42 protein-coding genes (1 of these 42 only partly in view) are annotated in these 44596 nt (G+C 60.9%); 16 read left to right on the top strand and 26 right to left on the bottom strand.

The window, feature by feature from the left end:
• Nucleotides 1–126: 126 nt before the first annotated feature.
• Nucleotides 127–801: a hypothetical protein gene (locus OK411_RS18835; protein ID WP_024013504.1), complete on the bottom strand. Its 675-nt coding sequence runs from the start codon at nt 799–801 to the stop codon at nt 127–129.
• A gap of 281 nt (nt 802–1082) precedes the next feature.
• Here OK411_RS18835 and OK411_RS18830 point away from each other — a divergent pair, with 281 nt between their 5' ends.
• Nucleotides 1083–1781 (top strand): glutathione binding-like protein, encoded by a 699-nt coding sequence (locus tag OK411_RS18830; RefSeq protein WP_073471373.1) that lies wholly within the window; start codon nt 1083–1085, stop codon nt 1779–1781.
• Nucleotides 1782–2032: 251 nt separating this feature from the next.
• Nucleotides 2033–3007: a porphobilinogen synthase gene (gene hemB / locus OK411_RS18825; protein WP_024013502.1), complete on the top strand. Its 975-nt coding sequence runs from the start codon at nt 2033–2035 to the stop codon at nt 3005–3007.
• 122 nt (nt 3008–3129) lie between these two features.
• On the opposite strand, the gene OK411_RS18820 is transcribed toward hemB, so the two are convergent.
• Nucleotides 3130–5334 (bottom strand): TonB-dependent receptor, encoded by a 2205-nt coding sequence (locus tag OK411_RS18820; protein WP_122750536.1) that lies wholly within the window; start codon nt 5332–5334, stop codon nt 3130–3132.
• A gap of 261 nt (nt 5335–5595) precedes the next feature.
• Between OK411_RS18820 and OK411_RS18815 the strand changes: the two genes are divergently transcribed.
• Nucleotides 5596–6678, top strand: a complete 1083-nt coding sequence (locus OK411_RS18815) for a DUF1615 domain-containing protein (RefSeq protein ID WP_110603796.1) — start codon at nt 5596–5598, stop codon at nt 6676–6678.
• A 70-nt stretch (nt 6679–6748) separates the two neighbouring features.
• Here OK411_RS18815 and OK411_RS18810 read toward each other — a convergent pair whose 3' ends face one another.
• The 12 genes from OK411_RS18810 to OK411_RS18755 form a co-directional block, all read right to left on the bottom strand.
• A complete protein-coding gene (locus OK411_RS18810) occupies nt 6749–7150 on the bottom strand; it encodes a hypothetical protein (protein ID WP_125918125.1) in 402 nt (133 codons plus the stop codon).
• Between the two features lie 214 nt (nt 7151–7364).
• A complete protein-coding gene (locus OK411_RS18805; RefSeq protein WP_016775384.1) occupies nt 7365–8057 on the bottom strand; it encodes an anti-sigma factor domain-containing protein in 693 nt (230 codons plus the stop codon).
• Complete coding sequence (locus tag OK411_RS18800; RefSeq protein ID WP_076563589.1) at nt 8054–8581, bottom strand: sigma-70 family RNA polymerase sigma factor; 528 nt, start codon at nt 8579–8581, stop codon at nt 8054–8056. The genes OK411_RS18805 and OK411_RS18800 overlap by 4 nt, the downstream gene beginning before the upstream one ends.
• Before the next feature lie 161 nt (nt 8582–8742).
• Nucleotides 8743–9264: a DUF3455 domain-containing protein gene (locus OK411_RS18795; RefSeq protein WP_016775383.1), complete on the bottom strand. Its 522-nt coding sequence runs from the start codon at nt 9262–9264 to the stop codon at nt 8743–8745.
• Between the two features lie 170 nt (nt 9265–9434).
• Nucleotides 9435–11069 carry an ABC transporter ATP-binding protein gene (locus tag OK411_RS18790; RefSeq protein ID WP_264365517.1) on the bottom strand — a complete coding sequence of 545 codons (1635 nt, stop codon included), beginning with the start codon at nt 11067–11069 and terminating at the stop codon, nt 9435–9437.
• Between the two features lies 1 nt (nt 11070).
• Nucleotides 11071–12093, bottom strand: a complete 1023-nt coding sequence (locus OK411_RS18785; protein WP_122750544.1) for an ABC transporter permease — start codon at nt 12091–12093, stop codon at nt 11071–11073.
• Complete coding sequence (locus OK411_RS18780; protein ID WP_264365516.1) at nt 12093–13157, bottom strand: microcin C ABC transporter permease YejB; 1065 nt, start codon at nt 13155–13157, stop codon at nt 12093–12095. Before OK411_RS18780 ends, OK411_RS18785 begins: the two co-directional genes overlap by 1 nt.
• A 1-nt stretch (nt 13158) precedes the next feature.
• Nucleotides 13159–15024 carry an extracellular solute-binding protein gene (locus OK411_RS18775; protein ID WP_264365515.1) on the bottom strand — a complete coding sequence of 622 codons (1866 nt, stop codon included), beginning with the start codon at nt 15022–15024 and terminating at the stop codon, nt 13159–13161.
• Nucleotides 15025–15250: 226 nt separating this feature from the next.
• A complete protein-coding gene (locus tag OK411_RS18770; RefSeq protein ID WP_264365514.1) occupies nt 15251–17962 on the bottom strand; it encodes a TonB-dependent receptor in 2712 nt (903 codons plus the stop codon).
• A gap of 211 nt (nt 17963–18173) precedes the next feature.
• Nucleotides 18174–18575: an ExbD/TolR family protein gene (locus OK411_RS18765; RefSeq protein ID WP_016775377.1), complete on the bottom strand. Its 402-nt coding sequence runs from the start codon at nt 18573–18575 to the stop codon at nt 18174–18176.
• Nucleotides 18575–19282: a MotA/TolQ/ExbB proton channel family protein gene (locus tag OK411_RS18760; RefSeq protein WP_122611220.1), complete on the bottom strand. Its 708-nt coding sequence runs from the start codon at nt 19280–19282 to the stop codon at nt 18575–18577. The genes OK411_RS18765 and OK411_RS18760 overlap by 1 nt, the downstream gene beginning before the upstream one ends.
• A 45-nt stretch (nt 19283–19327) precedes the next feature.
• Entirely contained in the window at nt 19328–20155 is an 828-nt protein-coding gene (locus OK411_RS18755) for a TonB family protein (protein ID WP_122611221.1), read from the bottom strand.
• A gap of 1071 nt (nt 20156–21226) precedes the next feature.
• Here OK411_RS18755 and OK411_RS18750 point away from each other — a divergent pair.
• A complete protein-coding gene (locus OK411_RS18750; RefSeq protein WP_073471360.1) occupies nt 21227–21850 on the top strand; it encodes a glutathione S-transferase N-terminal domain-containing protein in 624 nt (207 codons plus the stop codon).
• 176 nt (nt 21851–22026) lie between these two features.
• On the opposite strand, the gene OK411_RS18745 is transcribed toward OK411_RS18750, so the two are convergent.
• Complete coding sequence (locus tag OK411_RS18745; RefSeq protein ID WP_016775372.1) at nt 22027–22467, bottom strand: CBS domain-containing protein; 441 nt, start codon at nt 22465–22467, stop codon at nt 22027–22029.
• A gap of 376 nt (nt 22468–22843) precedes the next feature.
• Here OK411_RS18745 and OK411_RS18740 point away from each other — a divergent pair, with 376 nt between their 5' ends.
• On the top strand, nt 22844–25204 hold the full coding sequence (locus OK411_RS18740) for a DNA polymerase II (RefSeq protein WP_264365513.1): 2361 nt from the start codon (nt 22844–22846) through the stop codon (nt 25202–25204).
• Here OK411_RS18740 and OK411_RS18735 read toward each other — a convergent pair.
• The 3 genes from OK411_RS18735 to OK411_RS18725 form a co-directional block, all read right to left on the bottom strand.
• Nucleotides 25169–25639: a DUF1810 domain-containing protein gene (locus OK411_RS18735; RefSeq protein ID WP_136493783.1), complete on the bottom strand. Its 471-nt coding sequence runs from the start codon at nt 25637–25639 to the stop codon at nt 25169–25171. The two genes, OK411_RS18740 and OK411_RS18735, sit on opposite strands and share 36 nt — an antisense overlap.
• 24 nt (nt 25640–25663) lie before the next feature.
• On the bottom strand, nt 25664–26485 hold the full coding sequence (locus tag OK411_RS18730; RefSeq protein ID WP_217878536.1) for an aldo/keto reductase: 822 nt from the start codon (nt 26483–26485) through the stop codon (nt 25664–25666).
• Nucleotides 26486–26766: 281 nt separating this feature from the next.
• The gene (locus tag OK411_RS18725) at nt 26767–27915 is read right to left on the bottom strand and encodes an aldose epimerase family protein (protein ID WP_264365512.1); all 1149 of its coding nucleotides are present in this window, start codon (nt 27913–27915) and stop codon (nt 26767–26769) included.
• Between OK411_RS18725 and OK411_RS18720 the strand changes: the two genes are divergently transcribed.
• The 4 genes from OK411_RS18720 to OK411_RS18705 all read left to right on the top strand — a co-directional run bounded on the left by OK411_RS18720 (nt 27914) and on the right by OK411_RS18705 (nt 30596).
• Entirely contained in the window at nt 27914–28291 is a 378-nt protein-coding gene (locus OK411_RS18720; RefSeq protein WP_264365511.1) for a hypothetical protein, read from the top strand. The genes OK411_RS18725 and OK411_RS18720 overlap by 2 nt on opposite strands.
• A complete protein-coding gene (locus OK411_RS18715) occupies nt 28284–28910 on the top strand; it encodes a hypothetical protein (RefSeq protein ID WP_264365518.1) in 627 nt (208 codons plus the stop codon). Before OK411_RS18720 ends, OK411_RS18715 begins: the two co-directional genes overlap by 8 nt.
• Before the next feature lie 150 nt (nt 28911–29060).
• Nucleotides 29061–29846 (top strand): sulfite exporter TauE/SafE family protein, encoded by a 786-nt coding sequence (locus tag OK411_RS18710; protein WP_039763409.1) that lies wholly within the window; start codon nt 29061–29063, stop codon nt 29844–29846.
• 186 nt (nt 29847–30032) lie between these two features.
• Nucleotides 30033–30596: a DUF4174 domain-containing protein gene (locus OK411_RS18705; RefSeq protein ID WP_016775365.1), complete on the top strand. Its 564-nt coding sequence runs from the start codon at nt 30033–30035 to the stop codon at nt 30594–30596.
• 289 nt (nt 30597–30885) lie between these two features.
• Here OK411_RS18705 and ampC read toward each other — a convergent pair whose 3' ends face one another.
• Entirely contained in the window at nt 30886–32052 is a 1167-nt protein-coding gene (gene ampC / locus OK411_RS18700) for a class C beta-lactamase (RefSeq protein WP_264365510.1), read from the bottom strand.
• A gap of 159 nt (nt 32053–32211) precedes the next feature.
• On the opposite strand from ampC, the gene OK411_RS18695 reads away from it, so the two are divergent.
• Entirely contained in the window at nt 32212–33084 is an 873-nt protein-coding gene (locus tag OK411_RS18695) for a LysR family transcriptional regulator (protein WP_071172962.1), read from the top strand.
• A 151-nt stretch (nt 33085–33235) separates the two neighbouring features.
• Here the strand turns inward: OK411_RS18695 and gudD are convergent, their stop codons facing one another.
• Together gudD and OK411_RS18685 are read right to left on the bottom strand one after the other, a co-directional pair.
• Nucleotides 33236–34579 carry a glucarate dehydratase gene (gene gudD / locus OK411_RS18690; protein WP_264365509.1) on the bottom strand — a complete coding sequence of 448 codons (1344 nt, stop codon included), beginning with the start codon at nt 34577–34579 and terminating at the stop codon, nt 33236–33238.
• 25 nt (nt 34580–34604) lie between these two features.
• Nucleotides 34605–35951: an MFS transporter gene (locus OK411_RS18685; protein WP_024013478.1), complete on the bottom strand. Its 1347-nt coding sequence runs from the start codon at nt 35949–35951 to the stop codon at nt 34605–34607.
• Nucleotides 35952–36305: 354 nt separating this feature from the next.
• Here OK411_RS18685 and OK411_RS18680 point away from each other — a divergent pair, with 354 nt between their 5' ends.
• Both OK411_RS18680 and OK411_RS18675 read left to right on the top strand, forming a co-directional pair.
• Nucleotides 36306–37019 (top strand): FadR/GntR family transcriptional regulator, encoded by a 714-nt coding sequence (locus OK411_RS18680; RefSeq protein WP_041477180.1) that lies wholly within the window; start codon nt 36306–36308, stop codon nt 37017–37019.
• A 91-nt stretch (nt 37020–37110) separates the two neighbouring features.
• On the top strand, nt 37111–37341 hold the full coding sequence (locus OK411_RS18675; protein WP_071172961.1) for a hypothetical protein: 231 nt from the start codon (nt 37111–37113) through the stop codon (nt 37339–37341).
• A 123-nt stretch (nt 37342–37464) separates the two neighbouring features.
• Here OK411_RS18675 and OK411_RS18670 read toward each other — a convergent pair whose 3' ends face one another.
• Entirely contained in the window at nt 37465–38367 is a 903-nt protein-coding gene (locus OK411_RS18670; protein WP_264365508.1) for a DMT family transporter, read from the bottom strand.
• Between the two features lie 101 nt (nt 38368–38468).
• Here OK411_RS18670 and OK411_RS18665 point away from each other — a divergent pair, with 101 nt between their 5' ends.
• Nucleotides 38469–39335 (top strand): LysR substrate-binding domain-containing protein, encoded by an 867-nt coding sequence (locus OK411_RS18665; RefSeq protein ID WP_264365507.1) that lies wholly within the window; start codon nt 38469–38471, stop codon nt 39333–39335.
• 222 nt (nt 39336–39557) lie between these two features.
• Here the strand turns inward: OK411_RS18665 and yegQ are convergent, their stop codons facing one another.
• Nucleotides 39558–40886, bottom strand: a complete 1329-nt coding sequence (gene yegQ / locus OK411_RS18660; RefSeq protein ID WP_264365506.1) for a tRNA 5-hydroxyuridine modification protein YegQ — start codon at nt 40884–40886, stop codon at nt 39558–39560.
• 157 nt (nt 40887–41043) lie between these two features.
• Between yegQ and OK411_RS18655 the strand changes: the two genes are divergently transcribed.
• Nucleotides 41044–42105: an AI-2E family transporter gene (locus tag OK411_RS18655; RefSeq protein ID WP_024013473.1), complete on the top strand. Its 1062-nt coding sequence runs from the start codon at nt 41044–41046 to the stop codon at nt 42103–42105.
• Here the strand turns inward: OK411_RS18655 and OK411_RS18650 are convergent.
• The 3 genes from OK411_RS18650 to OK411_RS18640 form a co-directional block, all read right to left on the bottom strand.
• Nucleotides 42102–42284, bottom strand: a complete 183-nt coding sequence (locus OK411_RS18650) for a hypothetical protein (protein ID WP_041477171.1) — start codon at nt 42282–42284, stop codon at nt 42102–42104. The genes OK411_RS18655 and OK411_RS18650 overlap by 4 nt on opposite strands.
• Nucleotides 42285–42387: 103 nt before the next feature.
• On the bottom strand, nt 42388–42582 hold the full coding sequence (locus tag OK411_RS18645) for a hypothetical protein (RefSeq protein ID WP_016770691.1): 195 nt from the start codon (nt 42580–42582) through the stop codon (nt 42388–42390).
• A gap of 229 nt (nt 42583–42811) precedes the next feature.
• Nucleotides 42812–43192, bottom strand: a complete 381-nt coding sequence (locus OK411_RS18640; RefSeq protein WP_024013471.1) for a hypothetical protein — start codon at nt 43190–43192, stop codon at nt 42812–42814.
• A gap of 243 nt (nt 43193–43435) precedes the next feature.
• Between OK411_RS18640 and OK411_RS18635 the strand changes: the two genes are divergently transcribed.
• Together OK411_RS18635 and OK411_RS18630 are read left to right on the top strand one after the other, a co-directional pair.
• Entirely contained in the window at nt 43436–44254 is an 819-nt protein-coding gene (locus tag OK411_RS18635) for a shikimate 5-dehydrogenase (protein ID WP_122508131.1), read from the top strand.
• Nucleotides 44255–44442: 188 nt separating this feature from the next.
• Nucleotides 44443–44596, top strand: the beginning of a protein-coding gene (locus tag OK411_RS18630) for a cupin domain-containing protein (RefSeq protein WP_264365505.1). Its footprint extends 365 nt past the window's final position; the window shows 154 of its 519 coding nt (coding positions 1–154); it begins with the start codon at nt 44443–44445; its stop codon lies off the right edge, out of view.

Below are 44596 nucleotides of genomic sequence, written 5' to 3'. Positions count from 1 at the left end.
CCCCCCGCCCCCCGCCCCCCCCCCCCCGGCCCCCCCCCCCCCCCCCCCCCCCCCCCCCCAGCCCACGCCCGCGCCCGGGGCCCCCCCCCCCGCCCCCCCAAGACGCAAGGTCAGGCGCTGCAAAACTCAGGTCGGGCAAGTGTCCTTGCCGTTATCCAGCCCCTGTTTGTAGACATGGCTCTGCAAACTGGCCTTGCCGTTGTGCCACTTCAGGGTCAGTACATACAGCGAGTCGAAGTCATCGCCGGCCCAGTCATCGGTGATCTTCTGCCGCTCGCCCACTGCGTTGCCAGCGACCTTGTTGATCAGATCCGGCAGATAACCGTGGGACCAGGCGGTGTAGATCGTCGAGTTGTGGTATTTCTCGTCCAGCAGCTCGCGGGCCAGATCGCTGGTGTCGTTGGCGGAGAACTCGATGTTCACCGGCAGGCCGAGCTTGATCGCGGCCGGGCTGATGGTCATCAGCGGACGAATGTAGCTGTAGGAATTGTCCAGCTCGCCTTCCTCGACGTTGCGCGTCGGGTTGGCGGCGAACACGTAATCGGCCTTGCCGAATTTTTCCGGCAGCAGCGTCGACAGGTCGATGGCGCGGTTCAGGCCCTGGCAGTTGAGCTGGCCGAGGCCGCCTTCGGGCTTTTCCGCGTGGCGCAGGAACACCAGCGTCTGCGTGCCGTCCGCTGGTTGTGCGCGGCTTTCGCTGGATTCGAGGGACAGAAACAGCGCGCTGACTGCCAGCAGGGAGGGCAGGGCCACGTACGCGCGATGTTTGAAGCGTTTGGCGAAACTCATCAGATTCGTCATCAATTTGAAGGTTCTTCAGCAAATCAGTTAAGGCTGACAAACCTTGGCACCGCGGGCTCCCAGCACCGGGTGTTTCCCTGTCATGAACAGCTTCCTCTGCGAGAAAGGCATAACTCAGAGTCCTGTAACGCCGTTTGGTTCGTTCCAGGCCAGTGCGCAGCACTCTAGCGGCAACCTTTGCGGGCATGTAGGCAGGTTAGCGACAGGATGTTACGGTTCGTGTAGGCGCAGCGGCAGGCCTACTTTATGATCGGTTTTCAATTTGTGACTGGATGCTTCCAATGACCGATCTGTCTGCATTCCCGATTACTCAGAAATGGCCGGCGCAGTACCCGGACTGGATTCAGCTCTACTCCCTGCCGACCCCCAACGGCGTCAAAGTGTCGATCATGCTCGAAGAGATTGGCCTGCCGTATGAGCCGCACCGCGTCGGTTTCGACACCAACGACCAGACCTCGGCGGAATTTCTCTCGCTGAACCCGAACAACAAGATCCCGGCGATCCTCGACCCGCATGGCCCGGAAGACAAACCGCTGCCGTTGTTCGAATCCGGCGCGATCCTGATTTATCTCGCCGACAAGAGCGGCCAGTTGCTCGCTCAGGAAGGCGCGCTGCGCTACGAGACCATTCAATGGCTGATGTGGCAGATGGGCGGCGTTGGCCCGATGTTCGGCCAGCTCGGCTTCTTCAACAAATTCGCCGGCAAGGATTACGAGGACAAGCGCCCGCGTGATCGTTATGTCGAAGAGAGCAAACGCCTGCTGAACGTACTCAACACCCGCCTCGAAGGCCGCGACTGGATCATGGGCGAGCGCTACACCATCGCCGACATCGCCACGTTCCCGTGGGTGCGCAATCTGCTTGGCTTCTATGAGGCCGGGGATCTGGTCGGGATTCAGAGTTTCCCCAATGTCACCCGAGTGCTGGAGCGGTTCCTCGCGCGTCCGGCGGTCATTCGTGGCCTGACCATCCCGTCCTGACCCAACACAGTCGCCACTGTGGGAGCGAGCCTGCTCGCGAAAGCGTCGTAACAGACACCATTTTCGTGTCTGATCCAGCGCATTCGCGAGCAGGCTCGCTCCCACAGGGGGAAATGCGCGATCAGCAGCAGGATTATTACAAGCCCGGTAACGCTCTCTTGATTGATCCAGGTTTGTCCCACACCCGCCGCAAGGCATAAGCTTCGCCCCCTACGACTTTCGTCTCATCCGCTGTTTTCAGGAAAGGCCCCATGTCCAGTCAGTTCCCCGAAGCACGTCCCCGCCGTCTGCGCCGCAATGCGAGCCTGCGCAGTCTGTTCCAGGAAACCGAGTTCAGCCTGAACGATCTGGTCCTGCCGATCTTCGTCGAGGAAGAGATCGACGACTTCGTGCCGATCACCAGCATGCCCGGCGTGCAGCGCATTCCCGAGCGCAAACTGGCCAGCGAAATCGAGCGCTATGCCCGTGCCGGCATCAAGTCGGTGATGACTTTTGGCGTGTCCCATCATCTCGATGCCAACGGCAGCGACACCTGGCGCGAAGACGGGCTGGTGTCGCGCATGTCGCGCATTGCCAAGGACGCCGTGCCGGAAATGATCGTGATGTCCGACACTTGCTTCTGCGAATACACCGATCACGGCCATTGCGGCGTGATGCACAACCACGAGGTCGACAACGACCAGACCCTGATCAATCTCGGCAAACAAGCCGTGGCCGCCGCCCGCGCCGGGGCTGACGTGATCGCACCGTCGGCAGCAATGGACGGCCAGGTGCGCGGGATTCGCCAAGCGCTCGACGCTGCCGGCTTCACGCAGATTCCGATCATGGCCTACTCGACCAAATTCGCTTCGGCACTCTACGGCCCGTTCCGCGAGGCCGGCGGCAGCGCGCTCAAAGGCGATCGCAAAAGCTATCAGATGAACCCGATGAACCGCCGCGAGGCCCTGCGCGAATCGCTGCTCGATGAGCAGGAAGGTGCCGATGCGCTGATGGTCAAACCGGCCGGCGCCTACCTCGACATCATCCGCGACATCCGCCAGGCCTCGAACCTGCCACTGGCGGCGTATCAGGTCAGCGGCGAATACGCGATGATCAAGTTCGGCGCCCAGGCCGGCGCGATCGACGAAGAGCGCGTGGTGCGCGAAAGTCTTGGCGCAATCAAGCGTGCCGGGGCGGATCTGATCTTCACCTACTTTGCGATGGATCTGGCACTCGCCGGGATCTAAGCTGCACTTCGTACCCCTGTGGGAGCGAGCCTGCTCGCGAAGAGGCCGGATCAAGCACCACAAAAACCAGAAAGGCCCCGCAACCGTGAAGCTGCGGGGCCTTTTTTACGACGCGATGACGCTTAGAAGTCGATCGTCCCCGACAACTTCGCCACTCGCGGTTCGCCCTGGGTCAGGTAGCCGCCCTGTGCCGATTCCCAGTACTTCTTGTTCGCCACGTTCTCAACACCGAACCGCACGGTCACGTCCTTCTCCGACACCTTGAACGCATAACGCGCGCCGGCATCGAAGCGGTTCCAGGTTGGCAGGCTGAGGTTATTCGCCGCGTCGGCGTATTGCCCGCCGGTACGCAGCATCCGCGCATTCAGCGCAACGCCTTGCAGGCCCGGCACGTCCCAATCCACGCCAGCGTTGAACTGGAAGGTCGGCACGCCGATGGCGTGGTTACCGTCGTTGGCGCCGTTGAGGGTGTTTTTCAGTTCAGTGTCCATCAGCGTCAGGCCGCTGATCAGGCGCAGGCCGTCGATCGGCTCGCCGAACACGTTCATCTCCACGCCTTTGTTGATCTGCTCGCCTTCGCGCACATAGGTGCAAGTGGTGGCGCTGTTGATTTCGCAGTAGCCGTCGCTCGGCTGTTCGATGCGATAAACGCCCAGGCTCGCGCCGTAGGTGCCCATGTCGACTTTCACGCCCAGTTCGGTCTGCTTGGAGCGTTTCGGTGCGTAGACTTCGTTGCCGTTGGTCACGCGGAAACCACCGGAGCTGGTCGGCGAAGTCGGCCCTTGGGCCAGGCCTTCGATATGGTTGGCGTAGAACGACACATGCTCCCACGGCTTGAACACGATGCCGTACACCGGCGTGGTGATCGACTCGTCGTAGCTCGACGAGCGCGGGCCGCTGCCGTAGCTGGCGTAGCTGTAACCCTGCACCACCAGTTGCTGACGACGCAGACCGGCGGTGACCAGCAGGCGATCATCGAAGAACCCGAGGGTGTCGGAAATCGCCACACTGCGGTTGAAGGTCTTGCCAACGATGCCTGGATCGTTGAGATCGCCACCGGCGAAGTTGCCGACCGGCGCTGGGGTAGTGATCGGGTGATAGATGTTGTTCGAGTAGCGGGTCAGGTCGAAGTCATAGGCACTGCGCTGCTCGGCCCAGATCCCGGTCAGGCCGAAATTCAGCTTGTGGCTGACCGGGCCGGTGTTGAATTTGCCGTTGAGACCGGCCATGACGCTGGTGTTGTCCTCGTCATGCGGGACGAACGAGCCAGTGGTGAACGACGCGCCGCTGTTGCCGACCAGTGTGGTCGAGTTGTAGCGGCCGACTTCACGGGTGTGCTTGGCGCCACCGGCGGCGTAGGCGGTCCAGTTGTCATTGAGGTCGTATTCGGCGCGGAGCATGCCGAAGGTGTCTTCGATGTCGGTGTAGCCCCATTTCGGCGCGTAGTTGGTGTCCGCCGATGGCGCGTCCGGGATGTGCGTGGCGGTGCCGAGGTTGACCGAGCTGCGGCCACCGTTGACGCGTTCCTTCTGATATGCAAAGTCACCGGAAACCCGTAGCGCATCGCCTCGATAATCCAGGCCGATGGCGAACAGTTTTGAGCGCTGGTTCTCGTGATCGATGCCGGTGTCGCCTTCGCGCTGCGACAGGTTGACCCGCGCGCCGAAGCGGTTGTCTTCACCGAAACGCTGGCCGATATCGAAGTGATGACCGATGCGGCCTTCGCTGTTGATGTCGGTGGTGTAACGGCGCAGCGGCACGTCGCCGGCGCGCTTGGGTTGCAGGTTGACGCCGCCGCCGATGCCGGAACCGGTCGGGGTCACGCCGTTGATGAAAGCGTTGGGGCCTTTGAACACTTCCACGCGCTCCAGCGCATCGGTGGAAATGATCTGCCGGGGCAATACGCCGTACAGGCCGTTATAGGAAATGTCGTCGCCATTGAGCGGCAGGCCGCGAATCATGAAGACCTGCGCCTGGTTAGAGAAGCCCGAGGCCTGGCGTACAGAGGAATCGTTGAGCAGTACATCGGCGACGTTTTCCGCCTGCTGATCCTGGATCAATTGCTCGGTGTAGGACGCTGCGCTGAAGGGCACGTCCATCATGTCCTGATTGCCGAGCACGCCCAACTGGCCGCCGCGCGCAACCTGACCGCCAGCGTAGACCGGGGGCAGGGCGTTGGGCGCAGGGGCCTGGGCATTGACGTTGACGTCGTCGAGCACCAGCGCTTTGCTGTTTTGTTCAGCAGCGTGAGCGGTGACGGTCAGGGAGCACAGCAGGGCAAGCAAAGTCGGGCGAAATGGAGCGCCGAGTCGAGCTGAAGCGGGCATGTCGGATACCTGGAGGCGAACGGCCAATGAAAAAATAAGGGCGGCGCGGAACTCCTTGCGCTAATGCGACTCCAGGCGCGAATGATAGGGTTTCGCAGTAACGTTTTGCAATCAGTTTGTCATCAGCGTGGAGCTGCCGAAGGCTGCGATCTTTTGATCTTGATCTGATCTGCAAAAAGCAAGATCAAAAGATCGCAGCCTGCGGCAGCTCCTACGGGGGTTGTGTATGGTGTTGTGGCTAATTTGATTGGATGGAGCAACATGCGATTACTCATTACTCTCGGCGCCGTGCTGCTGCTCGCCGGTTGCGCCAGCCAGCGCAGCAACGAACCGGCGCCGCGTCCGCCGGCCGAAGTGAAGGCTGAAATCGTTCGGCTGTTGCCGGCGAAAACTGCCGACCGTCAGGGCTGGGCCACGGACATCTACGCCGCGTTCGCCGCACAGGGCATCAACACCACCACGCAGAATCTGTGTTCGGTACTGGCCGTGGCCGAGCAGGAATCGACTTTCCAGGCCGACCCGACGGTGCCCGGCCTGGGCAAGATCGCCCGCGACGAAATCGATCGCCGCGCCGCCAAGGTGCACATCCCCAGCCTGCTGGTCAGCGGCGCTCTGCAAGTGCGCTCGCCCAACGGCAAGAGCTATAGCGAACGACTGAATGCGGCGCGCAGTGAGAAAGAGCTGAGCGCGATTTTCGACGACTTCATCGGCATGGTGCCGATGGGCCGCACGCTGTTCGGCGGCTTCAACCCGGTGCACACCGGCGGGCCGATGCAGGTCAGCATCGAATTCGCCGAGGAGCACGCCAAGGATTATCCGTACCCGGTGGACGGCACAATTCGTCGTGAAGTGTTCAGCCGGCGCGGCGGCATGTATTTCGGCATCGCCCATTTGCTCGGTTATCCGGTGAGTTACCGTGAGCCGTTGTATCGTTTCGCCGATTTCAACGCCGGCTGGTACGCCAGTCGCAATGCCGCGTTTCAGAATGCGGTCAGCCGCGCTTCCGGCATCCCGCTGACCCTGGACGGCGACCTGATTCGCTACGACTCGATCATGCCCGGCAGTACCGAACTGGCGGTGCGCACCCTCGGCAAGTCGCTGGGCATGCGCAACCCGACGATTCGCGATCAACTGGAGAAGGGCAAAACCCTGGAATTCGAAGAGACCAAACTCTATCAGCGCGTGTTCGAACTGGCGGAGCGGGCCGAAGGCAAGGCGTTACCGCGCGCGGTATTGCCGGGGATTGTGCTGCAGAGTCCGAAGATCACCCGCAAACTCACCACAGCCTGGTTCGCCAAGCGCGTGGACGAGCGCTACAAACGCTGCATGGCCAAGGCCGGATAAAACACGCAGACATAAAAAACCCGGCTGCGGGAGCCGGGTTTCTCTGCGGTGTTGCGCTTGCAGTCATGCATCAGGCAACACGGCGTTCGATCAGACGATCCGAACCACCTTCGGCAACGCGGCGTTCGATCAGACGATCCGAGCCACCTTCAGCAACACGGCGTTCGATCAGACGATCCGAGCCACCTTCGGCAACACGGCGTTCGATCAGACGATCCGAGCCACCTTCGGCAACGCGGCGTTCGATCAGACGATCCGAGCCACCTTCGGCAACGCGGCGTTCGATCAGACGATCCGAGCCGCCCTCAGCAACACGGCGCTCGATCAGACGATCTGAACCACCTTCAGCCAGACGGCTTTCGATCAGCTTGTCCGAACCGCCTTCGGCGATCATGGTGTGCGCCGGGGTGGCGGCGAAAGCGTTAACTGCGAAAACCGAGAAAGCGATGCTGAGAAGAGTCTGGCGTTTCATGATGGTGTGCTCCGGGGTGTTGTTGGTTGGTATGGAGCTGATGTTACGCCCGGAATTTTTTATGAGAACTTCATTGCCGTGATGGTGAACATCGACGTCGATGATGATTGATGTAGGAGCTGCCGAAGGCTCGGGCCGCGATCGGACGATCTTTTGATCTTGATTCTAAGAAAAATCAAAAGATCGCAGCCTTCGGCAGCTCCTACAGGGGACATTACAAGACTTTGACCGCACGCCCGATCGCCTGAATCGGCCCGGTCGGTTTGCCGATCGGTGAGCCGTTGGCGCCTTCCAGGGTCAGCTCAAACAGCTGGTTCGGTTGCAACGGCGGCAGTTTGTCCAGTGGCACCGACAACGCCTGCCCCGGCTTGACCAAGCCCAACGACACCGGCCCCGACCAGCCGTCAGCCTTGGTCCAGAACTCCAGCGCCTTGTCCGCCGGCACCTCGACCACTCCTAACGGAATCAACTGGATCTCGCGCGCATTGCTCGCCTGAATCACCCAGCCCGGCGCCTTGTCCTGCGGCGCCACCAGCACCACCAGATAACTCGGTTTCGGCGCAGTCTGGGTCAGCAGCATCGTGCCGAGGATCAATGTCGCCGCCAGCCCGGCCGCGCTCAAGCCGCGCCACAGCGGCAGCAGATTCCACCACGAGGTTAGCGGTTTCTTCACCGTCAGCCGTTCGAGACTGCGTTCGATACGAGGCCATAACTGCGCCGAGGGTTGCTGAGGTTCGGCCAGATCGGTCAGCTCCAGCAGACGCCGCTCCCAGGCATCAACCGCTGCACGCAATTCTGGATCGTTCGGCAGGCGCCGTTGCACCTCGATGCGCTGCTCGAACGACAAGGTGCCGAGCACATACTCGCCGGCCAGTTCATCCCGTTCCTGCGCTGATTCGCCGGTCATCCCATGCACTCCCGCAAAGCATTGAGGCTGCGCTTGATCCACGCTTTGACCGTGCCCAGCGGCGTGTCGAGGCGTGCGGAAATCTGCGCGTGGCTGTAACCGTCGACGTAGGCATGGAGAATGCAGCTGCGCCGCTGCGGTTCCAGCTGTTCGAGGCAGCGATGAATGCGCGCCGAGTGAACATCGACCGCCTCATCAGGCGCCGCTGCCTCATGTTCTTCACTGAACGGCGTTTCCCGACTTTGCTTGCGCAGCTGATTCAAGGCCAGGTGCCGGGTCACGCTGAACATCCAGCCCCGCGCCGAACCCCGCGCCGGGTCGAACCCGGCCGCACCGTGCCAGATCTTGATGAACGCCTCATGCACAATGTCCTCCGCCAGCGCCGTATCGCGCACCAGCCGCTTGGCCACGCCGAGCAGGCGCGGGCCTTCCTGCACATACAAATCGCGCAAAGCCGCGCGCTCGCCCCGGGCACAGGCGGCGAGGCGGGCTTCGTAATCGAAAACGGATTCGGGTAAAGGCATGGGGTGCAATCTAGCTCACATTTCCCAAACATCCAGACGCATTGTTCCCTGTGGGAGCGAGCCCGCTCGCGAATGCGGTGGGTCAGAAAGTAATAAGGCGACTGACCCTCCGTCTTCGCGAGCAGGCTCGCTCCCACAGGATTGTGCACTGCTTCCGAATATCAGTTCGCCGCCCAGAAAATATAATCCGCCTGGTATTTCACCACTTCCTGCTTGCCCTTGTTCGCCATGGTGCACTCACTGCCCGGCGCGACGCCGCCCTTGAGCGCGACACGCTGGATATAGCTGACCCCGGTCATCGCACCTTTGCCCTCGGCCGGATTGGCCTTGACCAGTTGATAGGGCAGGTTGCCCGGGCTCGACGGTGCCACGGCGAGTTGCGTGCCGGTGACTTTCGAACCGTCCTTGGCTTGCCAGGTCGCTGGCGGGCCGAAATAGGTGCCGACCTGTTTGCCGCTGCGATCATTGAGCACCGCTTTCGGGCCGACAAAGGTCCATTCGGTCTGCCCGGCCATATTGGGCTTGTCGCGGCATTCGTAGGTGATCTCGCCAACCCCGGTGGTTTCCAGGGCAATCTTGTGCCCGTCCGGCACCTTGATCGCGTCGGGATAACTGCTCTGGGCGAAGGTGGTCGCGGTGAAAGCGAGCAAACCGGTGAAGCCAATCAGCTGGGTGATGTTCATCCGATGATTCTCCGAAAAGGGAAGGGCGCTGACAGCACCAGAGTGGGCTGTTACAGGGACTACCCGTGACGGAGGCGATTGGATGCAGTGCCGGAAAAATAAATTTCAAACACCACCGATCAAACCTGTGGGAGCGAGCCTGCTCGCGAAAGCGTCGGGTCAGTCAGCACTTATGTGACTGACGCAGCGCATTCGCGAGCAGGCTCGCTCCCACAAGGCTCTCTGTAAGGCTTGAGGCCCGAGGCTTTCAGTAACTCTTGGGTGTACGGATGTTTCGGCGCAGCGAAAATCTCCCGCGACGAGCCTTGTTCAACCACCTTGCCGTCCTTGATCACCATCAAGTCATGCGCCAGCGCATGCACCACCGCGAGATCATGGCTGATGAACAGGTACGTCAGCCCATGCCTGATCTGCAACTGGCGCAACAACTCCACCACTTGCTTCTGCACCGTGCGATCCAGCGCCGACGTCGGTTCGTCGAGCAGGATCAGCGCCGGTTCCAGCACCAGTGCGCGGGCGATGGAGATGCGCTGGCGCTGGCCGCCGGAAAACTCGTGGGGGTAACGATGGCGGCTTTGCGGGTCGAGGCCGACTTCCTCCAGCACGCGAATCACCGCTGCCTCGCGCTCGGCCTCGCTGCCGATGCCGTGGGTCAGCAAGCCTTCGGCGATGATCTGCTGCACTGACATGCGCGGGCTGAGGCTGCCGAACGGGTCTTGAAACACCACCTGGATCTGCCGGCGCAGCGGGCGCATCAGGCGCTGATTGAGCAGGCTCAACTGCTTGTTGCCGAAACGGATATTGCCCTCTGATTCGACCAGTCGCAGGATCGCCTGGCCCAGCGTCGACTTGCCCGAACCCGACTCGCCGACGATGCCCAACGTCTTGCCGCGTTGCAGGGTGAAACTGACCCCGTCCACCGCTTTGATGTAATCCTGCTGACGGCTGAAGAGTTTTTTCGGCAGGGGAAACCACACCTTCAAATCATCGACTTCCAGCAGGTTGTGCTCGTACTCACTGGGCACTGGCGCGCCGCTCGGTTCAGCCTCGATCAACAAGCGGCTGTAAGGATGTTGCGGCACCTGGAATAGCGTCTCGCAATCGGCCTGTTCAACGATCTCGCCTTGACGCATTACGCACACACGCTGAGCGATCCGGCGCACCAGATTGAGGTCGTGGCTGATCAGCAACAGCGACATGCCGAGGCGCTGCTGCAGTTCGATCAGCAGTTCAAGAATCTTCTGCTGTACGGTTACGTCCAGCGCCGTGGTCGGCTCATCGGCAATCAACAGTTCCGGCTCGTTGGCCAGCGCCATGGCGATCATCACCCGTTGCCGCTGACCACCGGAAAGCTGATGCGGATAGGCTTTCAAGCGCTGCGACGGCTGGCGAATACCCACCAGCTCCAGCAGCTCCAGCGTCCGCGCGCGGGCGGCGCGGACCTTGAGGCCCTTGTGGATTTCCAGCACTTCGCTGATCTGTTTTTCCACCGTGTGCAGCGGGTTCAGCGAAGTCATCGGCTCCTGGAAAATCATCGCAATGCGATTGCCGCGCAGACCACGCATCTGCTGTTCGCTGGCGTGCAGCAAATCCACGCCGTTGTAGCGAATCGCGCCGCTGCTGTTGACGTTCTTGCCCGGCAACAGACGCAGAATCGAATGCGCCGTCACCGACTTCCCCGAGCCGGATTCACCGACCAGCGCCAGACACTCGCCACGGCGGATTTCCAGGTTCACACCGTGCACCACTTCCTGCCCGGCGAAGGCGACGCGCAGGTCGCGGATCTCGATTAAATGGTCTTGCATGTCAGCTCCTCGGATCAAAGGCATCTCGGCACGCTTCACCGATGAAAACCAACAAAGACAGGATCAGCGCCAGGGCAAAAAACGCTGTCAGCCCCAGCCACGGTGCCTGCAGATTGCGTTTGGCCTGGCCGATCAACTCGCCCAGCGACGCGGTGCCGGCGGGCATGCCGAAGCCGAGGAAATCCAGCGCGCTCAGGGTGGCGATGGCGCCGGTGAGAATGAACGGCAGGTAGGTGAGGGTGGAAGTCATGGCGTTGGGCAGAATGTGCCGGCGCATCAGTTCGCTGTCGGTCAGGCCCAGCGCCCGCGCGGCTTTCACGTATTCGAGATTGCGTCCACGGAGGAACTCGGCGCGCACCACGTCGACCAGCGCCAGCCAGGAAAACAGCGCCATGATCCCCAGCAGCCACCAGAAACTCGGCGAGACGAAGCCGGACAGAATGATCAGCAGATACAGCACCGGCAGCCCCGACCAGATTTCCAGGACGCGCTGCCCGAGCAAGTCGACCCAGCCGCCGTAGTAGCCCTGCAAGGCCCCGGCGAGAATGCCGATCAACGCGCTGATGGCGGTGAGGATCAGCGCGAACAGAATCGAGATCCGCGTGCCGAAAATCACCCGCGCCAGAACATCGCGAGCCTGATCATCGGTGCCCAGCCAATTGCTCGAAGACGGCGGGCTGGGCGCCGGTTCGGTGAGGTCGTAGTTGACCGTGTCGTAGCTGAACGGGATCGGCGGAAACAGCATCCAGCCGCCCTGATCCTCGATCAGTTTGTGTACGTAACTGCTGGCGTAATCCGGTTGGAACGGCAGCTCGCCGCCGAAATCGGTTTCCAGGTAATCGCTGAGGATCGGAAAGTAAAAGGCGTCGTGGTAGCGGATCACCAGCGGCTTGTCATTGGCGATCAACTCGCCACCGAGGCAGATCAGGCACAGGCCGATGAACAGCCACAGTGACCAGCGCCCACGGCGGTTGGCCTTGAATTGCGCGACGCGGCGCTGGCCCAGAGGCGACAGTGTGAACATCAGGCAGTCCTCGCCGAGAAATCGATGCGCGGGTCGAGCAGGGTGTAGCAGAGGTCGCCGATCAGCTTGATCAGCAGGCCGAACAGGGTGAACAGAAACAGCGCGCCGAACACCACCGGATAGTCGCGCGACACCGCCGCTTCGTAGCTCATGCGCCCGAGGCCGTCGAGATTGAAGATGGTTTCGATCAGCAGGGAGCCGGCGAAAAACACTTCGATCAGCGCCGACGGCACACCGGCCACCACCAGCAGCATGGCGTTGCGAAACACGTGGCCGTACAGCACGCGCCGCTCTGTCAGGCCCTTGGCTCGTGCGGTAATCACGTACTGCCGGCTGATCTCGTTGAGAAAGCTGTTCTTGGTCAGGATCGTCAGCGTGGCAAAGCCGCCGATCACCAGCGCCGTGACCGGCAGCACCAGGTGCCAGAGGTAGTCGCCGACCTTGCCCAATGTGCTGAGGCTGTCGAAGTTGTCCGACACCAGTCCCTGCACCGGAAACCAATTGACGTAACTGCCCCCGGCGAACACCACGATCAACAGAATGGCGAAGAGAAACGCCGGCATCGCATAGCCAACGATGATCGCGGTGCTGCTCCAGACATCGAAGGCGCTGCCGTTCTTGATTGCCTTGCGAATGCCCAGCGGGATTGAAATCAGGTAGGTGATCAGCGTCGCCCACAAGCCCAGCGACAGCGACACTGGCAGCTTCTGCACGATCAGGTCGGTGACCTTGGCGCCGCGGAAGAAGCTGTTGCCCAGATCCAGTTGTGCGTAGTTTTTCAGCAGCAGCCACAGGCGTTCGTGCAGCGGTTTGTCGAAGCCGTAATGGTGTTTGATTTCCTCGATCAGCGCCGGGTCCAGCCCACGACTGCTGCGCCCGGCACCGCCGACCGCCGCGACTTCGCCACCGCCGCCCATGCTGTGCCCGCCAAAGCCTTGCAGGCGGGCGATGGCTTGGTCCACCGGCCCGCCGGGCGCGGCCTGCACGATAAGAAAATTCACCACCAGAATGCACAACAGCGTGGGGATGATCAGCAGCAAACGGCGACTTAGATAACGCAGCATGTCACTGGCCTCCCGCAAGCTGAGCGCTCATCTGCTGCGTCGTCAGCGGCTTGGCTGAGACTTCCCACCAGGTGTTGAGGCCTTCGTCATACGAAGGTTGCACGGCTGGCATGCCGAAGCGGTTCTGATACACCGTCGGCGTGCCTTTGGAGTAGTAGTTGGGAATCATGTAGTAACCCCATTGCAGCACCCGGTCGAGGGCGCGGGCGTAATGCACCATGGCTTCGCGGCTGTTGGCCTGGACCAGCCCGTCAATCAGTTGATCGATTGCCGGATCGGCCAGCACCATCGCGTTCGAGCTGCCGACTTGCGTGGCACTTTGCGAGCCATACAGGCTGTACAACTCGCGGCCCGGGGAGACGATCGGATCGCCACTGCGCGGGAAAGCGCAGACGATCATGTCGTAATCGCGGGCGTTGAGACGGTTGATGTATTGCGCCGAATCGATGCGGCGCAGATTGAGTGTGATGCCGATCTGCGCGAGGGTGCGTTTGAACGGCAGCAGCATGCGATCGAAGCCGCCCTGACCATCGAGAAAGGTGAATTCCAGCGGCTCGCCGGCGGCGTTGACCAGACGATTGTTTTTCGCCGTCCAACCGGCTTCGGCGAGCAGCTTCAGCGCTTGCAATTGCTTGTCGCGGATGTAGCCGCTGCCATCGGTTTTCGGCGCTTCATAGACCGTGGTGAACACCTCGTCAGGAACCTTGCCGCGCAACGGTTCGAGGATCTTCAATTCCTCGGCATCGGGCAGGGCGCTGGCGGCCATTTCACTCTTGGGCCAGAAGCTGTTCTGACGCACGTAGAAGCCGCGCATCATCTGTTTGTTGGTCCACTCGAAATCCCAGAGCAGGCTGATCGCCTGACGCACGCGGCGATCCTTGAAGAACGGGTTCTGCAGGTTGAACACGAAGCCCTGAGCGGCGGTGGGTTTGTCCGGGGCGAGGATCGACTGTTGCAAACGACCGTCGCGCAATGCCGGGCTGTCATAGCCGACCACATAACCGGACGAGGAGAACTCGCGGTTGTAGTCGAACGCACCGGCCTGCAGCAGTTGGCGAGCGACGTCGGTGTCGCCGTAGAAATTCACCGTCAGGCTGTCGAAGTTGTACATGCCGCGACTGACCGGCAGGTCCTTGCCCCACCAGTCCGGGTCACGCTGGAAACTGATGCTGCGCCCGGCGTCGACCTTGCTCACCCGGTACGGCCCGCTGCCCAGCGGTGGCTCGAAGCCGCCGCCATTGGCGAAGTCGCGGGTTTTCCACCAGTGCTCGGGCAGCACCCGCAGCGTCGCCAGATCCAGTGCAAGGGTGCGATTGAGGTTGTTCTTGAAGGTGAAACGGACCTGGCGTGGACCTTCGACCAGCACGTCCTGCACGTCGGCATATTGCTGGCGATAGCTCAGGCTGCCCTTGGTCATCAGCAAATTGAAGGTGTAGCGCACGTCTTCGGCGGTGATCGGCGTGCCGTCGGCAAAGCGTGCCTTGGGGTTGAGGGTGAAGCGCACCCACAAACCCTCCGGATCGCGCTCGATCTGCTGCGCAACCAGAGCGTAAACCGTGTAGGGCTCATCCAGCGAACGGAACGCCAGCGGAGCGTATACCCAGTCATTGACCTGCACCACGGAAATGCCCTGATCGGCATACGGCGTGATGTAGTTGTACTGACCGATCTCCATCGACGCACGGCTGAGCGAACCGCCCTTGGGCGCGTCGGGGTTAACAAAATCGAAATGCTTGAAGCCGGCCGGATACTTCGGCGCCTCGCCATACACCGTCAGCGCATAACTGCCGCCGGCCAGCGCCGAAGTGCCAGTGCACAGCAGCGCACTGCCGAGCAGCAGGCCAGCCATGTTGCGCAAAAAACTCATGAAGTCACCCTTGAAATCCCTGAAGGAACCCGGACCCCCGGTGGGAGCGAGCCCTTGTGGCGAGGGGATTTATCCCCGATCGACTGCGCAGCAGTCGCAAGATCAATGCATGCGTTACTTCTGATGCTCCGCGTCGGCAGGTCCTGGGGGCGCTTCGCACCCCATCGGGGATAAATCCCCTCACCACAAAGGCTCGCTCCCACAGAGGGATGCGTTTTATTTGGGGTTAGAAGTGGTAAGTCATGCGCGCAAACAATGTCCGGCCCAGCGGGTCGGTGTAGCGCGGGTCATAGCCGCTCTGGAAGTTGTAGGCCTGGTTGGAGAACGGCGGGTTGCGGTCGAACACGTTCTTCATCCCGGCATCGACGTCGAGCACCTTGTTGAAGGTGTAACCGGCCGACAGATCCCACACCGAATACGAGGCCACGCGCGAATGGGTGTCGCGGTCATAGTCGTTGTAACCGGTGGTGAAGCGGTTGGTCAGCGCTGCTCGCGCCGCACCCAGGCTCCAGCTGCCGGTGAGGTTGTGCTTCCAGCGCGCGATCACGCCGTCACCCTGAAAGTCGCCGACCTTGTCGGTGAACGGGCCTTTGATGGTGCTCTGGAAGTCGTACTCGTCGACATAGGTGCCTTGCAGGCCGAGACCAAACTGACCGTACGGCGTGTTCGGGAAGCGATAGTCGAGCGACACGTCGACGCCATTGGTCTCGACGATGCCGAGGTTGGCGTTGCCGGTGACGATGTAGTTGAGCGTGCCGTCGGCGTTGCGCACGAAGCGGTCCGGGTAGGATCCGGCCTGATCGAACACGGTGGATTCCGGGAACGGCTGGATCTGGTTGGAGATGTGAATCCACCAGAAATCCAGACCCACGGACAGATTGCTGATCGGCTGGTAGACGAAGCCCAACGTCACGTTGCGCGCCTTCTCCGGGGCCAGATCCTCGTTGCCGCTAATCTGGTTGAGGAATTGCTGACCGCAATCACGCCCGCCGTTACCGCCCGGTTGCACCACACCGCCGGTACACAGCACGGGATCGTTGTAGAAACCCTGGGTGAAGGTGATGCTGCGCGGCGAATACAGTTCATACAGCGACGGCGCGCGGAAACCTTCGCTGTAGGCGCCACGCACCACCAGCTCTTTCAACGGCTGATAACGGAACGAATATTTCGGGTTGGTGGTGCTGCCGAAGTCGCTGTATTTGTCGTGGCGCACAGCGGCGGACAGTTCAAGGCTGTCGAGCACCGGCACGTTGAGTTCGGCATAGGCGGCCTTGACGCTGCGATCACCTTCGACGCTACCGGCCGGGTCAATGCCGAGGCTCTGGATGTCGCCGGCGAACGACTCGAAGTCCTGATGGAATTTCTCCTTGCGGTACTCGCCGCCCAGCGCCAGACCGGACGGACCTGCGCCGAACCAGTCACCGATTTCACGGCTGACGCGACCATCGAACCCGGCGACGCGGCCTACGGCTGTGGAGTAGGCGCCGTGGTACGCGGCGGCGTCGATGTACTGCTGGCCGGCAGCGGTCTGCGGGCCGAACGGGTTGAGCAAACCGCTGGCCAGGCCGTCAATCATCGCCTGATCGCTGACATAGCCACTGGTGACGCTGGAGACGATTTTGTTCTGGTTGTACGAGGCGCCGACGTTGTAATCCCAGCCGCCAACCAGACCATCGAAGCTCAGCAGAAAGCGCTGGCTGGTGTTCTGGTCTTTCGATTCACGCGGGCCGGCAGCGGTTTCACGCCAGTTGACGTCGACCGGTTGGGTCGGATCGAGGGCGAAATCGGTCGGCGCCGGGGTGATGCCGTTGCCGGGGTAGTAGGGCGACGAGCTGTCGAGGCTCAGACCGGTCAGTGGCGCCGGGCCGACGGCGACGGCGTTGTTGTTGCGCGACCAGAAATATTCGAGGTTGGCGTTGTGATCATCGCCGAGCTTGGCAGTGGTCTTGCCGAAGAACGAGGTCTTCTCGGTCTGTGGCACCAGATCGATGTATTCACGGGTGCTGAAGCGGCACAAGCCGTCGCGGGCGATCAGGTTGGGGCCGTTGCAATTGCTGTTGGCCAACGGGTTGGTGGCGTTGCCGTTCTGGCTGTAGTTGCCGGGGAACGCGGTGCCGGAGGTCTGATCGAGACCGCGACCGGGCGCGTAGTCGGTGGCGAAGGAGCGGTCGTTGGCGTCGAGGTTCTGCTGCTTGTTGTAGTTGAACACGCCGAGGACGTTGAAGCGGTCTTCTTCCAGATCGCCGTAGCCCCAACTGGCGCTCATGTCCTCGGTCGCGCCGCCACCGCTGTGGGTCGGCGTTTCGCCGCCCAGGGTCAGGGCGCCATCGGTGAGAGATTTTTTGGTGATGAAGTTGATCACACCGCCGATGGCGTCGGTGCCGTACAGGGCCGAGGCGCCGTCGCGCAGCACTTCCACGCGCTCGATGGCGGCGAACGGGATCATGTTCAGGTCCACCGCGCCGCCGGCCGAGTTGGTCCCCGACAGGGCGTTGTTGGCCAGGCGTCGACCATTGAGCAGCACCAGCGTCTTGTTCGCGCCGATGCCGCGCATGTCGGCAAACGACGCACCGCCAGTGGCCGCGCCGACGGAGCCGGCGCTGTTGTTGATCGACTGGCTGCCGGTGATGCGCTGGACCAGTTCGGCGGTGGTAGTCACGCCCTGTTTGCGCAGCTCGTCAGCCTTGAGAATGGTGATCGGCACCGCCGTTTCCGCATCGACCCGGCGAATCGCCGACCCGGTCACTTCGACCCGTTGCAGTTGCGTGGTCGGCGCCGCCACGACGGCGGCTGCCGGCGTGGCGCTGTTGTCGTCCTCGGCCGCTTGTACGGTCCCGGCGCCCATCCCCATGGCCACCAGATACAGCGGAACGAAACGGTGGCGAGACATGGTTGCCACCAAAGGTTTGAGCGTGAAGCGTGGAGTGTTCATCAGCATGGTTGTTTCCGATTTTCAGACGTTATCGAATTGGCCTTGTGAGCCGCTCATTGCTCCGCTTCCGGTGATACCGCGCGCGGAAAACCACTTTCTTCAAGCAAGCCGATCCCCTCCGAAGACGCGTGGCGTTTTTTCGGTCGGCCGGGTGCGACGGGATTTCTTTTTTCAGCGGTGCCGGGCGGATGCTTTCAACAGCCGCCCGGCACCGTCATCAGTGGGTGGTCATCACCGAAATCTTGCTGATGCCGGAGCGTTCGATCGATGCCATCGCCTTGGCCACCTGGCCGTAATTGACGGCGGCATCGGCCTGCAATTGCACACGCACTTCGGCGTCTTTGGCCTTGACCTCCTTGAGGCTGGCCTCGAGGGATTCCGGGGCCAGTTCGGTCTTGGCCAGATAGAACTTGCCGTCCTGATCGACGCTGACCACCACCGGGTCTTTCTTTTCGGCAGGGGCGACGGCATCGGTTTTCGGCAGGTTGACCTTGATCGCGTTGGTCATCAGCGGCGCGGTGACAATGAACACCACCAGCAGCACGAGCATGACGTCGACCAGCGGCGTGACGTTCATTTCGCTGAGCACTTCATCGCTGTCTTGGGTAGAGAAGGACATCAGCTGGCCTCCCGCACGGCGTTGGTGCTTTTGCTGGCAATGGCCTGGCGGCTGATGGAAAACGCACTGCGCGAGGCGAGGGCGTCGAAGTCGTGGGCGAAGTCGTCCATGTCCGCCGAGGCGAGTTTCAGCCGACGCAGGAAGAAGTTGTAGATCAGCACTGCCGGCACGGCGACGGCGATGCCCACGCCGGTGGCGATCAGCGCGTGGCCGATAGGCCCGGCGACCGCTTCAAGGCTGGCCGAGCCGGTTTCGCCAATGCTTTGCAGGGCTTCCATGATTCCCCACACGGTGCCGAACAGGCCAATGAACGGCGCGGTGCTGCCGATACTGGCGAGGATCGCCTGGCCGTTTTCCAGCGAGCGACGTTCTTTCTGGATCTGCTGGCGCAGGTTGCGTTCCAGGCGGTCGGAGCGGTTGATGGTGTGCGCCAGTTGTTGCGTGGTGCGTGGCGACTCTTCCACCAGCAGGGCTTCGAAACCGCTGCTGGCGATGCGCGCCAGCGAGCCTGGATACTGGCTGGCGTGTTCGGCGGCGGTGAGCAGGTCCGGCGCGCTCCAGAAGGCTTTGGTGAACTGTTTGTTCTGCGCTTTCTGGCGTAGGTACTGGGCCGACTTGACCAGCAGGATCGCCCAACTGACCACGGAAAACAGCACCAGGCCCCAGAGCACACCGGGGACAATCATCGAAGACAGTGAATCGTTCATGGCTACACCTCGCTTGCGTTAATCAGTAATGAGTCGGTTGCGCCGTCATTGCGGCAATTTGAAATCGATGGTCTGGGTGGCGAAGCCGTCGATCGGCGTGTCACCGCGCTTGGCCGGAATGAACTTCCAGTTCTTCACCGCCGCGACGGCCGCCTCATCCAGTTGCGGCTTGCCGCTGGACTTGGTCACCGTCACGCTGCCGGCACGGCCGTTGGCCAGCACCTGAATGCGCAGCACCACGGTGCCTTCCCAATTGCGCCGCAGCGCCAGCGACGGATATTCCGGCGGCGGGTTGCCAAGGCTGGCCAGGCCGGATATCGCCGCCGACTCCTTGACCGGAGCGGGCGCAGCAGGGGGTGCCGGTGGTGCGCTTGGTGTTGTCGGCGCCGCAGGTGCGGCAGGTTGCGCCGGGGCCGGCGGCGCTTTCGGTGGCTCGACTTTCTTCACCGGTTTGGGTTTCTCGACCGGTTTTGGTTTTTCGATTGGCTTGGGCTTCTCCACCGGTTTGGGCGGCGGCTTGAGCGCGTCCTCGTCTTCCACCGGCTGCTCGGGTTCCGGCGGCGGTGGAGGCGGGGGCGGCGGTGGTGGTGGTTCCGGTGTCGGCGGGGCCGGAGGCGTCGGGCTGGTCAGCTCGACGGTCATTTCCGGAATTTCCGGCGGCGTCGGCAGTGGCTCCGGCCGCGCCTGATGGAAGAACCACCACGCGCCGCCGTGTATCAGCGCCGACACGGCGATCAGCAAGAGCATCTGTGGTTTGTTCAACCCGCCGGGTCGTGACGTATTGGCTGTAAACGCCGGCCTGCCCGTTGCCGGCGAGACCGGCGCTTGCTGCAACGGCCCCGGCAGGGTTTTGTGCTTTACCGCATCGTTCATTAAAGCTCCCTCGGGTCAGATGAAGGGCAATAAGGTGCCGTCCGAACATATGGCTGATGTTCGAGTGAGTGGGTGCAACTTTCTTCAAGGTGTACGCGGGCCGATAGTTGGACTATCTGTTTAAACGGCCTCGAACAAACTTAGTGGCTTAGTAGCATCTATATCGATTGTTCATTATCCATTCCGTGGCTTGTTGTTGTGTGGAGACGTGAGCTGTCTCAGGTTTGTTACAGTTTGCAACAGGTGTGCCAGATGTTGCTGAAACCGGTTGAACGCAAATCTTCGGTGTTACTGGTGTCGCATTTATATAAGTTTCAGTTTCGCCCACTGTTTATTCGGCGCGAAGCGGTCCTCAAGTCCTCGCAGAAGGGCTTTTTCCAGAGCGAGTCAGAGGGAACGCTGTATCACGCCAATCGGCGGGATAGAGCGGCTGCTCGGTGATCAGGCTTAGCACCTATCGGTGCGTAGCGAATCGATTTGGTGCAGGTCAGTCATTAGCGGTTCACAGGACATGTTCCTTATTTTGATTCTGGAGTATTGGTTAACTGCATCACATTCGGGCGTGCGCTTTTGGTGCAACTTCAATGACGGAAAGTCATTGTTCGACAATCTCGTTGTTGTGCCTTTTATTAATTGCCGTATTTAAAAAATAAATAACACTTGGCGCCCGGCGATCGCTCGATCGCCAGGCACGCAAAGTGTGCATTGGGTTTCAGGTAATAAAGGAGAAACGCGCCAGGCTGAATAGGCTCGGCTGAACTTGGGCCTGGATTTGCGAGTGAGTGGGGTATGTCGTACGGCGGAGCATTTGAAGATTCACAGGTGAACTCCTTGTTGCCAGCTCGGACAGGCGAACTTTTGGTTCGCTGTCGCACCTTACAAGAACGCGGATAGCGTTCGATGAATGCTCTTGGTGCGGGATGGGCACCGCCAGCGCTGATTGGCGAAGGTTGATTTCGCAAGTCGGCAGTGCATGGGAAAAACGTGCCAATCACGACACATTTGCAGAATTTTCTACGTCAGGCCAGCCAGCCATCTACCCTGTGCGAAGGCCTTATCGGGGGAACGGACATGTACCAGCTCTACGGGCACAAGAATTCCGGCGCGGCTGCCATCGAGGCGGCACTGGAGTTGTGCCAGATCGCCTATCGCTTCATTGATACCGAAGCCAGCGCCGAGGCCGACGAGGCGCTGGGCAAACTCAATCCGTTGAAACAGATACCGACCCTGCAACTGCCGGACGGCAGCGCCATGACCGAAAGTGCGGCGATCCTGATTCACTTGGGCCTGACGTTTCCCAAGTCCGGCCTGCTGCCGAGCAAGGCAGCCGATCGTGATCAGGCGATTCGCGGTCTCGCCTATATCGTCAGCAATTGCTATGCGGCGGTCGGCATCATCGATTACCCCGAGCGCTGGCTGAGCACGCCCGACGAGAGCGCACGGCAAAACCTGATCGCCGGCACGCGCCAGCGCCTGCACTTCAGTTGGGAGGTGTTTGCCGATCAGTTTTCCGGAGAGCTGTATCTGGATGACGAAACGCCCGGCGCGCTGGATGTGCTGGCGGCCGTGGTAAGCCGCTGGGCCGGCAGCCGCGAACACCTGCGCCAGACCCGCCCGGGCTTTTATGCGTGGCTGCAAAGGATCGACCGGCACCCGGTGCTGGCACCGGTGTTTGAGCGGCATTGGCCGGCCTGACGGCGAGATCGTTCCCACGCTCTGCGTGGGAATGCCTCAATGGACGCTCCGCGTTCGGCTATAGAGGGACGCGGAGCGTCCCGGGCTGCATTCCCACGCAGAGCGTGGGAACGATCATCACTGACCTGGCGCATTCGCGAGCAGGCTCGCTCTCACAAGGGGTCACGGCGGTGGGCTCATTCGCCGCGAATGTACTGCTCCAGCTGTTTGATCAGCTCGGCCTGTTCGGCAATCGCTTCCTTCACCAGGTCGCCGATCGACAACAGGCCGATCAACTGGCCGTCCTCGACCACCGGCAAGTGGCGCAGGCGTTTGTCCGACATGATCCCCAGGCAGGTATCGACGGTTTGCCGGGTGTCGACGGTGATCACGTCCTTGACCATGATGTCGCGCACTGGCGTACCGACCGAAGAGCGCCCGTGCAGCACCAGTTTGCGTGCATAGTCACGCTCGCTGATGATGCCGACCACTTTGTCGTCTTCGACCACCAGCAAGGCGCCGACGTTTTTCTCGGCCATCTTCATCAGCGCTTCGAGCACCATGTGATCGGGTTTGATCTGGTGCACTTCCTGATTTTTCTGATCTTTGAGCTTGAGCAGTTGGGCGACGGTCTTCATGGCGGTTACTCAGGTGTTGTCGTTGTTCATCAAGCATCGTAGACGCAGCCGCGCAGAGCAAGGTGGCAAAGCGGCAGTTAGCGTGCAAAAAACGCCATTTGCCGGAAAAAACATCTTTGTATCGGTAAATGAAGCATCTGTGGCCAAGGGATTTATTTGTAACAAGGGGGGTATCTGTGGCAGAGGATTTATCTGTGGTGATGGGATTTGTCTGTGGTGATGGGATTTATCTGTGGCGAGGGGATTTATCCCCGCTGGCCTGCGCAGCAGGCCCTTTCATTAAAAGCGGGGCCGCTTCGCGGCCAGCGGGGATAAATCCCCTCGCCACAAATGCTGCGTAGAATGGCGTTCTGATTGAAACGTTGAGGTCGCAGTGGTGGATTTACAGCAGGGCTTCGTCCTGACCCGGCATTGGCGCGATACGCCGGCCGGCACCGAAGTCGAGTTCTGGCTGGCAACGGACGCCGGGCCGCGCCGCGTGCGTCTGGCGCATCAGCCGTCGGTCGCATTTATTCCCGCCGCACAGCGAGAAGCAGCCGAGCGTCTGCTGCACGATGAAAAGAACGTGGAATTGCGACCGTTGGCCTTGCTCGATTTTCAGCATCGTCCGGTGCTCGGTCTGTATTGCCAGCAGCACGGCCAGTTGATGCGCCTCGAAACCGCGCTCAACCGCGCCGGCGTCGACGTCTTTGAAGCCGACGTGCGTCCCCCGGAACGCTATCTGATGGAGCGCTTCATCACCGCGCCGGTGCTGTTTGGCGGCACCCCGGATGCTGACGGCGTACTGATCAACGCCCAGCTGAAACCCGACCCCGATTACCGGCCGAAACTGCGCTTGGTCTCACTCGACATCGAAACCACCGAAAACGGCGAGCTGTATTCCATCGCGCTGGAAGGCTGTGGCGAGCGCCAGGTGTACATGCTCGGTGCGCCGAACGGCGACGCCAGCATTGTCGATTTCGACCTTGAATACTGCGATTCGCGCACGCTCATTCTGAAGAAACTCAACGACTGGTTCGCCCGCCACGACCCCGACGCGATCATTGGCTGGAACGTCGTGCAGTTCGATTTGCGCATCCTCCATGAACACGCACGGCGTCTCGGCGTGCCGCTGAAGATCGGTCGTGGCGGCGAAGAAATGCAGTGGCGCGAGCACGGCAGCCGCAATCACTACTTCGCCTCGGCAGCGGGGCGGCTGATCATCGATGGCATCGAGTCGTTGCGTTCGGCGACTTGGAGTTTTCCCTCGTTCAGCCTGGAAAACGTCGCGCAGACGCTGCTCGGCGAAGGCAAGGCGATCAACAATCCGTACCAGCGCATGGACGAGATCAATCGCATGTTCGCCGAAGACAAACCGGCGCTGGCCAAATACAACCTCAAGGACTGCGAGCTGGTCACGCGAATCTTCGCCAAGACCGAACTGCTGACGTTTTTGCTTGAACGCGCCAGCGTTACCGGTTTGCCGGCCGACCGCAGCGGCGGTTCCGTCGCCGCGTTCACCCATTTGTACATGCCGTTGATGCATCGCCAGGGCTTCGTTGCGCCCAATCTGGGCACCAATCCACCGCAGGCCAGCCCCGGCGGGTTTGTCATGGATTCACGGCCGGGGCTTTACGAATCGGTGTTGGTCCTCGATTACAAAAGCCTTTACCCGTCGATCATCCGCTCCTTTCTGATCGACCCGGTGGGCTTGATCGAGGGTCTGCAGCACCCGGACGACGCTGACTCGGTGCCGGGCTTTCGTGGCGCACGCTTCTCGCGCACCCGCCATTGCCTGCCGTCCATCGTGGCGCGAGTGGCCGAAGGGCGCGAAACCGCCAAACGCGAGCACAACGCGCCGCTGTCCCAGGCGCTGAAAATCATCATGAACGCCTTCTACGGCGTGCTCGGCTCCAGTGGTTGCCGGTTTTTCGATACCCGACTGGCCTCGTCGATCACCTTGCGCGGCCACGAAATCATGCTGCGCACCCGCCAGTTGATCGAAGAACAGGGCCATGCGGTGATTTACGGCGACACCGATTCAACCTTCGTCTGGCTGCGCAGTCTGCACGGTCAGGATGAAGCAGCGCAGATCGGCCATGCGCTGGTCAAACACGTCAATGATTGGTGGCGCGCCCATGTGCGCGAAGAATACGGGCTGGAAAGCGCGCTTGAATTGCAGTTCGAGATTCACTACAAGCGCTTCCTGATGCCGACGATTCGCGGCGCCGAGGAGGGCAGCAAGAAGCGCTACGCCGGCCTCGTCACCCGCGCCGATGGCAGCGAGGAAATGGTCTACAAAGGTCTGGAAACCGTGCGCACCGACTGGTCGCTGCTAGCGCGGCAATTTCAGCAAGAACTGTATGAGCGGATCTTCCAGCGCAAGCCGTACCAGGATTACGTCCGCGATTACGTGCGCAAGACCCTCGCCGGCGAGTTCGACGACCGGCTGATCTACCGCAAACGTCTGCGCCGCACCCTCGACGATTACGAACGCAACGTACCGCCGCATGTACGCGCGGCGCGGCTGGCCGACGAATACAACGCCGAGCAGGGGCGGCCCCGGCAGTATCAGAACGGCGGCTGGATCAGCTACGTCATCACCCTGGCCGGCCCGGAGCCGCTGGAAGTACGCCGTGCCGCCATCGACTACGACCACTACATCACGCGACAGCTGCAACCGGTGGCGGATGCGATTCTGCCGTTTGTCGACGACGACTTCTCAACCCTGATCGGTGGGCAACTGGGCCTGTTTTGAGTCGAGCAGTTGCAGCGTCCATTCATCGAGAATGCCGTGGAAGTACCGCTCCAGCGCCTGATGGAACAGACTGTCCTCGGCGCTGAACTGGGCGAACAGGGTCATCGAAGAATGAAATTTCAAGTCATCGGGATGGCCAAACATTTCTGCAATCGAGCGCTGCGGCACATTCAGCACCAGTTGCGTGCAGGTGCGCAGCCGCGCCCCGAGCAGCTCGTGGGCCAGATAGGCCTGGGCTTCCTCGGCTGAACCGATGGCGAAGCGGCGGGCCATTTCGCTGCCGCCCAATCCGGCGAACTGCGGAAAGACGAACCACATCCAGTGGCTGCGCTTGCGGCCCGTTTCGAGTTCACGCTGGACCCGTTCGAACACCGGGTCCTGAGCCTGGACAAAACGTTGCAGGTTGTACGGGTCTTGCAGATCTGTGCTTCTCATCGCGAAGCCCTCGCAGTCGGCAGCTCAGACCATGGCCAGGCGCTGCTTGCGTTGTGGCGCCGGGAACACTTTGTCCAGCGCCGCCAGATCCCCGGCGTCCAGTTGCAACCGGGCCGCCTCGGCATTGAGTTGCACATGCTCCGGGCGCACAGCTTTGGGAATCGCAATCACGCCGTCCTGACGCAGGATCCACGCCAGCGAAACCTGCGCTGGAGTGGCGTTGTGACGGCTGGCAATGTCTTGCAGGACCGGCTCGGCGAGCATCGCGCCGCCTTGGCCGATCGGACAGTACGCCATCAACGGCAGGCGCTGATGCTGGCACCACGGCAGCAAATCGAATTCGATGCCGCGCTCCTCGAGGTTGTACAACACCTGATTGGTGGCGCAGGCCGAGCTGGACAGTTCTTCGAGGTCGTCGACATCGAAATTCGACACCCCCCAACGGCCGATCTTGCCGTCCTCGCGCAGGCGTTCGAAGGCTTCGACGGTTTCCTCCAGCGGATACTGACCGCGCCAGTGCAGCAGATACAGATCGATGTAGTCGGTGCCGAGCCGACGCAAACTGCGCTCGCAGGCTTGCGGGATGCCCTGGCGGCTGGCGTTGTGCGGGTAGACCTTGCTGACCAGAAAGACTTGATCGCGCAGACCGGCGATGGCTTCGCCGACCACCGTTTCGGCACCGCCCTCGGCGTACATCTCAGCGGTATCGATCAGGCTCATGCCCAGCTCGATGCCGGTGCGCAGCGCCGCCACTTCACGGCTGTGCGCCGAACGATCCTCGCCCATGCGCCAAGTGCCCTGGCCAATCACGGGAACCTGCACGCCGGCCAACTCAAGGGTACGCATTCAAACCTCCTGCCTTAAAGAGTCGATATCTTTAGTGGGCAGCAGGATAGAGCAAGGGTTCCCGGAAGGAAGGGGGAGTCGAGGATGAAACCGGATCAATTGTGGTCAGGAGATCTTGTGGCGAGGGGATTTGTGGCGAGGGGATTTATCCCCGCTGGGCTGCGAAGCAGCCCCGATCCGGCAACACGCGCTGTATCAGACAGCGTTCTATTGCAGGTTTTTGGGGCTGCTTCGCATCCCAACGGGGATGAATCCCCTCGCCACAGGGGGGGCATGGCAGGTTACTTGGCGGAGAACTTGAGGATCACGCTATGGGCATAGGTCTGCCCCGGATCAAGCCGCGTGCTCGGGAAGTCCGGCTGGTTCGGCGAATCCGGGTAGTGCTGGGTCTCGAGGGTGAATGCGCCCCAGTGTGGATAGACCTTGCCGCCCTTGCCCTTGACCGTGCCGTCGAGGAAGTTGCTGGTGTAGAACTGCACGCCCGGCTCGCTGGTGAACAGTTGCAGGACGCGTCCGGATTGCGGGTCGCTGACTTCGGTGGCGAGCTTGCTGACATCGCCCTTGGTGTCCAGCGCCCAGTTGAAATCGAACCCGCCCTGTTTCGGCTCGGCGAATTTCAGCTGCGGATGATCAGCCTTGATGTGCGTGCCGATCGCCGTCGGTTTGCTGAAGTCCATCGGCGTACCGGCGACAGGCGCCAGCTCCCCGGTCGGGATCAGTTTCGCGGTGACCGGCGTGTAATGGCTGGAGTTGATCATGGCGACTTGCTTGAGAATATCGCCATTGCCGGCACCGGCCAGGTTGAAGTAGCTGTGGTTGGTCAGGTTGAGCACGGTCGGCTTGTCGGTGCTGGCCTTGTAGTCGATGCGCAGTTCGTTGTTGTCGGTCAGGCGATAGCTGACTTCGGTGGTCAGATTGCCCGGGAAGCCCATCTCGCCGTCGGTCGAGAGGTAGGTCAGGGTCACGCCTACCGAATCCTTGTCCTTGGTTTCCCTGGCCTTCCAGACTTTCTTGTCGAAACCTTCGGGGCCGCCGTGCAGGGCGTTGGATTTGTCGTTCTGCGGCACTTGATAGCGCTTGCCATCGAGTTCGAAAGCACCTTCGGCCAGGCGGTTGCCGAAGCGGCCGATGGTCGCGCCGAAGTACGCGGTGCCTTTCTGATAGCCCTGCACATCGTCAAAACCCAAGACGACGTCGTCGAACTTGCCGTGTTTGTCAGCGACTTTCAGCGCTTGCAGGGTCGCGCCGTAGGTGATGACGGTGGCTTGCATGCCGTGGCTGTTGCGCAGGATGTACTGTTCGACAGGCGTGCCGTCATTGGTTTTGCCGAAGGCTTTGTGTTCGGCGGTCAGGCCCGCCGCGTTGGCGGAAAGGGTAGCGATCATCAGGGACAGTCCGAGGCCGGAGAGCAGGTGACGGGATTGAAGCATGGTTGACCTTCCTTTTTGTTGTTGTTTTGAGAAAACGCAATTAGTCAGGCTATTGAATATTTCGCAGAAGATTTATAGCGGATTTACCGCTGTTGGCAAATATAAAGTCCGACTAATTGATATGGCGAAAAGCGCCGAAGGTCGGCTAACCGCCCGGGCACTGCACTTTTTCGCAATCGGCGGCTCTATGCATGGCCAGGATGCGGTGACTCCCGCCGCACAGGAATGTGCCTGTCCGAGATTTCATGCCGAGTGTTTTTGCCCTGATCACCGCCGCTCACCGCCGCCCGTGCCTGCTGCTGGCCTGCCTGTTGTCGCTGTTGCTCAGCGGCTGCAGCCACCAGAACGGCAACGGATTCTTCAATTAGATACGTGAAGGGCAGCCGCAGGAATTTCTGCAGACCAGCGTCGACCGCATGGCCACCCTGGCGATGCGCGATAACCTCGACAGCCTCTATCGATTGATGGGCAAGCTTTACCTGCGCAACCCGGAAGAACTGCGCAAATCCGGCTTCCTCACCGTCAACGCCGCCGTGAAACAGGTGCGTCTCGCTGTCGAGCAACAGCAGCCATTGCCCGTGCTGGGCGGGCGCAAGGACCTGGCGGCGCTGAGCTATGCGATGAGTCCGGAATTCCTCGGCGACCGCGTCGGCGCCTTCATCTATGCGATCGGCAGCATGCTGGTTACCGCCCACGGCAATCGCACCGAGTTCTACATGACCGACGCGATCAACCCGACGTTCGTGCACAACGCCGCGCGCAACATCGAAAAAGCCATGTGGATTTTGTCGCAACGACAAAACAAGGAAGGCCAGCCGTTGCTGTTCTCCAACGAAATCTCGGAGGAGGGCAGCAACCTCAGCTTCGCCACCGAATTCAGCAAAATCGTCGCGCGCCTGGATCTGCTCACGCAGATGCTCGATGAGCGCTATCGCAGGATCGGCCTGAATTACGCGCAGAGCCTGCTGTTCTTGAATTTCCTGCCGGTGCAGTGAGCCTTGCAGGTTTGCTGTAGCGCAAAGATCCACTGTGGGATCTGCGGTGAATTCGATATGGCATAACGATAGACCGCATCGATATATGTGGTTATAAGAAAAATCGCTATGCTGCGGGCCAGATTTTCCTGTCGTTTTCTGGACGTTTGAATGGAATTGGCAAATTTCGGCCTGGTGATTGCCGGGCTGGTGGTTGGGTTTATCGTAGGCATGACCGGTGTCGGCGGCGGTTCGTTGATGACGCCGATTCTGCTGTGGTTCGGCATCAACCCGGCGACGGCGGTGGGTACCGATCTGCTGTACGCTGCGATCACCAAATCCAGCGGCGTCCTCGTTCACAGGAAGAACAAGAACATCGACTGGGCGATCACCGGCTGGCTGACCCTCGGCAGCGTGCCGGCGGTGGCCATGACCCTGTGGTTCCTCAGCACCCTGCACACCGCGCCGGACGCGATGAACGCCATCATCAAACAGGCGCTCGGCTTCGTCCTCTTCGCCACCGCCCTGGCAATCTTCTTCAAGAAACGCTTGCTCGAATTCGCCCACAAACGCGCGGGTGGCAACTACAACCCGAGCGGTTCGCGCCTGAATATCATGACGGTGATCACCGGTCTGATCCTCGGCACCATGGTCGCCCTGACCTCGATCGGCGCCGGCGCACTGGGCACCGTCGCCTTGTTCATCCTCTACCCACTGCTGCCAACCCGCCGCCTGGTCGGCACCGAAATCGCCCACGCCGTACCCCTGACCCTCGTCGCCGGCCTCGGCCACGCAAGCATGGGCAACATGGATTGGGGCGTGCTGGGCTTCCTGTTGATGGGCTCGCTGCCCGGCATCTGGCTCGGCAGCCACCTGACCGGACGCATCTCCGACGAAGTCCTGCGCCCATGCCTGGCGACGATGCTGGTGTTGATTGGTTATAAGTTGGCGTTCTGATTCAGCCTGGAGAAAACACTTCCAATGCAGCGGCCGTAGGGATTTGCCGATGATCGCTTGCGTCATGTTGCGCAAAGCGCTCCCTGACCTAAGCTTCTGACAGGGCAATGCCTTTTTGCCAGACGCCGCCGGAACAATCGCCACGATGCGCAATCAGTAGTGCGTGGATATCAAAAGGAGATGCGCATGCTCATCAGGTCCCTGACCCTGACCCTCTTGCTGGCAATCGCTGGCCCCCTGTTCGCCGCCGACAGCGATTCACCCCTGGCCGGGGACGTGGGCCGCGCCCGCCCGCTGATCGTGATTGCGCAAAGCACTGTCGACCCGGTCTGGCTGAGCCTGAAGAAGTCGCTGGAAGATCCGGCCAACAAAAAGGGCGTCACCGACCGCAACATCAAGGTCTACACCATCCTCAGCATGTCCGGACAGCTCGACGGCAAGGACATGGGCCAGCAGGACACCATGGCCCTGCTGCGTTCGCTGAAGCTCGGTGCCGGCGCTTATCCCAAAGTGTTCCTGGTGGGCAAGGACGGCGAAACCAAGCTCTCCGCCTCGGGTGATGAAGCCAAGGCATTGAGCCTGGCGAAAATCTTCGAAACCATCGACGCCATGCCCATGGCCGAAAAAGAAGCCGCCGCTGCGGCCGCCGCCGCACAAACGCCTGCCGCCACCGAGCCGGAACCGGCCAAAGGCGCGAAGGGCAGCAAACCGGCGAAACCGAGCAAACCGCCGCAGATGCCGGATGATTGATTGCGCGTTGCGTGAGTGAAGCAAAATCCCTGTGGGAGCTGGCAAACCAGCTCCCACATTTTTTGTGAAATACACAGTTCAAATGTGGGAGCGAGCCTGCTCGCGAAAGCGGTTTTTCAGGCGCTGAAAGGTGACTGATCGAGCGCATTCGCGAGCAGGCTCGCTCCCACAAGTCATCTTCTGATCGAAAGTTGTTGCAGCCTGCGACACCTCCAACGTTAACCGAGTGAAAACCCGATCCTGTAGAAGCTGCCGCAGGCTCGGGCCGCGATCGGACGATCTCTCACTCCTAATCCGCCAACGCCGCGAAAACCGTATGCGCAATCTTCACCCGTTCGGCATTCGGGTAGTTCTTGTTGGCCAGAATCACGATGCCCATGTCCCGCGACGGCACGAACGCCACATACGCGCCAAAGCCCCGTGTAGAACCGGTCTTATTGAATAGCACATTGGCCGGTTCAGCTTGCGGTGGAGTCAGCCATTCGACTTTGTGCGGTTCCATGGCCATGGGGGTCGAGTTGCCGTTTTGCAATCTTTCCAGGCTGATCGGGTAGGCGTAGCGTTCCCAGCCCAGGCCCTGGGTCATGTCGCCGACGCGGTAATAGCCGATGTGGGTGTTGGCGATGGCTTGGTGCAGATCAGGCGCAAGGCTGGCCGGTTGCAGCTGTGCCTGGACGTATCGCAGCAGGTCGGCGGCGCTGGTTTTGATGCCGTAGGCTTCGGCGTCGAGGGCGCCGGGGCTGACGCGTACCGGTTGGTCGGCGCTGTCGTAGCCTTGGGCATAAAGCTTCGACTGCGCTGACGGTACGCTGAGGAAGGTGTGCTGAAGGCCGAGTTTCGGCAGCAGGGTTTGCGTCATAGCCTGGTCGAATGGCTGGCCGAGGCTTTTCGCCGTCAGGTAGCCGAACAGGCCCAGGCTCGGGTTGGAATACAGGCGATGGCTGCCGGCGGGAAACTGCGGTTTCCACTGTTGGTAATAGCCGAGCATCTTGTCGGAAGAATCCGCCTCAGCGGGAAATTGCAGCGGCAGTCCGCCTGCACTGTAGGTGCCCAGTTGCAGCACGCTGATGTTGTCGAAGGCGCTGCCCTTGAGCTCCGGCCAGAGTTGGCTGGCCATGCTCGACAGGTCGAGTTTGCCTGTGGCCTGGGCGTAACCGGCGAGGGTGGCGGTGAAGGTTTTACTCACCGAGCCGACTTCGAAGAGGGTGTTTTCGCTGACCTTTTGTGCGGTGTCTTTAGCGGCGACCCCGTAGTTAAAGTAATGCGCTTGGCCATTCAGGGTGATCGCTACGGTCAGCCCCGGGATGTTGTTTTGCTGCATGACCGGGGTGACGGCTTGGCTGACCAGTGCCTGCAATTGCGCATCCGTCGGCGTTGCGGCATGACAGGCAACGCTGCCGACGAACAGTGCGAAAGCGCTGTAGGAAAAGACCTTGCTAGGTTTTAAGGAACACATGATTGAATCACTCTCCATGAGTGTCGATTGGTGTATCCCGCTACACTGCGGGTGATTTTTCATCGGACGGCCGATCAGCGCGGCCAATTTAGGCACTTCGCCGGCCATCGACAAACGATGAAAACTCGCATGAGCCATTAGAAAAATTTGGGGCAACGCATGATTCGACCGCAACTGCCGCTCAACGCTCTGCGCGCATTTGAAGCCTCGGCACGTCATTTGAGTTTTACCCGTGCTGCCGTCGAGTTGTGCGTGACACAAGCGGCGGTGAGCCATCAGGTCAAAAGCCTGGAAGCGCAACTCAACCTGACCCTGTTCAAACGCCTGCCCCGTGGGCTGATGCTGACCAGTGAAGGCGAAACCTTGCTGCCGGTACTCAGCACATCATTCGATCATATTGCGCAGATGCTCGAGCGTCTGGCCGGTGGGCAGTATCGCGACATGTTGACGGTCGGCGCGGTGGGCACTTTTGCCGTGGGCTGGCTGTTGCCGAGGCTGGCGGACTTTCGGGGGAAACATCCGCTTATAGATTTACGTCTGTCGACCAATAACAACCGGGTGGATGTGGCGGCGGAAGGACTGGATTACGCCATTCGTTTCGGTGCTGGCGCCTGGCATGGCATCGAGGCGACACGCTTGCTCGATGCGCCGTTGTCGGTATTGTGCGTGCCGGAGATTGCCCGGCAACTGCACACGCCGGCGGACCTGTTGCAGCAGACCTTGCTGCGTTCCTATCGCACCGATGAATGGCCGGAGTGGTTTCACGCAGCGGGCCTGGCGACGCAGGCCGCGCCACCGCAAAGCATCGTGTTCGATTCGTCGCTGGCAATGATGGAAGCCGCATTGCAGGGCGGCGGCGTGGCGTTGGCGCCGCCGCTGATGTTCGCCCGGCAACTGGCGGCAGATGCGATCTGCCAGCCGTTTGCGATCGAGATCACCACCGGCAGTTACTGGCTGACGCGGTTGCAGTCGCGAGCGGAAACGGTGGCGATGAAAGCGTTCAAGGCGTGGTTGCTGCAAGTTTCTGCCTGATTCACCTCATTCCCTGTGGGAGCTGGCTTGCCAGCGATGGGGTCGCAATGGCCAACATTGATGCTGGCTGACCCACCGCTATCGCTGGCAAGCCAGCTCCCACAGGTTTATCAGTTGAATTACAGGGCCGGGCTTTAATCCTCGATTTTTCTCACCGCACCAGACACGGCCGCTTGTTATCGAATTTCCACCCCGGAATCAGGAACTGCATCGCCACGCTGTCATCCCGCGCGCCGAGGCCCATGCCTTTGTACAGTTCGTGGGCCTTGGCCACTTGATCCATGTCCAGCTCCACGCCCAGCCCGGGTTTTTTCGGCACCTGCACGAGACCATCGACAATCTGCAACGGTGCCTTGGTCAGGCGCTGACCGTCCTGCCAGATCCAGTGGGTGTCGATGGCGGTAATCTCGCCGGGTGCGGCGGCGGCGACGTGGGTGAGCATGGCCAGGGAAATATCGAAGTGGTTGTTGGAATGCGAGCCCCAGGTCAGGCCCCACTCGTGGCACATCTGCGCGACGCGTACCGAACCCTGCATGGTCCAGAAGTGCGGGTCGGCCAGCGGGATGTCCACTGATTGCAACTGAATCGCGTGGCCCATTTCACGCCAGTCGGTGGCGATCATGTTGGTCGCGGTTTTCAGGCCGGTGGCGCGGCGGAATTCAGCCATGACTTCGCGCCCGGAATAACCGTTTTCGGCACCGCACGGGTCTTCGGCGTAGGCGAGTACGTGGTGCTGATCGCGGCACAGACGAATCGCCTCTTTCAGCGACCAGGCGCCGTTCGGATCGAGGGTGATTCGCGCTTCAGGGAAGCGCTCGGCCAGTGCTGTGACCGCTTCGATTTCGGCATCGCCGCTGAGCACGCCGCCCTTGAGTTTGAAATCCTTGAAACCGTACTTGGCGTGCGCCGCCTCGGCCAGACGCACGACTGCTTCGGCGGTCATGGCTTTCTCGTGGCGCACACGGAACCAGTCGTTGTCGGCGTCCGGTTCGCTGCGATAGGCCAGATCGGTTTCGTGTTGATTGCCGACGTAGAACAGATAACCGAGCATCTTCACTTCGTCGCGTTGCTGACCTTCACCGAGCAGCGCCGCCACTGGCACGTCGAGATGCTGGCCGAGCAGGTCGAGGAGGGCGGCCTCCAGGCCGGTGACCGCGTGAATGGTGATGCGCAGGTCGAATGTTTGCAGGCCGCGGCCGCCGGCATCGCGGTCGGCGAAGGTCTGGCGCACCTGATTGAGGATCTTCTGGTAGGTGCCGATGGGGCTGCCGACCACCAGATTGCGCGCGTCTTCCAGGGTCTGGCGAATGCGCTCGCCACCGGGCACTTCGCCGACGCCGGTGTGGCCGGCGTTGTCCTTGAGGATGACGATGTTACGGGTGAAAAACGGCCCGTGGGCGCCGCTCAGGTTGAGCAGCATGCCGTCGTGACCGGCCACCGGAATGACCTGCATGTCGGTGATGATCGGAGCTTTGGCGGTGTCATGAACAGTCATTGTTGTTTTCCTTGTCGAGACGTAGTCAGGCGTGTTTCGGCGCGGCGTCGGCCACAGCCTTTTCAGCAGCGGGTTTCGGCGTGGTGCGCGCGGCGAAGACAATGATTGCGGCGATGATCGAGGTCGCGGCCAGACCATAGAGGCCGCCCTGGATCGAGCCGGTGTGCTGCTCCAGCAGACCGAAGGTGGTCGGTGCGACGAAGCCGCCGAGGTTGCCCACCGAGTTGATCAGCGCGATCACTGCCGCCGCGATGCGTGCATCCAGATAAGCCTGGGGAATCGGCCAGAACAGCGACGAGGCGGATTTGAAACCCAGCGCTGCAAAGCAGATCGCGACGAAGGCAAAGATCGGCCCGCCAGTGGTGGACATGAACATCCCCGCTGCGGCGATCAACAGGGCAGTGGCGACCCAAGCTTGTTGATGTTTCCACTTCGCCGACAGCGAGGCGAAGGCATACATGCCGACGATCGACAGCAACCATGGAATCGAGTTGAACAGGCCGACCTGCACGTCGCTGAGTTCGCCCATCTTCTTGATGATGCTCGGCAGCCAGAAAGTCGCCGCGTAAATGGTCAGCTGAATGAAGAAGTAGATCAGGCAGAACAGAATGATCTGCCGGTCCTTGAGCAGTTTGCCCAGCGACGGCCGGATCGGCGTCGCGGCTTCGCGGGCCTTTTGCTCGTCGTCGATGGCGCTGACCAGCGCATCCTGTTCGGCGCGGCTCAGCCATTTCGCGTCGTGGGGTTTGGCATCCAGCCAGAACCAGACAAACACGCACAGGCACACCGAGAACATCCCCTCGATGAAATACATCCATTGCCAGCCGTGCATGCCCAGCCCATTGATCTGCAGGAGCAGACCGGACAGCGGGCCGGAGATCAGCGAGGCCACGGCCGAGCCGCTGAGGAAGATCGCGATCGCCTTGCCGCGCTCGACGCCGGGCAGCCAGCGGGTGAAGTAATAAATCACCCCGGGAAAGAACCCGGCCTCGGCGACACCGAGCAGGAAGCGCAGGATATAGAAGTGGGTTTCGTTCTGGATGAACGCCATGCAGGCGGCGACTATGCCCCAAGTGAACATGATGCGGGTCAGCCAGATGCGTGCGCCGACTTTCTGCAAAAGCATGTTGGACGGCACTTCGAACAGCGCGTAACCGATAAAGAACAGCCCGGCGCCGAAGCCGTAGGCGGCAGCACCAATGCCCAGATCGGTTTCCATGTGCGTGCGGACGAAACCGATGTTCACCCGGTCAATGTAATTGACGATGAACATGATCACGAAGAGCGGCAGGACGTGGCGTTTGACTTTGGAGATGGCTGAGGCGAGCGTCGGATCGACGCTGTCCTGCATCCCGGAGATGGAGGTTTTCACGTGTGTTTCTCCCACTGATTATTTTTATGCGGGTAGGACTGGGTGCTGCGTTGTTGATAGACATCATACAACTGTGGTTTTTTGTCCTACAAGTGGGGAGGGCGATCAAATTCTTCTGATTGTTCGGTTTTTTATGCGAAAACCGGTTTCTAGCTCGTATTCATTGAGTATTTCGCCAGTCGAGCGCAGCGCCTTTTTGAGATATGAATGGTGATGCGTGATGGCTGGCTATCGAAGATATTCGACGTAATTGAGTGTTGTCATACAAGTTGATAGCCCGTCGACCGCTAAAATCCATCTCAACCGTCATCCCGCAGTGCTACGATCGGCAAGCCCCGATCACCGGAACCGATCATGCAAGAAGACCTCGACGCGCCCGCGCGCAAACGCACGCACAACCTCGCTCATGACCTGGTGGAAAAGCTCACCCAGAGCATCCTGCTCGGACAACTGTCGCCCGGTGACAAGCTGCCTTCGGAGAACTCCATCGTGCAGGAGCACGGGGTCAGCCGCACGGTGGTGCGCGAGGCCATTTCCAAGTTGCAGGCCTCGGGGCTGGTCGAGACGCGCCATGGCATCGGTACTTTCGTGATCGAACGCGCAGCGGAGCAGGGCCTGCGCCTGAACGTCGATACGGCGCTCGGTGTGCGCAGCATTCTCGAATTGCGCATGGGTCTGGAGACGCAAGCGGCTGCACTGGCGGCGCAGCGGCGCAGTGAGCAGCAGTTGCAGCAGATGCGTCAGGCGCTGGATGACTATCAACGGCTGCTGGCCAACAACGACAGTTGCGTGGAAGCCGATCGGCGTTTTCATCTGCTGATCGCCGAGGCCACCGGCAACGCTTGTTTCAGCGAGATCATGCAGCACCTGGGCAGTGCGATGATCCCGCGCAATCGCCTGAATGCCGCCGAGCGCGGCGCGGCGGATCTGAGCAAGCTCGGCCACTTGGCCAATCTGGAACACGAGGCGATTCTGAATGCGATCAAGCGTCAGGACGCCGATGCCGCCCGCGCCGCGATGTGGCTGCACCTGACCAACAGTCGTGATCGCTTTATCGCCCAAGGCTGATGCCGCTGGTCTGATCGACCGCACGCCCTCAGCACCCGCGCTTCCAAACAATACGCCCCGGATAATCCGGGCCAGTATTGTGAGGTGCAGCATGGCTGATGACTCGCTTGTTCCCGGTGGCATGGCGCCCACCGACCAGACCCGCCCCGTATCCGGCACCGACGAGCCGACCCTGAGCGATCACGATGCACCGCCGGGCATGGACCCGGGGCGCGATCCGCTGAGCGATGCCGACCGCCCGGATGACTGGAAGGATCCGCCGGATGACGAGGATGTACCGCCGGCGGATGAGCCGACACCGTTGTCGGATGATATGCGCTGAGGTCTGGATTATTCATTGAGTGGGCCGGCCTCTTCGCGAGCAGGCTCGCTCCCACAGGGAGTTTGTGTCATCCACTGTGGGAGCGAGCCTGCTCGCGAGGACGGCATCGACTTCACAGCAGATTCAAGCCTTGCTCTCAACTGCCCGAACGACGCCAACCCCACGCTCCAGATTCAATGCCAACACACTGATCAACACCACCATCGCCCCCATCAGTACCATCAACGTCGGCCGTTCACCCAGTCCCCACGACGCAATTCCCATGGCGGTCGGCGGTATCAGATACAAGGTCATCGTCGCCCGACTCAAGTCCACATGCTTGAGCACGAAACCCCAGGCCAGATACGCCAGCGCGCTGGGAAACACCCCCAGCATCAGCACCGCCCACTGCGCACGCGGCGGCGCGTGCATCACGGCGTCAGCCAGCCCCGGCAGATAAATCAGCAACAGCAACGTCCCCGACCACACCGCGTAGCAGCCCAGACTGAAACCGTCGTAGCGCCGCGCATGATGCTTTTGCAGGGCGAAATAGATGCTCCAGGAAAGCGCCGCCAACAAGATCAACAAGCCATGGGCATTGATAGAGCCCAGGCCCTTGTCGCCGCTGACTACGATCACCACGCCGACAAATCCAAGCAGCACACAACCCCAACGCCAGATGCTGACGCGGTCCTTGAACACAAACCGCGCCAGCAGCGTGCTGAATAACGGGCTCGACTGCGCCAGCACGCTGGAAGCCCCGGCACTGATGCCTTGCTGGCCGATGTTCAGGGCGACGTGATGCAGGCTGACGGCAAAGAAGCCCAAGGCAACCAGCAACGGCACATCGCGCCACTGCGGCAGGCGAATGCCTTTGAAAATTGCGATCAGCGCCATCAACAGCGACGCCAGCAGAAAACGCAGCAAGGCCAGATGTCCGGGCTCATATGCTTGCAAGCCGAGATGAATGCCGGTGGGCGAATAACCCCAGCAGCCGATGACAAACGCCATGGCCAGGATGATTTTGCAGGTAGAAGTGGAAGTCATGATCGAGGCACCAAGGCAGTGGATGCGCCGAGTATCCGGGCGCCCGATCATTCGCCACAACTGACTTATACTGCGTCGACTGTTCACTCGGAGTGATGATTATGGAGCTGGCGCAAATCCGCATGTTCAAGACTGTGGCCGAGGTCGGCAGCATTGCCCGGGCCGCCGAAAAGCTGTTCTGCGTGCCGTCGAACATCACTGCGCGGATCAAAGCGCTGGAGGCCGAGTTGGGCGTGGCGCTGTTCTTGCGCGAGGGGCGCGGACTGCGCATCAGCCCGGCGGGGCAGACCTTTCTGGTTTATGCGGAAAAGATTCTGGCGCTGACCGTCGAAGCCAAACGCGCGCTCGACCCGGCCGCCGAGCCGTCCGGACCGCTGCGCATCGGCGCCATCGAGTCTTCGGCGACCGGGCGCTTGCCGCGCCTGCTGGCGAAATTCCACAAGCGCTACCCGCAAGTGGCACTGGAACTTACCACCGGCACCTGGAGCCAGTTGCTCGACGACACCGTCAACCATCGCCTGGATGGTGCGATCGTGGCGGTAGATGTCGAACGTGCTCAGCTCAAACGCACGCCGATGTATCGAGAGGAATTGTTACTGATCGCCTCGACTTCATTCGGCCCGGTGCGTGACATCGCGGATCTGCAAGGCAAAACCCTGTTCATGTGGCCACCGGGTTGCCCATACCGCGCGGCACTTGAGCATTGGTTGCTGCGCCGAGGGCAGGCGCTGCCGATTGTCAGTCTGGCCAGTTACGGAGCGATTGTCGGCTGCGTCAGCGCCGGTGCCGGGGTGGCGCTGGTGCCCAGGGGCGTGTTCGAGCAGTACGCCAAAGGCGCGGGCTGCGAGGGTTACGAGTTCGCTGAACTGATGGCGATCGAGAATTTGTTTTACTGGCATGAAAACGCCGGTGTGCACCCGGCGCGCGAGGCGTTTGTAGGGATGTTGCGTGAGGAGTTTGCCCAATAGAAAAGCGGCGCTCACCCCAGCCCTCTCCCGGAGGGAGAGGGGGTCGACCGAGGTGTCTTGCGTCAGACATCGACCTGAAAGTCCGAGCCGATTATGGATTCACGAGCACAACCAGCGCTGTGTAGTTTGCGGCTTCAGCGGTCCCCGTTCAGGTCAGCGTACCTCTGAAATATCCCCCGATCAGTCCCCTCTCCCTCTGGGAGAGGGCTAGGGTGAGGGGATTCAGGTCCGCGGCAAATCCCGCATCAACAACCCAAAGCGCAAATCCACCGCATCCGGTATCGGCACGTACACCGTATGCCCGTCCCCCGGCGCCACTTCGATCGCTTGGCCGCTGACACTCTGCAATTCATGCAGATCAAAATGGAAATTGCCCTTGGGCGTCATCAGTTCCAGATGATCGCCCACGGCAAAACGATTCTTCACTTTCACCTCGGCCAGGCGATCCCGGCGCTCGCCGGTCAGCTCGCCAACGAACTGCTGTCGCTCCGACACCGAACTGCCGTGCTGATAGTTCTGATATTCGTCGTGCACATGGCGGCGCAGAAAACCTTCGGTGAAGCCGCGCTGGGCCAGCGATTCCAGATCCAGCATCAGGCTGCGATCGAATTCGCGCCCGGCCACGGCATCATCGATCGCCCGGCGATATACCTGGGTGGTGCGCGCGCAGTAGAAGTGCGATTTGGTCCGGCCTTCGATCTTCAACGAATGCACGCCCATGCGCGTCAGCCGCTCGACATGCTGCACGGCGCGCAGGTCCTTGGCGTTCATGATGTAGGTGCCGTGTTCGTCTTCGAAGGCCGGCATCAATTCATCGGGGCGGTTGGCTTCCTGCAACAGAAAGACCTGATCGGTCGGTGCGCCGAGGCCCAGCGTCGGCTCGGGTTGAAAGGTCTGGACGATCTCGCCGAGCTGGTTTTCCGTGGCTTCCTGCGCCGTGTACTTCCAGCGGCAGGCGTTGGTGCAGGTGCCCTGATTGGCATCGCGCTTGTTCATGTAGCCGGAGAGTAGACAGCGCCCGGAATAGGCCATGCATAGCGCGCCGTGCACGAACACTTCCAGCTCCATGCCCGGCACCTGCTCGCGGATTTCGCCGATCTCTTCCAGCGACAATTCGCGCGACAGAATGATCCGGCTCAATCCCTGTTGCTGCCAGAACTCGACGCTCGCCCAATTCACCGTGTTGGCCTGCACCGAAAGATGAATCGGCATCTGCGCAAAATGCCGGCGCACCAGCATGATCAGGCCCGGGTCGGACATGATCAGCGCATCCGGGGCCATCTCGATCACCGGCGCCAGATCCTTGAGAAACGTCTTCAGCTTGGCGTTGTGCGGGGCGATGTTGACCACCACGTAGAAGCGCTTGCCCTGCGCCTGCGCCTCACGGATGCCCAGCGCCAGGTTGGCGTGGTCGAATTCGTTGTTGCGCACCCGCAGGCTGTAGCGCGGCTGGCCGGCGTAGACCGCATCGGCGCCATAAGCGAAGGCGTAACGCATGTTTTTCAGGGTGCCGGCGGGGGCGAGAAGCTCGGGGGCGATGAGAGTCTGCATTTGGGTGTCGGTCGCAAAAGCCGCGCAGGGTAGGGCAGCTGTTGCGAGGGTTTATTGATCTGGATCTATGCTCCATGAAATAAACATGGCACTCGCGCGCTCGGCGGCTGACTAAGTGGGGCGGGCGTGCGTGACGCCTGACTGACATGGACCGGATATGAACGAAAAGAGTCTGCAATTCAAATCCCTGACAGTGCTGCTGGTGCTGGTCACGGTGGCCTTTATCTGGATTCTGCTGCCGTTTTACGGCGCGGTGTTCTGGGCTGTCATCCTCGGCATTCTGTTTGCGCCGGTACAGCGCAGGTTGCAGCAGAAGTTCGGCTTGCAACGCAACGTGACGTCGCTTTGCACCTTGAGCCTGTGCCTGGTGATCGCGATTCTGCCGGTGATCATCGTCAGCATCCTGCTCGTGCAGGAAGGCGCGACGGTCTACAAGAACATTGAAAGCGGCGAGCTGGACATCGCTGCGTATCTGGCGCAGTTCAAGCACAGCCTGCCGCCGTACTTTCAGCACTTGCTCGACCGCTTTGGCATGGGCGAACTCGACAGCTTGCGCGAGAAGATCGTCAAAGCGGCGATGCAGGGCAGCCAGGCGCTGGCGACTCAGGCGTTCAGCTTCGGCCAGGGCACATTCGAATTCGTGGTGAGCTTTTTCATCATGCTGTATCTGCTGTTTTTCTTTCTGCGTGACGGCCCTGAGCTGGCGCGCAAGATGCGCACTGCCGTGCCGCTGGAAGAAAACCACAAGCGCCGCCTGCAACTGAAGTTCAACCGCGTGGTGCGCGCCACGGTCAAAGGCAACGTGGTGGTGGCCGTGACCCAAGGCGCGCTGGGCGGGTTGATTTTCTGGTTTCTCGACATTCCCAGCGCGTTGCTCTGGGCGGTGCTGATGGCGTTTCTGTCGCTGTTGCCAGCGGTGGGCGCGGGGATTGTCTGGGCGCCGGTGGCGGTGTACTTCCTGCTCAGCGGCATGATCTGGCAGGGCGTGGTGCTGGGCTTGTTCGGAGTATTCGTGATTGGCCTGGTCGACAACGTGCTGCGCCCGATCCTGGTCGGCAAAGATACCAAGATGCCTGATTACCTGATTCTGGTTTCCACCCTCGGCGGCCTCGCGGTCTTCGGCCTCAACGGCTTTGTGATCGGGCCGCTGATTGCCGCATTGTTCCTGTCGAGCTGGGCGCTGTTCGTCGAGACCAAGCCCAAGGTGCAACTGCCTTAAGCGTGAAACGTGCTGCTGGCGACCTGTTGCGACAAGGCCTGAGCTGCTGGTAACGAGGTGAGCGGGCCGCTGATCGGCTCGCCATCGCGCACCAGATACCAGCAAGCGAGCAAACCGGATGCACGCAGCGAAGCGGGAACTGCGCTGCCGATCACCGACATGATTTGAACCTGTGCCATGGGAAAACCTCCATCAAACTGATGGGGCTACCTTAGGGATTTGCCGGCACGACGGACAATCAACGCTTTCGATAGTGGTCATTGATGCCAGTGAGGTCTGGCGTCATTCCACCACTTGATCGAGCATGTGCATGACTTCGCGCTCATTGAGCAGGCCCTTGTGCACGAGGTTTTCGGCGAGCAGCGACAGCAGCTTGGCGCAGCGATGGCCTTCCAGATGCTTGAGCTCGGTAAGTGCGCTGTACACCTTGCTCGAGGTGCACAGACCGACGATGCGGTGCGGGTTTTGTGTGGGCATACAGTCGTCCTTGTTGTTATCGATCTGTTGTTTACGGACGGATTCAGATTGCGGTTCCGTCATGACAAAGCGGTGACCGTTCGATGAAAAAAGCCCGACGGTCGATTCCATCATGCCGACTTTAGCTGGTCGGACTGTCCTCACAGCGACCTTGGCGCGATTTTTTCAGACGTGGGCCGACCAGCGGTCATAAAAAAGCCCTGCTCGAAAGCAGGGCTCTGTGTTGCGCTTACCAGCGTGGACCGCCGTAGTAGCCGTGTGGGCCGCCATAGTAACCGTGGGGCCGACCGTAATAACCACGAGGCGGGCCGTAATAGACGGGGGCTGGCTGCACGTAGACCGGTTGTTGTACATACACCGGCGCCGGCTGGTAATAGACCGGTGGCGGCGGTTGCTGCACGTAGACCGGTTGCGGCTGCACATAAACCGGTTGTTGTTGCACATACACCGGCCGATCCTGATTGATCAGTGCCGAGCCGATGATGGCCGAGCCGACGATCGCGCCAAACACTGCAGGGCCCTGCCAGCCATGGCCACCACCCGCTTCAGCCTGGCCGGTGACGGCAAGTGCGCCAATCAACAAAGCCATGATGGGAAGTTTACGAATCATGATAAGTCCTCGGTTCTTCGACCCGGCGCCGCGGCCTGAATCAGGCCCACAGTTGTCGCGGGGATACAGCTAAGACAGCAAATTTGCAAAATTCAGCACAGCCGCTGGGTAAATTTTGTGTAAGGTCTGTACCGGCTTCTTTACCCGGCTGCGCGGCGCCACAAACAAGCCCCAATGATGATTCAGAACCCGGTGGGCTGGCCAATCCCGTCCATCCGAAAGTGCGTTTGAAGGAGAAGTTTCATGCAGATGAACCCGAACAAAGACACCCAACTGTGCATGTCCCTGTCCGGGCGCCCGGGGAATTTCGGTCTGCGTTTTCACAACCATTTGTATGAACAGCTGGGCCTGAATTTCTATTACAAAGCGTTCAGCAGCCAGGACCTGACCGGCGCGGTCGGCGGCATTCGCGCACTGGGCATTCGCGGCTGCGGCGTGTCGATGCCGTTCAAGGAAGCCTGCATTGCGCTGGTCGATGAGCTGGACGCGTCGGCGGCGGCGATCCAGTCGATCAACACCATCGTCAACACTGGCGGCCACCTCAAGGCCTACAACACCGATTACATCGCCGTCGCGCAATTGCTGGAAAGCCACGCGGTGCCGAAAGATTCGACCTTCGCCCTGCGTGGCAGCGGCGGCATGGCCAAAGCGGTGGCCAGCGCCCTGCGCGATGGTGGCTACAAGAACGGTTTGATTGTCGCCCGTAACGAGCGCGCCGGCCGCGCCCTGGCGGATTCGCTGGGTTATCGCTGGCAGGCCGAGCTGGGTGACGAGCGCCCGCAGATGCTGATCAATGTCACCCCGGTAGGCATGGACGGCGGGCCGGAGGCGGGGCAACTGGCGTTCGAGCCTGAAGTGATCAAAGCGGCTGAGACTGTATTCGACGTGGTGGCGATCCCTTCGGAAACGCCGCTGATCGTGCGGGCGCGGGCCGAGGGCAAGCGAGTGATCACCGGGCTTGAGGTGATTGCGATTCAGGCGCTGGAGCAATTTGTCCTGTACACCGGGGTGCGGCCGAATGAGGCGCAGTTTGCGGCGGCGGTGGATTTTGCGCGTAGCTGATTGAGTTTTGTGGTGGCGGGTCTGGCCGCTTCGCGAGCAGGCTCGCTCCCACAGGTTGAGCTGGAATGCGATTGAATGTGGGAGCGAGCCTGCTCGCGAAGGCCGCGCTGCGGTTCTGGATCACTATCTATAATCCTCGCCAGCACGCACAGACGTGCCCATCACAAAAACCATAACCGAGGCCGCCCATGCATCCGCCCATCCTCAACCTCAACGAGGTCGAACTCGAAGCCCTTCCCGAAGCCCTGGCCCCTGAAGGCGAAACCGCCGCGCGTTATCAGCAGCGTTTCGCGCGGATCGGCCAGCAACTCGGTGCGCAGAAACTCGGTTATCGCCTGTATG

The sequence above is a fragment of the Pseudomonas sp. RG1 genome, from assembly GCF_025910115.1.
In the GTDB taxonomy this organism is placed as follows: Bacteria; Pseudomonadota; Gammaproteobacteria; order Pseudomonadales; family Pseudomonadaceae; genus Aquipseudomonas; species Aquipseudomonas atacamensis.
This window is presented reverse-complemented; position numbering and strand designations above follow the sequence as displayed.

Coding starts and splice junctions, on each gene's coding strand:
- OK411_RS18835 (WP_024013504.1), bottom strand. CDS start 801: ATGACGAATCTGATGAGTTTCGCCAAACGCTTCAAACATCGCGCGTAC.
- OK411_RS18830 (WP_073471373.1), top strand. CDS start 1,083: ATGACCGATCTGTCTGCATTCCCGATTACTCAGAAATGGCCGGCGCAG.
- hemB (WP_024013502.1), top strand. CDS start 2,033: ATGTCCAGTCAGTTCCCCGAAGCACGTCCCCGCCGTCTGCGCCGCAAT.
- OK411_RS18820 (WP_122750536.1), bottom strand. CDS start 5,334: ATGCCCGCTTCAGCTCGACTCGGCGCTCCATTTCGCCCGACTTTGCTT.
- OK411_RS18815 (WP_110603796.1), top strand. CDS start 5,596: ATGCGATTACTCATTACTCTCGGCGCCGTGCTGCTGCTCGCCGGTTGC.
- OK411_RS18810 (WP_125918125.1), bottom strand. CDS start 7,150: ATGAAACGCCAGACTCTTCTCAGCATCGCTTTCTCGGTTTTCGCAGTT.
- OK411_RS18805 (WP_016775384.1), bottom strand. CDS start 8,057: ATGACCGGCGAATCAGCGCAGGAACGGGATGAACTGGCCGGCGAGTAT.
- OK411_RS18800 (WP_076563589.1), bottom strand. CDS start 8,581: ATGCCTTTACCCGAATCCGTTTTCGATTACGAAGCCCGCCTCGCCGCC.
- OK411_RS18795 (WP_016775383.1), bottom strand. CDS start 9,264: ATGAACATCACCCAGCTGATTGGCTTCACCGGTTTGCTCGCTTTCACC.
- OK411_RS18790 (WP_264365517.1), bottom strand. CDS start 11,069: ATGCAAGACCATTTAATCGAGATCCGCGACCTGCGCGTCGCCTTCGCC.
- OK411_RS18785 (WP_122750544.1), bottom strand. CDS start 12,093: ATGTTCACACTGTCGCCTCTGGGCCAGCGCCGCGTCGCGCAATTCAAG.
- OK411_RS18780 (WP_264365516.1), bottom strand. CDS start 13,157: ATGCTGCGTTATCTAAGTCGCCGTTTGCTGCTGATCATCCCCACGCTG.
- OK411_RS18775 (WP_264365515.1), bottom strand. CDS start 15,024: ATGAGTTTTTTGCGCAACATGGCTGGCCTGCTGCTCGGCAGTGCGCTG.
- OK411_RS18770 (WP_264365514.1), bottom strand. CDS start 17,962: ATGCTGATGAACACTCCACGCTTCACGCTCAAACCTTTGGTGGCAACC.
- OK411_RS18765 (WP_016775377.1), bottom strand. CDS start 18,575: ATGTCCTTCTCTACCCAAGACAGCGATGAAGTGCTCAGCGAAATGAAC.
- OK411_RS18760 (WP_122611220.1), bottom strand. CDS start 19,282: ATGAACGATTCACTGTCTTCGATGATTGTCCCCGGTGTGCTCTGGGGC.
- OK411_RS18755 (WP_122611221.1), bottom strand. CDS start 20,155: ATGAACGATGCGGTAAAGCACAAAACCCTGCCGGGGCCGTTGCAGCAA.
- OK411_RS18750 (WP_073471360.1), top strand. CDS start 21,227: ATGTACCAGCTCTACGGGCACAAGAATTCCGGCGCGGCTGCCATCGAG.
- OK411_RS18745 (WP_016775372.1), bottom strand. CDS start 22,467: ATGAAGACCGTCGCCCAACTGCTCAAGCTCAAAGATCAGAAAAATCAG.
- OK411_RS18735 (WP_136493783.1), bottom strand. CDS start 25,639: ATGAGAAGCACAGATCTGCAAGACCCGTACAACCTGCAACGTTTTGTC.
- OK411_RS18730 (WP_217878536.1), bottom strand. CDS start 26,485: ATGCGTACCCTTGAGTTGGCCGGCGTGCAGGTTCCCGTGATTGGCCAG.
- OK411_RS18720 (WP_264365511.1), top strand. CDS start 27,914: ATGGTTGACCTTCCTTTTTGTTGTTGTTTTGAGAAAACGCAATTAGTC.
- OK411_RS18725 (WP_264365512.1), bottom strand. CDS start 27,915: ATGCTTCAATCCCGTCACCTGCTCTCCGGCCTCGGACTGTCCCTGATG.
- OK411_RS18710 (WP_039763409.1), top strand. CDS start 29,061: ATGGAATTGGCAAATTTCGGCCTGGTGATTGCCGGGCTGGTGGTTGGG.
- OK411_RS18705 (WP_016775365.1), top strand. CDS start 30,033: ATGCTCATCAGGTCCCTGACCCTGACCCTCTTGCTGGCAATCGCTGGC.
- ampC (WP_264365510.1), bottom strand. CDS start 32,052: ATGTGTTCCTTAAAACCTAGCAAGGTCTTTTCCTACAGCGCTTTCGCA.
- OK411_RS18695 (WP_071172962.1), top strand. CDS start 32,212: ATGATTCGACCGCAACTGCCGCTCAACGCTCTGCGCGCATTTGAAGCC.
- gudD (WP_264365509.1), bottom strand. CDS start 34,579: ATGACTGTTCATGACACCGCCAAAGCTCCGATCATCACCGACATGCAG.
- OK411_RS18680 (WP_041477180.1), top strand. CDS start 36,306: ATGCAAGAAGACCTCGACGCGCCCGCGCGCAAACGCACGCACAACCTC.
- OK411_RS18675 (WP_071172961.1), top strand. CDS start 37,111: ATGGCTGATGACTCGCTTGTTCCCGGTGGCATGGCGCCCACCGACCAG.
- OK411_RS18670 (WP_264365508.1), bottom strand. CDS start 38,367: ATGACTTCCACTTCTACCTGCAAAATCATCCTGGCCATGGCGTTTGTC.
- OK411_RS18665 (WP_264365507.1), top strand. CDS start 38,469: ATGGAGCTGGCGCAAATCCGCATGTTCAAGACTGTGGCCGAGGTCGGC.
- yegQ (WP_264365506.1), bottom strand. CDS start 40,886: ATGCAGACTCTCATCGCCCCCGAGCTTCTCGCCCCCGCCGGCACCCTG.
- OK411_RS18655 (WP_024013473.1), top strand. CDS start 41,044: ATGAACGAAAAGAGTCTGCAATTCAAATCCCTGACAGTGCTGCTGGTG.
- OK411_RS18650 (WP_041477171.1), bottom strand. CDS start 42,284: ATGGCACAGGTTCAAATCATGTCGGTGATCGGCAGCGCAGTTCCCGCT.
- OK411_RS18645 (WP_016770691.1), bottom strand. CDS start 42,582: ATGCCCACACAAAACCCGCACCGCATCGTCGGTCTGTGCACCTCGAGC.
- OK411_RS18640 (WP_024013471.1), bottom strand. CDS start 43,192: ATGATTCGTAAACTTCCCATCATGGCTTTGTTGATTGGCGCACTTGCC.
- OK411_RS18635 (WP_122508131.1), top strand. CDS start 43,436: ATGCAGATGAACCCGAACAAAGACACCCAACTGTGCATGTCCCTGTCC.